Source organism: Qaidamihabitans albus (assembly GCF_016464705.1).
Lineage (GTDB): Bacteria > Actinomycetota > Actinomycetes > Mycobacteriales > Pseudonocardiaceae > Qaidamihabitans > Qaidamihabitans albus.
This window is the reverse complement of the sequence record NZ_JAEHOB010000002.1, coordinates 1-56,593: the sequence shown is the minus strand read 5'-3', so window position 1 is coordinate 56,593 and position 56,593 is coordinate 1. Positions and strand designations below refer to the sequence as shown.

Here is a 56,593-nt window from a genome sequence, read left to right as displayed (position 1 = left end):
GCGGCGTACGCGCCGGAGCGCACGGTGCTGGTCGACAGCCTGTCCAAACGGCTGGCGCCGGGCCTTTCCGTCGGTTTCGCCGTCGCGCCGGCCGGCGGCGTGGACCGCCTCGCCGCGGCGCTGCGTTCGGGAGGGTGGGCGGCGCCGGGGTTCGCCCTGGAGGCGGCGACCCGCTGGATCGGGGACGGCACGGCGGCCGCCGTGCAGCGGGCGAAGCTGGGAGACGCCGCCGCCAGGCAGGAGATCGTGCGGGACCGGCTCGGGGGCTTCACCGTCCGGGCCGACCCGGGTGCCTACCACTGCTGGTGGGAGCTGCCGCCGCCGTGGCGGGCGGAGACCTTCGTCGCGGCCGCGGCGCGGCGGGGAATCGCGGTCACCCCGGCGGGCGCTTTCGCGGTCGGCTCGGGCCGGGCGCCGAGCGCGGTGCGGCTGGCGCTGTCCGCTCCGCCCGCCGCGACCCTGGCCGCCGCGCTCGACGTGCTCGCGAGGCTGGCGCGGGCGGCGCCGGACGACGAGTACTCGTGACCGGGCCGTCCCCCGATGTGTCCACTATGGACGAGTTTCCGGGTGGCCGTGTCCGGGTAGCCAGGCGGACGGAGGTGACACCAATGGCGACGACCGATGTGGAGCGGCTGCGAACAGCCCTGTCCGACGCGGACTTCCCGGCACAGAAGGACGAGCTGGTGCGCGACGCGGAGCGGGCCGGTGCGGACGGCGACACGATCCGGGCGCTGAGCTCCATCCCGCCGGTCGAGTACTCGAACCTCGACGAGGTCGAGAACTCCGTGCCGCTCGACCCCGGGCCACCGGACTCCGGCACGGCGGAGCGGCGGAGGCGGCATGTCAAGCCGGGGCTGAGCCAGCAGGAGAAGGACGTCTCCAGCCATCCGATCGTCGAGGAACTCGGCGAGAACCGGGGAAGCTGACCGGCGTCTCCGGCGCTGTCGCTACCGTTCAGGGCCGTTCAGCGGTGCAACTCGGCCCACATCCGGTCGAGGTCACCGCTGAACGGCGCTCCACGCTCGCACGCGCGCTCCGCGTCCTGCCGCAGGCCACGCAGCTCGTCCGGAGTGAGCCCGGATGCGCCCGGACCGTCGCCGCGCAGCCACTGCAGCAACTCGTCCCAGTCCCGCCACGGGCCCGCCGACAGCGCGTACGCCACGGTCGACCGGTCGTAGTGAGCCGGACCCACCTCCGCCGCGTGCCGGTTCTTCCCCGGCTGTGGTCGATCGGTTGCCATGTTCAGGGGTTAGCCCCGCGTGACGACAGGCAAACCGGGGACGACGCGCTGGCTAGCCAGGGAAGTTCTCCCATCCCGGCGGCATGCTGCTCTCGCCCCGCTCGTTGTACTCCTCGTCCTCGCGCAGAGGTGGCTGTACCGCGTTCGTCTCCTTCTGCTGCTCGATCGCCTCCCGTAGCTCCTCCGTGCTCATGTGCTCGACGTTCTGGATGCCCACGCGGTGCGCCTCCTCGGCGAGTTCCGCCATCGTCATCGTGTCCAGGTTCCGCTGCGCCATCACGCCACACCCTTCGTCGCTGTTGTTCATCGGATTGCCAGCGGCGCAGGGCCCTAACCGCGGTGTCCGGTTTGCCGTAACCCGCCACGGGTAGCCGAAAACAGACGTCGACGGGAAGGCAGCTGATGAACCCGACGATCAAACTCGGCCGCATCGGCGGGGTTCGCGTGGGCGTGCACTGGAGCGTCCTCGGCATCCTCGCGGTACTCGTCTTCGGCCTCGGCCTGGCGCGCTGGCCGGCGCTTCTGCCCGGCTATCCGACAGTTGTCTACCTGCTGGCCGCCACCATCGCGGCCCTGTTGTTCCTGGCGTCGCTGCTGGCGCACGAGCTGTCCCACGCGGTCGTCGCGCGAAGGCACGACGTGCCTGCCGACGAGATCACGCTCTGGCTGCTCGGTGGCGTCGCACGGCTGCGCGGCGAGGCCCGCTCGCCCGGGAGCGATCTCCGCATTGCGGCTGCCGGTCCGCTGATGAGCGTGCTCGTGGCCGCCGTGTTCGGCCTCGTCACCTGGCTCACCGTCCTGGCCGGGGCCGACCCGCTCGTCACGGCGGTGCCCACCTACCTGGCGGTGATCAACGTCGTGCTCGCGGTGTTCAACCTCGTTCCGGCCGCGCCGCTGGACGGCGGCCGGATCCTGCGGGCCGCGCTGTGGGCATGGCGCGGCGACCGTACCCGCGCGGCGATCTGGAGCGCACGGGCCGGCCGTGGGTTCGGTTTCGCGCTGGTGTTCCTCGGCGCGTGGCGACTGCTGTTCGCGGGCTTCGGCGACGGCCTGTGGTGGATTCTGATCGGCCTGTTCATCGCCAGCATGGCCAGCGCCGAGGAACGCCAGACGGAGGTGACGTCGGCGCTGGCCGGTGTGCGCGTCGGCGATGTGATGAGCCGCGATCCGGACACCGCCGACGGGCGGATGAGCGTCGGCGACTTCCTCCGCGACGTCGCGCTGGCCCGTCGCCATTCGGCGTTCCCGCTGCTCGGTCCCGAAGGGCGGCTGCAGGGACTGATCACACTCAACCGGCTCAAGTCGGTCGCCCCCGACCGCCGGGACACGACCACGCTGCAGGACGTCGCGTGCCCGCCGGAGGAGATCCCGCTCGCCGAACCCGGTGAGCGGCTGACGAACCTCCTGGAACGGCTCAGCGGCTGCACCGACGGCCGGGCGCTCGTGTTCGAGGGCGACGAGCTGGTCGGCATCGTCACGCCCAGCGACATCAGCCGCACGGTGACGCTGCAGGGTCTCGAAGCAGGCTGGCAGGGCGGCGGCGCCGACATCACCACCGCGCCCTACCGCCGGGCGTGACTCAGGGTCGGCTGCCGACGCCCTTGCTCAGCTCGCGGAGCCGGTCGCCGCGCGAGGGTTTCGCGAGTGGCGGCGTCGGCATCCCGGCCTCCTCGCGCAGGCCGGTGAGGAACTCCGCGACGGCCTCCGACGCCGTGTACCGCGGCGTCCACGCCAGGTCGGTCTTCGCGCGCGTGGTGTCCATCAACGGCAGCCGGAGTACCGCGTCGAACAGGCCGGGCGAGGCGGGCAGCGCGTGCAGCCGCCACGCCGCGGACAGCGCGGCCCTGGCGGGCCACGCGGGCATCCGCACGGTACGCGCGTGCAGCAGCTCCGCGAACAGCGACGCGTCCACCACCGGCTCCGCGGCGACGTTGAACGCGCCACGGACCGGGTTCAGCGCGGCCAGCCGGAAGGCTTCGCCGATATCGGCGGAGTGCACGGCCTGCACGCGCAGCCCGGGCAGGTCGGGTACGACCGGAACGAAGCCCGGCCGGACGAGGCCGGTCGGGAGCAGCGGGCCGGCGAAGAGCCTGCGCTGCTGTGAGGCGGACTCCCGCTTGAACACGAACGCCGGGCGAATGCGCACCAGCCGGGTCTGCGGGTTCGCCCGCCCGAACCCGTCCAGCACCCGTTCCAGGTACGCCTTCTCGCGGGTGTAGGCGGCCTCGGGCCAGCCGTGCGTCGGCCAGTGCTCGTCGACCCGGCGATCCTTCGGCCCCGGCGAGTAGGCGCCCACCGACGACGAGTAAACGAGCGTGGGCACCTCGCAGCGGGCGACGGCGTCGAAGACCCGCACGCTGCCCAGTACGTTGGCCCGCCAGGTCGTGACCGGGTCGTGCGTCGGCTGGAACAGCCACGCCAGATGGATCACCACGTCGGCGCCGGTGAACAGCGCGTCGAGCCGTTCGCCGGGAGGGTCGGCGGCGAGGTCGAGGGTGGCGATCTCCAGCTTGGGCAACGACCATTCCGGCTGCCTGCGAGCGATGCCGACGATGGAGCCCACCCGCGGGTCCTGGCTGAGCGCCTCGACCACGCTGGTGCCGATGTTGCCGGTCGCTCCCGTGACGACCACCCGGAGTCCGTCGCTCATCACTCACCTCCCAGTCGCTCGGCCACGAGTGCGGCGAGGCGATCCAGTGACTGCTCGATCCGCCGGTCGGCCTCCTCGGTGAACTCGCCGCCCAGTGCCTCCGGCTGCTCACCGGCGAAGGTGAGGTGCATGGTGGCGATGCTGTGCCGCTCCGAGTCTCGCTCGTCCGGGTCGATCTGCAGCCAGCCGTCGTAGCCCTCGTCGCCGGTGCCGCCCCATTCCAGGCGCCGCTCGTCGCGGTCGACGCTGACGAAGCCCTCGGCGTCGTAGATCTCACTGCCGCTGGAGACCCAGGCGTGCAGCTTGCCGGGGGTGTCGGCCTGCTCGACCTCCACTCCCTCGGGTGCCCAGCTGCTCAGTGTCCGCATGCTCGTCGCGACTTCGAAGACCGCCTGCGGGTCGGCGGAAATTTCGCGTTGATGCTCGAATTCGGCCATACGTCCCAGGTACCCACCCGGCCCCGGGATATACCCCTTACTCCCCGGCGAGAGCCGTGGCGGCCTCGGTGATGGCCTCCGCGTCGATCCCGGCGTGCCGGAGCTGCTCGTCCGGGGCGGCCGAAGCGGGCAGGGCGAGCACGCCGAGCTTGGCGAAACGCGGCACAGGGTCCAGGTCGGTGAAGGCGTCGAACACCGCGTCCCCGAGACCGCCCTGCGGCCAGTGATCTTCGACGGTGAGGATGCGGCCCGTGTCCGCCGCGGCCTCGTGCAGGGTCGCCACGTCGACGGGCTTGACCGAATACAGGTCGATCACCCTTGCCGGGATGCCCGCGTCGGCCAGCCGGTCGGCCGCGCTCAGCGCCTCGTGCACGGTGATGCCTGCCGCCACGATCGTGACCCGGTCGCCGGGGGAGGAGCGCAGCACCTTGCTTCCGCCGACCGGGAAGGTGTCGTCCGGCCCGTAGATGACCGGCGTGTCGCCGCGCGTGGTGCGGAGGTAGGAGATGCCCGACAGGTCGGCCAGTGCCGCCGTGAGATGCGCGGTCTGGTTCGCATCACACGGGTACAGCACCGTGCTGCGCCACAGGGCGCGGAACGCGGCGATGTCCTCCAGCCCCATCTGCGAGGGGCCGTCCCTGCCGATGGAGACCCCGGCGTGGGAGCCCATGACGCACAGGTCCGCGCCGCTGACCGCGGCCATCCGCAGGAAGTCGTACGCGCGGCTGAGGAACGCCGCGAACGTCGCGACGTAGGGGATCCAGCCGCGCACCTGCATGCCGACCGCCGCCGCCACCAGTTGCTGCTCGGCGATGTAGCACTGGAAGAAGCGATCGGGGTGCGCCTGCCCGAAGTAGCCGAGCCGTGTCGAGTCGGCGACCTCGCCGTCGAGTGCCACCACGTCCGAGCGGGCGTCGCCGAGCGCGGCCAGCGCCTCGCCGAACGCGGTGCGGGTGGCGACCTCGGTACCCATTTCGTAGGCGGTGGTCTTCAGCGCGGTGGTGTCGAGCGGCTTCCGCTCCGGAACCGGCAGCGGGTCGGCCACCCGGACCCGGATCTCGCGGCGGCCGCCGAGCTCGGTGATGGCCTGCTCGGTGTCGGGCAGCGGCTTGCCGTGCGCACCTTCCTGGTCCTCGACCGCGGCGACCCCGCGGCCCTTCCTCGTGCGCGCCAGGATTGCGGTCGGCCGCCCGGTGGTGGCCAGTGCCTCGGCGTAGGCGCGGTCGATCGCGTCGATGTCATGCCCGTCGATCTCGATGGTGTGCCAGCCGAACGCGCTGATCCGCCGCGCGTAGGCGGCGGTGTCCCAGCCGTGCCTGGTCGGGCCGCGCTGGCCGAGCCGGTTGACGTCGACGATCGCGATCAGGTTGTCCAGCTCGCTGTGCGCGGCTTGTTCGAACGCCTCCCACATCGAGCCCTCGGCGAGTTCGCTGTCACCGCAGAGCACCCACACGCGGTAGTCGATCTCGTCGAGGTGCCGGCCCGCCATCGCGATCCCGGTGCCGATCGGCAGTCCCTGCCCGAGCGAGCCGGTGGCCACGTCCACGCCGGGGAGCTGCGGCGTGGGATGGCCCTCCAGGCGGCTCCCCGCCGTCCGGTAGGTGAGCAGCTCCTCGTCCGAGATCGCGCCGGCCGCGGTGAACATCGCGTACAGCAGCGGGGAAGCGTGCCCCTTCGAGAAGATCAGGTGGTCGTTGCCCGGATGCTGGGTCGTGTCGAAGTCATAACGCAGGTGCTTCGCCAGCAGGACGGCCATCAGGTCGGCGGCGGACATCGACGACGTCGGGTGCCCCGACTCGACGGCCGCCGAAGCGCGGACCGCGTCCACCCGTAGCTGCTGGCCCAGTTCCGCCAAGTCGTTCATGCGCGGGGACTACCCGGTGCGGCCCGCGCTCACACACCCGTGTCCGCGCCCTGTGACGGCGGTACGGCGGCGCGGTGCGCACGGGGCGCGGACACGTGCGCACGGGGCGCGGACACTGCGGCTCAGGCGAGGCCGCGGATACAGCGGGCCGGAGGGCGGGTTCCGTGGATGCCTGCGACCATGTCCAGTACCTGCCGGGTGCGGCGCACCTCGTGTGCCCGGAACACCGCGGCGCCCTCCCACGCGGCGATCGCGGTGGCGGCGAGCGTGCCGTCGACCCGGTCGTGCAGGTCGGCGCCGAGTGTCTCGCCGACGAAGTCCTTGTTGGACAGTGCCATGAGCACCGGCCACGGCCCGTCGGTGAGCTCGCGTACCCGGCGCAGCAGTTCGAGGCCGTGCCAGGTGTTCTTGCCGAAGTCGTGCGTCGGGTCGATGAGGATGCCCTCGCGGGGGACGCCGAGAGCCACCAGCTGCTCCGCTTTGTGGGTGACCTCGGCGACCACGGCGGCGACCACGTCCGCATAGTGCACGCGATGCGGCCGGGTCCGCGGGACCGCACCGCCGGTGTGCGAGCAGACGTATCCCGCGCCGAACTCCGCGGCGACCTCCGCCAGCCGCGGGTCGGCGGCCTGCCACGTGTCGTTGATCAGGTCGGCGCCTTCCGCGCATGCCTGCCTGCCGACCTCCTCCCGCCACGTGTCCACGCTGATGGTCACCCCGGGGTGGCGGGCCCGGACGGCGGCGACGAAGGGAACGACCCGTCGGATCTCCTCGGCCACGTCCACGTCGGAGCCCGGCCCGGCCTTCACGCCGCCGATGTCGACGATGTCGGCGCCATCGCCGACGGCGGCGTCGACGGCGCGCAGCGCCTCGTCGAAGGCGTAGGTCGACCCCTTGTCGTAGAACGAGTCCGGCGTGCGGTTGATGATCGCCATGATCAGCGCCCGGTCGCGCCGGACCGGGCGGCCGCGGAATCGGAGTTCCACCGCGGGACTCGGCTGCACGTGGCCTCCAACTCGGGCGGGTCGACGGATGCCGACGATACGCCGACCAGGCCGGCGGCGTCGGCGTGGCCGCCGGTCCGGCTCCGGGCGCCCCGCGCGTCATCGTTCGAGTGGTGTACACGCCTGCCGCCGACGTCCTCTTCCGGCGGTCAAGGTGGCCCGGAAATTCCGGCCTCTGCCCGCCGGGCGATTCCCTTTTGCCGTGGGCCCGTTTCGCTACTCGGCGATAATGTCACTCGCCGCATTTCCGTTGGCACCGCATTTCCGTTGGCACCGCATTTCCGTAGGCGCCGCGTGCTCGACGGGTTTCGCTGGATGGACGGGCACCGCGAGCAGCGCTGGAAACGCCGTTCCAACTTCCGTACGCGCCATTCGTTACCGAGTCGTAGTGAAAGCGGGGCGTCAGGGCGGCATGTCGCTGGATCCCCCGGCGGGCCCGATACCGGGCAGAGGTGGCCACCGGACGGGGCTCCGGGTGGTCTCCCGGCGGCGTGGCCCGCCGCGGGGAGCCCCAGGTCACGTGCTGTGTCTCAGCGGTGAACCCCCGCCCATTCTCCGGGTGTTTCCGCTGTTCAAAGCGGAGTGCCCCCGGCAGGACTCGAACCTGCGACCTAGAGATTAGAAGGCTCTTGCTCTATCCAGCTGAGCTACGAGGGCCCGCGTCGACCGCTGCTGGTCCCGCGCACATCTGGTCACCAGCTTAGTCATCGCTACACCCCTGATCGTCGGATACCGACCAATCGTTTCACCTCCGTCTCACTCGGCTTGATGGGGCGCGCGTCACACCCGTTCGAGAAATCCCGCTGAGGATGCCGCCTCGGCCCCGGCACCACCGGTCGTTCAGCGCGGCCCGTAGCCGCGCTCAGTCCCAGATCTGCACTGCCCTTACGAGGTACGGCGCCTGCGGTACGAAGGTGCCCGGCCCCGGGAACGTGCTGAAGTCGCCTTCGGTGGCGCAGTGTTCGTCCTGGTACACGGTGACGTGCCGGTCGATCCGGTTGCCGAACGAGTGCCCCTCGGCCCCCTCGGGAAGAGGCACGCATTCACCCGGATTGGTGGTACGCAGATCGAATCGTGTGATCGAACCGTTGTAGAACTCCTCGCTCCAGGTGCAGAACTCGCCTTTGGCGCAGGCGAACTCGGGTGGCGGCGCACCGGCCGCGCCGGCGGTACCCGCCCCGCACAGCAGACCGAGCGCGGCGAGCAGGAGTACCCGCGAAACCCGGCCACCGCGGACCGGAACGTGTCGACTCATGTTGTGCATCTCCCCAGTGTCGGAGCGAATCTCTTCGCCGTGGAATGTGCTGGGTCCACGATGTCGAAAGGCATGGCGTTCTGTCAGCCCGTGATTCCACTCCTGTGGACAGGTAGTTGCCCTCCACCCTTTCGTGGCGGGCTGTCCACAATTTCGCGGAAACGGTTGTGCGGTGGACGGCGGAATGCTATTCGGGGGAGGGGCCGGTCGAGCCGCGGACAACGAGTTCGACGCCGAGTGTGACCGGCGCCGGCGCCCGGTGCCCGGCCAGCAGGCGCAACGTCAGCTCCCCGGCGATGCGGCCCTTGCCCACCAGGTCCTGCCGCACGGTGGTCAGCGCGGGCTCGGACCAGCGCGCGGGCGGGGTGTCGTCGAAGCCGACGACGGACAGGTCACGCGGCACGCGCAGCCCTCGCAGCCTGGCGGCCGCGAGTGCGGCGAGGGCGAGCTCGTCGGACATGCACAACAGCGCCGTCGGCCGTGGCTGCCGGTCCAGCAGGCCGCCGGCCGCCTCCAGCGCCTGCTCGCGGGCGATACCCGAGGTCTCCCACACCGGGACGGTGCTCGCGTCGATCCCGGCCGCGGCGATCGTCTCCAGGTAGCCCGCGAGCCGTTCGCGGTTGTCGAGGAAGCGGCTGTTCATCGCCTGCTCCGTGGTCATCGGCCCGCCGCGCGGCTCGGACAGGCACTGCGCGGAGACGATCCCGAACCGCCGGTGGCCCGATTCGAGCAGGTGCCGCGCTGCGGCGACCGCGCCGCCGCGATCGTCCGTGCCCACCCGCGCGGAGCCCGGCACCACGGGCTGGTCGATCACGACGAGTGGCAGTCCCCTGTCCCGGACCGCTCGCAGTGCCTGCGCGCCGTCGGCTAGCGAGTACGCCACGGCGAGATCGGCCTGTGCGGCGAGCACCCGCCCGGCGCGCGGCCCGCCGTCGTCGCCGCCGGGCAGCAGGAGCAGGGCGTGCCCCTCGGGATCGATGGTGGTCGCGAGCGCGTCGAGGGTGATCGACAGCGCCGGGTCGGAGAACGCGGCCGAGAGCCCGCTGTCGAGCATGAACGCGACCGCGCCCGCCCGCTTGGTTGCGAGGCTGCGGGCCACCGGGTCGGGGCCCGCGTAGCCGAGCCGCCGAGCCGCTCGCAGCACCTCTTCCCGCAGGTCGGCGGAGAGCTGGTCGGGCCGGTTGTACGCGTTGGACACCGTCGCACGGGACACGCCGACGGCCGCCGCCACATCGTCGAGTGTCGGTTGCCGCCGTCGCGTCGTTCCCATCCGCGCAGTCTAAGGACAGAAAATCCCTTGCCTCTTCTGAAGCGCTTAAGACATTCTGGCGGAAGGGTTTCAGGGAAGGAGAGCGGGATGGTCTCGCCGCGGTGGGCAGTGATCGTGATCTTCGCGCTCAACGGTGCTTCGCTCGGCTCGTGGGCGCCGCGGACGCCTGCGCTGAGTGAGCGCGTCGGAGTGGGGCCGGGGCCGTTCGGTCTGGCGCTGCTCGGCGCGAGTGTCGGCATGCTGCTCGCCGCGGCCGTGTCGGGGCGCATCGTCGAGCGGCTGGGTGCCCGCACGGTCATCGCGGCCTCCGCCCTCGCCGCGTGCGTGACACTGCCGCTGATCGGCGCGGCAGGCTCATTGCCGTGGCTGGCCGTGGCGCTGTTCGCACTGGGGGCGTCGGCCGGAGTCCTCGACGTGTCGATGAACATCGCCGGGGTCGCGGTCGAACGCAAGGCGGGCCGTCCGGTGATGCCGATCTTCCACGCCGGATTCAGCTTCGGTGCGCTGGCGGGCTCGGCCGCCGCCGCGCTGGCCGCGGGAAGTGGCTGGCCGCCCGCCCGCCACTTCACCGTCGCCGCGGTGGCCGGGGTGCTCGTACTGGCCGTCGTCGTACGCGCCCTCCCGGGAATCGCACCGCATGCGGCCGGTACGTCCCGGGTGACGCCTGCCGGGACGCGGGCTCCCTTGCGGCGCCCCGTGCTGTGGCTGCTGGCCGCCATCGCACTGTGCTCGGCCATCGCCGAGGGTGCGAGCTCGGACTGGTCGGCGCTGCTGCTGACGACGGAACAGCACACCGGCGAGGGGGCGGCCGCACTGGCCTACTCCGGCTTCGCGCTGGCGATGGCCTTCGCGCGGCTCGGCGGCTCGTGGCTGCAGACCCGGCTGGGCTCGACCACGACCCTGTGCGGCGGGGCGGTGTGCGCCGGAGCGGGGCTGCTGGCCGCCGCGCTGGCCGGGACGCCCGCGGTGAGCTACGCCGGTTTCGCCCTGGCCGGTGCGGGGCTGGCGGCGTCGTTCCCGGTCGCCCTCAGCCTGGCCGGGGAGTCGGGCAGGCGGGCCGACGGCGGTGGTGGCGAGCGGGAGGTCGCGTTCGTCACGGCGATCGCCTACACGGGCTTCCTCGCGGGACCGCCGGTGATCGGCGGTATCGCCCACCTCTCCTCGCTGTCGGTGTCGTTCGTCGTGGTCGGCGTGGTCGCGGCCGCGATCGCGCCCGCCGCGATCGCCGCAGCCCGTTCCATGGCGCGGGAGCGAGCCCGGCCCGCGGAGGGCGCGGTCCGCTGAGTGGCCATCGCCGCGATCGGCTTACGCTCGTACCCGTGCCCACCGAACAATCCGTGCCGGCCGATACCTCACGCCGCCCGGCGGGCGTGGCACCGCTGCTGTCCGTCGCGGTGCCGCTCGCCGTGCTGGTGGCTGTGGCCCTGGCCGCGCTCACCGGTGGCGCCACCTACGTCGTCGCGGGCCTGAGTGACCCGGGGACGGTGACCCGGTACGGCATCTCGGTCGTGCGCATCGCCGCCAACTCCGCCGCGGTCCTCTGCATCGGCTCGCTGCTGCTCGCGGCCTTCCTCGTGCCGCCCCAGCGGTCCGGCACCCTCGCGGCCGACGGCTACGCCGCCGTGCGCACCGCGGGGGTCGCGGCGTGGCTGTGGTTCGTCTTCGCCATGGCTTCGGTGTTCTTCACCGCCGCCGACGGCGCGGGCAGGCCGGTCACCGAGGTACTGCGACCACGCGTACTGCTCAACTTCGTCGAGGCGATCGAGCAACCGAAGGCGTGGCTGCTGACGGCGTTCATCGCGCTGCTGCTCGCGCTCGGCTGCCGACTCGTGCTGTCGTGGGGCTGGACGACGGCGCTGTTCTTCCTCGCGGTCGGCGGGCTGCTGCCGATCGCCGCGACCGGGCACTCCGCCAGCGGTGGGTCGCACGACATCGCCACGAACAGCCTGATCTACCACCTGATCGCCGCCGCGCTCTGGGTCGGCGGGCTGATCGCGCTGCTCGCCCTGGGGCGGAGGCGCGGTACGCACCTTACGCTCGCGGCGACCCGGTTCTCCAGGATCGCGCTCGTCTGCTGGATCGTGATGGCCGTTTCGGGCGTGCTCAACGCGATCGTGCGGGTGTCGCCGGAACGGCTGCTGACCACCGACTACGGCCTGCTCGTCCTCGGCAAGGTGGTGGCGCTGCTCGTCCTGGGGGTCATCGGTCACCAGCAGCGGCAGCGCAGCGTACGCAACCTCGTCAACGGCGCGGGCGGCGGGCAGCTCCTGCGGCTGGCCGGCGTCGAGGTGCTCGTCATGTTCGTCACGATCGGGCTCGCCACGGCACTGTCCCGCACGCCACCGCCACAGGAGATCTACACCGAGCCCTCCAACACCGAGCTGCTCATCGGCTACGTGCTGCACGGGCCGCCGACACTGCTGCGGCTGCTGACCGACTGGCGGTTCGACCTGGTGTACGGCACGGCCGCGATCGTGCTCGCCGCCGGCTACGTCGCGGCGGTGCTGAGACTGCGCCGTCGCGGTGACGCGTGGCCTGCGGGCCGGACCGCCGCCTGGCTGCTGGCGTGTCTGGTGCTGCTGATCGCCACGTCGTCCGGGCTCGGCCGCTACGCGCCGGCGATGTTCAGCGTGCACATGGGCAACCACATGCTCCTGTCGATGGTGGCGCCCGTGCTCTTCGTCCTGGGCGGCCCGGTGACGCTGGCACTGCGGGCGTTGCCGGCCGCAGGCAGGCAGGCGCCACCGGGGCCGCGCGAGTGGCTGGTCGCGTTCGTGCATTCGCCGGTGTCGCGGGTGCTGACCCACCCGATCGTGGCGCTGTGCCTGTTCGTCGGGTCGTTCTACGGGCTCTACTACTCGGGCCTGTTCGACAGCGCACTGAACTATCACTGGGCACATCTGGCGATGAACGCGCACTTCCTGCTGGCCGGATACGTCTTCTTCTGGCCGGTGATCGGCGTGGATCCGGCGCCGCGCCGGCTGCCTCCGCTCGGCCGCCTCGGGCTGATCTTCGCCTCCATACCGTTCCACGCGTTCTTCGGCGTGATCCTGATGAACATGCAGACGGTGATCGGCGAGTCGTTCTACCGCGGCCTCCAGCTGCCGTGGGTCGAGAACCTGCTGACCGACCAGCGGCTGGGCGGCGGGATCGCGTGGGCGTCAGGGGAGCTGCCGGTGCTGATGGTGATGGTCGCGCTGCTGGTGCAGTGGGCCAGGACCGACGAGCGCGAGGCCCGGCGCCGCGACCGCCGCGAAGACGCGACGGGCGATCAGGAGCTGGCCGCCTACAACGCGATGCTCAAGCAGATGGCTGAGCAGGAGGGCGCCCGCCGCCCCGAATAGCCGCCCAGGATGCCGCGAGTCCCGCGTTCGTGCCCGCGAGTCCTGCGTTCCTGCCCGCGAATGGCACGTTCCTGCCCGAGTGCGGGCGTTAGCACGGGTCTCCGACGATTCCGGCCACCAGCGCGCCGTCGCGGCCGCGTTGTGCACATCGTGGCCGGTTGTCCACAGATTTCCCGCCACCCCACCGTCCCCGTCCTCGCCCCGGCACGCTGAGACCGAGGCCCGACGAGGAAGTACGGCGGAACACGAAACGGGAAAGGTGAACGTGATGGCTATCGGCGAGACCCTGGTGACGGTGGTCGGCAACGTGTCCAGCGACGTGTCGCAGCGCACCGTCGCGAACGGTGACGAGGTGGTCAGTTTCTGGGTTCGGAGCAACGAGCGGCGCTTCGACAAGGAGAGCGAACGGTGGCGGGACGGGCGGGGTCTTTCGGTCCGGGTGACGTGCTGGCGCCGGATGGCCGCGACGGTGGGCGCTTCGCTGTCGAACGGTGACCCGGTGATCGTCAGCGGCCGGCTGTATACCAGCCGGTTCGAATCCGACGGGCAGCCGCGCGTGGTCTCCGAGCTGGAGGCTCTCGCGATCGGCCCGAACCTGTCGTGGTGCACGGCGACGGTCCGCAGGCTCACGCGCAAGTCCTCCGGCGCGGGCTCCACCGCGCGGTGGGACGGCGGCGGCCCGGTGAACACGGGTCTCGGTGGGGAGGTGACGCCCGGCGAGCGGGACCGGGTGCCCGCGGCGTGATGTGGGCCACGCTGCGCACCGTGCCGGTGTGATCACGCAGTGAACGACGGCATACCCAGGGTGGCCGGACGGTGACCGCCGTCGGGACGCTCAGGAGCTCGCTCTACGATCGCAGGCATGGCCGAGTTCATCTACACCATGAAAAAGGTGCGCAAGACCGTCGGGGACAAGGTCATTCTCGACGATGTCAGCACCGCCTTCTACCCGGGCGCGAAGATCGGCGTCGTGGGGCCGAACGGGGCGGGGAAGTCCACCGTCCTCAAGATCATGGCGGGGCTCGACCAGCCGAGCAACGGCGAGGCGTTCCTGCAGCCGGGCGCCAGTGTCGGCATCCTCCTGCAGGAGCCGCCGCTGAACGACGAGAAGACCGTCCGCGGCAACGTCGAGGAGGGCGTCGGCGAGATCAAGGTCAAGCTCGACCGTTTCAACGAGATCGCCGAGCAGCTCGCCACCGACTACAGCGACCAGCTCATGGAGGAGATGGGCAAGCTGCAGGAGGACCTCGACCACGCCGACGCCTGGGAGCTCGACTCGCAGCTCGAGCAGGCGATGGACGCGCTGCGCTGCCCACCGGGAGAGGAGGAGGTGGCTCATCTCTCCGGTGGTGAGCGCCGCCGGGTTGCGCTGTGCAAGCTGCTGCTGTCGAAGCCCGACCTGCTGTTGCTCGACGAGCCCACCAACCATCTGGACGCGGAGAGCGTGCTGTGGCTGGAGCAGTTCCTGGCCGGCTACCCCGGTGCCGTCCTTGCGGTGACCCACGACAGGTACTTCCTGGACAACGTGGCGCAATGGATCATGGAACTGGACCGCGGGCACGTCGTCGGGTACGAGGGCAACTACTCGACCTACCTGGAGAAGAAGCGCGAGCGCCTGGAGGTGCAGGGCAAGAAGGACGCGAAGCTCGCCAAGCGGCTCAAGAACGAGCTCGACTGGGTCCGCTCGAACGCCAAGGCCAGGCAGACCAAGTCGCGCTCGCGCCTCGACCGGTACGAGGAGATGGCCACCGAGGCGGAGAAGAACCGCAAGCTGGACTTCGAGGAGATCCAGATCCCGCCGGGCCCGCGGCTGGGCAACGTGGTCGTGGAGGTCGAACACCTGCGCAAGGGTTTCGAGGACCGGCTGCTGATCGACGGCCTTTCGTTCATGCTTCCGCGCAACGGCATCGTCGGCGTCATCGGTCCCAACGGTGTCGGTAAGACGACGCTGTTCAAGACGATCGTCGGGCTGGAGGAGCCCGACGCCGGGACGGTGAAGATCGGCGACACCGTGAAGCTGTCCTACGTGGACCAGACGCGGGCCGGCATCGACCCGGACAAGACCGTGTGGCAGGTCGTGTCCGACGGCCTCGACTACATCAACGTCGGCCAGACCGAGATGCCCTCGCGTGCCTACGTGAGCGCGTTCGGGTTCAAGGGCCCCGACCAGCAGAAGCCGGCGGGCGTGCTGTCGGGTGGTGAGCGGAACAGGCTCAACCTCGCGTTGACGTTGAAGCAGGGCGGCAACCTGATCCTGCTCGACGAGCCGACCAACGACCTGGACGTCGAGACGCTCGGCTCGCTGGAGAACGCGCTCGAACAGTTCCCCGGCTGCGCGGTGGTCATCTCGCACGACCGGTGGTTCCTGGACCGGGTGGTGACCCACATCCTCGCCTGGGAAGGCGATGACGAGAACTCCGCAAAGTGGTTCTGGTTCGAGGGCAACTTCGAAGGTTACGAAAAGAACAAGATTGACCGGCTGGGCGCGGACGCCGCTCGTCCGCATCGGGTGACGCACCGCAAACTCACCCGCGACTGACCGAGTACGTGAGAAGAGGTTCTCAGCAAGCCTGAGCGAGCACTGAGCGAGCACGCCGGAGCGAAAACCGAGCGGAGTCCCCCGTGGTAGCCAGTAAGCACACCAGCCGAAGCGTGGCCAACGGCCGCAGTCCCGCGGTCCGCGGCGGCGCCGAGGGAAGCCTGGCGGCCGTTGAGCACCTCGTCGAGCAGGCCGGCCGGTTCGGCCTGCGTGCCCCGGAGATCGCACTCGTGCTCGGGGAACGGGCGGCGTCACTCGCCGAGGCCGCGGGCTCGCACGAGCTTTGGGTGCGGGCCGAGGCTCTCGTGGTGCACGCGCGGGTGCTGCTGGGCCACCGGGCGCCCACGGTCGGCCGGGCGGTGGCCGCGCTGCGCGCGGCGGAGGACGCGGGCCGGCCGGAGCTGGCCGCGCAACTGCGTACCGACCTCGCGGTGTGTGCGCGCAGCGTCGGAGCACCGCTCACCGGGCTGGCGGCCCTGCGGCCCGTACTGACGGTCACCGGGCTGTCCGCGACGCAGCGCGCGGTCGCCCTGTGCCACCTTGTCGGCTGCCTGGGCACCCTGGGCCGCAAGCCCGAGCTCGACCGGGTGCTCATGGAGGGTGACCGGCTGGTGTCGGCCGACGACGCGCTGGGTGGTGACCGCAGGCTGCTCGCCCGCGCACTGCTCCGCGTCGGAATCTCGGCGCATCGCAGGCGCCACGGTGACCTCATCGGCGCCGCCGACGCGGCGCGGACGGGGATCGGCTTCCTCGACCACATCGAGGACAAGGACGCCGATGGTGGGCTGGCCCGGGTGCGCCTTGTCCTGGAGCTGGTCTGCGCGCTGCTCGATCGCGGCGACGGGGAACTGGCCGTCGAGGTCGCGCAGCCCGTGCTGGCCCAACCCGAGCGGGCGGCGAGCGTGGCCCCGGCCGGGTGGCTCCGGCTCGCCATCGCCACCAGGGTGCACCTGCGGACCGGCTCGGCGGACGCGGCCGCGCACATGCTCCGCGACGCCGCCCACAGCGCCGCCTGGCACGAGCTGCACGCGCTGGCCGCGCGGCTCTGGCTGGAGCTCGCCCACGTCGAGGAGCGCATCGGCGAGCTGCCGGACGCGATCCAGTGTCTGCGCGAGGCCCGCGCCGCCGAACACCTGCACGCACGTGCCCGCAGCCAGGCGCGCGCCCTGCTCATCGGCGAGTTCGGCTCGGGGGAACAGGCGCCGGTCGACCTCGCCGAGTTCGTGGTCACGACCGCGCACGCGCCCGTTCCGACCGCTGCGACTCCCACGCGGGGGCCCGACCCGGCGCCGACGGTGGTGCTGCCTGCCGTCCGGTTCGGTTCGACGGAGACGGCCGAGCCGGCCGGGCAGGCGCAGGCCCGGGGCGAACCCGTCGAACACACACCCGCGGCACACACGGAAGCGGCGGTGGCCGAACCGCAGCGGGCTGCGCACCGTACCGAGCAGCCTGCGCGGCGCTCACGCTCCGCGGAGTCCGCACCGGTGTCTTCGGTGTCGGCGGTGTCCTCGGCCCGCACCCGGCACGACGCCGAGCACGGCTCGGTGGCCGCGCGCTCGGTGCTCGACCGGCTCGGTATCTCGGCGGGCGGCGCCGGTGGACGCAGGCGAGCAGTGGACGACGACGCGCGGCCGCCGCGTGAGCGGGAACGGGCGGAGCGCGACGAGCGGCCGGAGCGTCAGCCGGAGCAGTCGGAGCGGTACGAACGGGCAGAGCGCGCCGGGTGGGCGGGGCGTGACGAGTGGACGACGTGGGACGAGCAGCCCGGGCGCGACGAGCGGGCGGAGCGCGACGAGACACCGCAACCGTGGACGCACCTTCCGGACGGCCCGCCACCGAGGACCGAGGAGCCTCCCGCGGCCGCGAAGCAGGACGAACGCGAGGCCGACGACGACTACGGCTGGCTGCCCCGGCTACGGCTGCCGCCCTCGCTGGCCCCGCTCGACGATCTCGGCTCCGGCTACTCGTCGCCCGAGCCGGCGAGCGCGCCCGCGGAACAGGCCAACGGCGGTGGCTCCTACGTACAGGACTCCTACACACAGGACTCCTACACACAGGACTCCTACACACAGGACTCCTACACACAGGACCCTTACACACAGGACTCCTACGCACAGGAACAGCCGCCCGATGACGAGCCACCACCGGGCGCGGGGCTGGCGGAACTGCTCGCCCGCGCACTGGCCGAGCACCGGGCGGGCACGTCCAGCGCCGCGGCACTGGTGAAGCAGCTCGGTACCCGGCACGGGGACGACGAGCCGCGGCGGATCAACGGCCGCCACAACGACGACTGACGAACCGGCTCGCGGCTCCGGCCGGCGTGCGCCCGCGCCGGCCGGAGCGACCGCAGGTTCCGGGAACGTCCGGCGGCGGAGCGGTTCGCGCGGCCGGGTACGTCCCGAGGCCCGGCACGGACTTTGCAGCCTCTCGCAGTAGGGTGAGCGCGGATAGGCACATCGAGGTGTCAAGGCCAGTGAGTGGGGAGTTGCGTTGCCTGACATGAGCTCGACCGGAGCCCCGACCCGGTCGGCAGGGGGTGCGGAAGAGGCCCGTCCGGCACGCCGGTCGGCGAGCCCGGAGCAGGTCCGGGACGAGCTGATCGACGCCGCCGCGGCACAGGCACCGGACATCGGTGAGTTGATCCGCCTGTACTTCCGGCTCATCCCGGCCGAGGAGATCATCGGGGACGATCCCGCCGACCTGGTCGGGGCGGTGCGCTCACACGTGCAGCTCGCGCAGCGGCGCGTGCCCGGCAGGCCCGTGGTACGACTGCTCAACCCGACCACCGCCGAGGACGGCTGGACGCGCGAGTCCACCGTCGTCCAGCTCGTCACCGACGACATGCCCTATCTCGTCGACTCGGTGGCCTCGGAGCTGTCCCGCGGCGGGGTCCAGGTGCAGCGGATCGTGCACCCCATCGTCGTCGTGACACGCGACGTCACGGGCAACCTGCTGGACGTATATCCCGACGCGGACGTCGCGGCTCCGCCCGCGGGTGCCACCGCCGAGTCGTGGATGTACCTCGAGATCGACCCGATCAGCGACCCGCAGCGTGCGCGGGACCTCGACAACAGGCTGGCCACGGTCCTCGGGGACGTACGCGAGGTCGTCGAGGACACCGACAAGATGATCGAGGCCGCGCGCGGTATCGCGGCCTCGCTCGACTCCGACCCGCCACCGCTGCCCGCGGACGAGGTCAGCGGGGGAGCCGACCTGCTGCGCTGGCTCGCGGCGGGGCACTTCACCTTTCTCGGCTACCGGCACTACGAGCTCGTGTCCGACCCGGAGACCGGCGAACCCGCACTGCGTGCCGCGCTCGCCTCCGGCCTCGGGGTGCTGCGGCAGGACAGCCTGGCCGCGCGCAGCCTGGTCGCAGGCCCGGACAGCGGAGCGCAGGCACTGGCGCCGACGCTGCTCGTACTCACCCAGGCGAGCGCACCGTCCACTGTGCACCGTCCGATCTACCCGTACTACGTCGGCGTCAAGACCTTCGACGAGCGTGGCAACGTCGACGGCGAGCACCGCTTCCTCGGGATGTTCACCACCTCCGCGCTGCACGAGGACGTGCTGCACATCCCGGTGATCGAGCGCCGGGTCCGCGAGGTCATCCACCGGGCGGGCTTCCCGATGGAGTCGTACTCGGGCCAGCGAATGCTGGAGGTGCTGCAGAACTGGCCCCGGGCGGACCTGTTCTCGGCCGACACCGACTCGCTCTACGCCACCGCGACCGGCGCGATCACCCTCGCCGACCGGCGCAGGCTGCGGTTGTTCCTTCGCCAGGACCCCTACGGCCGGTTCTACTCCTGCCTGGTGTTCCTGCCCCGTGACCGCTACACCACGCGCTCGCGGCTGGCCATGCAAGAGGTGCTGCTGCAGGAGCTGGAGGGAACGAACCTCGAGTACAGCACACGGCTGGGCGAGACGATCCTCGCCCAGGTGCACTTCACCGTGTACACCGATCCGTCCCGGTCCATCGAGCCGGACACCCTGCGCATCCAGGAGCGGCTCAACGAGGCGGTGCGGAGCTGGGACGACCGCGTGGTCGAGGCGATCCTGGCCGAGCGCCGCGAACGTGCCGGCACCGGCAAGGCGGTGACGTTCGCCGGGGAGGAGTCGGCGACCGAGCTGGGCCACCGGTACGCGGCCGTGTTCCCGGAGGCCTACAAGGAGGACTTCACCGCCGAGGTCGCGCTCGCCGACCTGCGCAAGCTGGAGTCGCTGACCGACGCGAGCGATCTGGAGATGACGTTCTACCTGCCGCCGGACGCGGCGGTGGGGGAGCGCAGGTTCAAGCTCTACCTGCTCGGCGAGGGCGTCACCCTCTCGAAGCTGCTGCCGGTGCTCCAGTGCATGGGCGTGGAGGTCATCGACGAACGGCCGTACGAGCTGCAGCGCGACGACGGTACCCGGTCCTGGATCTACGACTTCGGCCTGCGCGTCGACCAGCGCGTGCTCGCGCAGATCGACGAGCGGGCCGAGCGCGACCTGCAGGTCAGGTTCCAGGAGGCGTTCGCGGCCGCGTGGCACGGCGACTGCGAGGTCGACTGGTTCAACGCCCTGGTGCTGCGCGCGGGGCTCACCTGGCGGCAGGCCGCCGTGCTGCGCGCGTACTCGCGCTATCTCCGGCAGGCCGGCAGCCCGTACTCGCAGACCTACATCGAGAACGCGGTGCTCGCGCACACCGACATCGCCACGGCGCTGGTGCGGCTGTTCGAGACCCGCTTCGATCTCGGCCGCGAACCGGACCAGCGGCAGCACGAAGTCGACGCGCAGATCGAGGACATCAACACCCGGGTCGACGCGGTGACCAGCCTCGACGAGGACCGGATCCTGCGCAGGCTGATGTCGGCGATCGTGGCAACGCTGCGCACGAACTACGCGGTGACCGACGCCGAGGGCCGCCCGCGGCCGTACCTGGCGGTCAAGCTGGACCCACAGCGCGTTCCGGACCTGCCGGAACCCCGGCCCGCGTTCGAGATCTTCGTGTACTCGCCGCGCGTGGAGGGGGTGCACCTGCGGTTCGGCTCGGTGGCCCGCGGCGGGCTGCGCTGGTCGGACCGGCGGGAGGACTTCCGCACCGAGGTGCTCGGGCTGGTGAAGGCACAGGCGGTGAAGAACGCCGTGATCGTCCCGGTCGGGGCCAAGGGCGGGTTCGTGGTGAAGCGCCCGCCCGAACCGCAGGGCAGCGCCGCGCGTGACCGGGAGGCCTACCAGGCGGAGGGCATCGCGTGCTACCGCATGTTCATCTCCGGGCTGCTCGACCTCACCGACAACCTCGTCGACGGCCGGACCGTGCCCGCGCGCGACGTCGTGCGCTACGACGCTGACGACAACTACCTCGTGGTGGCCGCCGACAAGGGCACGGCGTCGTTCTCCGACATCGCCAACGAGGTCTCGGCGAGCTACGGCTTCTGGCTCGATGACGCGTTCGCCTCCGGCGGCTCGGTCGGCTACGACCACAAGGCGATGGGGATCACCGCCAAGGGCGCGTGGGAGAGCGTGCGGCGGCACTTCCGCGAGCTCGGCCTCGACACGCAGAACGAGGAGTTCACCGTCGTCGGCATCGGTGACATGGGCGGCGACGTCTTCGGCAACGGGATGCTGCTGTCCGAGCACATCCGCCTGGTCGCGGCGTTCAACCACCTGCACGTCTTCCTGGACCCGGACCCGGACGCCGCGGCGTCCTTCCAGGAGCGCAAGCGGCTTTTCGACCTGCCCCGCTCGTCGTGGGACGACTACGACCGCTCGCTGATCAGCGAGGGTGGCGGCATCTACCCGCGCAGTGCCAAGAACATTCCGATCACGGCGCAGGTGCGGGAGGCGCTGGGCCTCGGCGACGACGTGCGCAAGATGTCGCCGGCCGAACTGGTGCACGCGATTCTGCTCGCGCCCGTGGACCTGCTGTGGAACGGCGGGATCGGCACCTACGTCAAGGCGGAGTCGGAGAGCCACGCCGACGTCGGTGACAAGGCCAACGACGCCGTGCGGGTCAACGGCAGCCAGCTGCGCCTGCGGGTCGTGAGCGAGGGCGGCAACCTCGGACTGACCCAGCGTGGCCGCATCGAGTTCGCCCGCAACGGCGGCAAGATCAACACGGATGCGCTCGACAACTCCGCGGGCGTCGACTGCTCCGACCACGAAGTCAACATCAAGATCATGCTCGACCAGCTGGTCACCGCCGGTGAACTGGACCGTGGGCAGCGCAACGAGTTGCTGGAGCAGATGACCGGCGAGGTCGGCGAGCTGGTGCTGACGGACAACTACCGGCAGAACGCCGTGCTCGGCATCAGCAGGGCGCACGCCGCGCCGATGTTGTCGGTGCATCAGCGCCTGGTCGCGGCTCTCGAGGAGAAGGGCGCGCTCGACCGCGAGCTGGAGGCGCTGCCGAGCGACGCCGGTTTCCAGGAGCTGGAGAAGGCGGACGAGGGGCTGACGTCGCCGGAGCTGGCGACGCTGCTCGCCCATGTCAAGCTCGACCTCAAGGAGGAGCTGCTCGACAGCGAGCTGCCGGACGCCGAGGTGTTCGCGCGCAGGCTGCCGGAGTACTTTCCGCAGCCGCTGCGGGAACGCTTCGGCGGCGTGATCGGCCAGCACCCGCTGCGCCGTCAGATCACGACGACCCTGCTGGTCAACGAGGTCGTCGACGGCGCGGGTGTGTCGTTCGCGTTCCGGCTGGCCGAGGAGCTGAACGCGACCGCGACCGATGCGGTGCGCGCCTACGCGGTGGTCACCAACGTCTACGGGTTGCCGTCGCTGTGGGAGAGCATCGCCGAGCTCGACAACGTCGTGTCGACCGAAACGGCGGACCGGATGGTGCTGGAGACCCGCCGCGTGCTCGACCGCGCCGCACGGTGGTTCCTGACCAACCGTCCGCAGCCGCTGGCCGTGGGTGCCGAGATCAACCGGTTCGGCGAGACGGTGGACCAGCTCCTGCCGAAGCTGGGCGAGGTGCTGCGGGGCCGGGAGGCCGAGAGCGTGCGCGGGGATGTCGAGCGCCTGCGTGCCGCCGGGGTGCCGGACGACCTGGCGGACCGGATCGCGTTGCTGCTGTTCGGCTACGGCCTGCTCGACGTCACCGAGGTCGCCGAGCTCGCCGAGCAGGAGGTGGGCCTGGACACCGAGCGCAGCCCCGTGGAGACGGCCGAGCTCTACTACGCGATGTCCGACCATCTCGGCATCGACAACATGCTCACGTCGATCAACGCGCTCGAACGCGGCAACCGCTGGCACGCGCTCGCCCGGCTGGCGCTGCGGGACGACCTCTACTCCTCGCTGCGGGCGATCACCCTCGATGCGATGCGGCAGAGCGACCCGGGGGACGGCGCGGACGAGAAGATCGCCAAATGGGAGCAGGTCAACTCCTCCCGCCTCGCCAGGGCGCGCTCGACCCTGCTGGAGATCGAGCGCTCCGGCAGGCTCGACCTCGCCACGTTGTCCGTCGCCGCGCGGCAGATCCGGAGCACGGTGCGCTGATGCGAGCACAACGGGCACCGGAGGAGTACGTGGCGCTGGTGCGGCCGCGCTGGTCGGACATGGACGTCTTCGGGCACGTGAACCACGCGAACATGGTGACGTTGCTGGAAGAGGCGCGCGTGCCGCTGCTGTTCGACAAGGCATCCGCGGCGGGCCTCGCCGACTTCGCGAAGGGAATCGTGGTGGTGCACCTGACCGTCGACTACCGTGCGCCGGTCGTCGTGGACGGCCAGGACGTCCGGGTGGTGATCACGCTGGACCAGCTCAGGCATGCGTCGTTCACCCTCGACTACGCGGTCCATAGTGGACCGTCCGGGGACGACGACGTCGCGGTGACCGCGCGGACGGTGCTCGCGCCTTTCGACGTCCGTCGTGGACGGCCGCGCCGGTTGACCGGTCAGGAGCGCGAGTTCCTTTCGACGGTCCTGCCCAGCGCAGGAGCCGACGGTGCCTGAGCTGCGTATTCCCGATGCCGCCGACCGGGAGACGCTCGGCGCGTTCATCGCGCGAGCCGTCCGGATGGACGCGCAGGCCGCCGTCCGGCTGCGCATGCGCTCGCCGGGCATCCTGGAGGCGTGGGTGGCCACCCCGTTCGACGTGCTGGTGACCAGGGCGGTCGCCGGTGAGGTGACGCCTGCCGACGTCACCGTTTCCGGCAGCGAGCTGCTGGCCGCTCTCACCGTCACGCCGGGTGAGCGGATGGATCCCGGTCCCGCCCGTGACCTCCTGTGGCGCTCCGACCTGCCCGCCGCCGGTCACTGGCGGCCGGTCGACGAGCTGCCGGTGTCGGTGGTCGCCGAGCTGGCCGATCGCGGCGTGGAGCTGGCGAGGGAGAACGTCGGCCCGCAGGGCACACCGCCCGCCTCGCTGATGGACCAGACGGTGCTCACGGTGAGCAACGGCGAGCTGGAGATCAAGGTGCCGATGCGGTGCCTGTTCGCCCTGTCCGGCATGGGGTTCGTGGACGCGTCGCTGTCCGGTGACGTGGTACGCGTGACGGCGAGCGACTCGTGGATGCGCCTGGACGCGAGGTACGGGGCGGTGCTGCGCAGGCGGCACGCTCTCCTGCCGCTGCTGCTGTAGCGCTGGATCCGGCCGGCGATCGCGGGCATCGTAGGGAGATGAGCGAAGACGAGCGCTCCGGCGACGCCGATAGTGACCCCACCGCGGACTTCCTCGCGAGCGTGCGCCCGGAGGAGACGCCGTGGCGCACCGAGCGGCCCGCGGCGGCGGCCGGTGATCCCGGGCCCGCGGAGCCCGAGCGGTGGCGGCGTACCAGGGCGGCCGCCAGAGCGGCCGGTCAGGCGGCGCCGTACGTGCAGGCGGCCACCCTCGTGGGCTGGCTCGCCACCGAGGGCACCGAGGTCACGGAGGGCACGGAGAGTACCGGCGACACCGATGCCCCGCTCGCGCCCGATCCCGGCGTGGGCGGAGCCACCTAGTACGAGCAAGGAGGCCCTGTTCTCGTCCGGCGGTGGTGAAGCGGCCTGTGCCCGCGCCTGGCGGGTGGTGGCGCGGGAGTGCGGTCACCGGCCGAGGAGGTTGCGCATCCGCTCGATCTCGGCGGCCTGGCCGGCGAGCACGTCCTGGGCCATCTCCAGCGCGCGCGGCTCGATGCCGTGCGCCAGCTCGTCCTCGGCCATCGTCAGGGCGCCCTCGTGGTGGGTGATCATGAGCTGCAGGAACAGGCGGTCGAACTCCGCCCCGCCGGCGGCGCGCAGGGCGTCGATCTGCTCCGGGGTCGCCATGCCGGGCATGAGGTCGTCGCCGTGTGCACCGTGCTCACCATCGCCACCGTGCTCCGTGTGTTGCCCGTGACCGTGCCCGGCGAGCCAGTCCGTCATGGCCGTGATCTCCGCGTCCTGTGCCGCCGCGATCCTGCCCGCGATGGCGCGGACCTGCCGATCACTCGCCCGGTCAGCCACCAGGTCGGTCATCGTGATGGCCTGCCGGTGGTGCGGGATCATCATCGTCATGTACCGCACGTCGGCCTCGTTCGGGGCCACCGTGTCCGCGCCCTGGGGCGCAGCGGCGCTCGCGGACTCACCGGGGCGGCCCGGCACGATCACCTCGGCGGCTGCGTCCTCCGGCGGCTCAGGGTCGCTCACACAGCCGGCCAGCACGAACACCGCCACCACACCTGCCGCCGCCAGCCGCGCGCGGCCCACCCCGGATCCCATCGCGCCAGCGAACAGCCTGTGCTGCCCGGAAGTCAATCGGCACGGGCAGGTTCACCGGAAAACCCTCCATTCGTCGCTATCTGACGCGTACGTGACGGGGGACAATCGGCCAGCAAAGTTGGGCGAGAGGAGACCACACGGTGAAGAAGTCTCGATCTACCCGGCGGTGGAGCGGCCTTGTCGTCGCGGCCGTCGCCGCCCTGACCGCCAGCGGCCTCGCCGCCGCCCCGGCCGCCGCCCAGGGCGAGACGCCGGGTGTCGACGAGATCGCGCGCAGCGCCAACATGCGGCAGGTCGCCAACCTGCCGAAGCAGGCGCCGTTCGACAAGCAGAGTGCGTTCGGCACCGACATCGCCTTCACGAAGGGGCACGCGATCGTCGGCAACTACGACGGCTTCACGATCTACGACGTGCGTAAACCGCACAAGCCGCGAATCGTCAGCCAGGTGCTGTGCCCCGGCGGCCAGAACGACGTCTCCGTCTCCGGTGATCTGCTGTTCCTCTCCACCGACTACGCGCGCAGCAACGACTCGTGCACCAGCGAGCCGATGCCCGCCTCGAACCCGGCGTCGTGGGAGGGCATCAAGGTCTTCGACATCAGCGACTTCGCCGCACCGGAGTACGTCGCGGCCGTGCGCACGGACTGCGGTTCGCATACGCACACGATGGTGCCGGACCGCAAGCGCGGCTCGGTGCTGCTCTACGTGTCGTCGTACTCGCCCGCGCCCGACCTGCCGAACTGCCAGCCGCCGCACGACAAGATCTCGATCGTCGAGGTGCCGGTCAAGAACCCGGAGGCCGCAGAGCTGATCGCGACCCCCGTGCTCTTCCCCGACGGCGGTAACGAAGGTGGTACGAACCCGGACGGCACCCGGCGCTCGCCGACCACCGGCTGCCATGACCTGACGGCCTACCCGAGCAAGAACCTGATGGCGGGTGCGTGCATGGGCGACGGCGTGCTGATCGACATCGCGGACAAGCTCAACCCGCGCGTGATCGAGCGGGTGCAGGACAACGTCAACTTCGCGTTCTGGCACAGCGCCACCTTCAACAACGCCGGCACGAAGGTGATCTTCACCGACGAGCTGGGCGGCGGCGGGCTCCCGACCTGCAACGCGGAGTTCGGGCCGAACCGCGGAGCGGACGGCATCTACGACATCGCCGGCCGCGGCGACGGCCGCACGCTCGAGTTCCGCTCCTACTACAAGATCCCGCGGCACCAGGCCGAGACCGAGAACTGTGTGGCGCACAACGGATCGCTGATCCCGGTCAAGGGCCGCGACATCATGGTGCAGTCGTGGTACCAGGGCGGCGTCTCGGTGTGGGACTTCACCGACTCGGCCAACCCGAAGGAGATCGGGTACTGGGAGCGGGGCCCGCTGTCCGACACCGAGCGCGTCGTCGGCGGCACGTGGTCGGCCTACTACTACAACGGCTACATCTACTCGTCCGACATCCAGAAGGGCCTCGACGTGCTGGCGATCCACGACTGGCGCACGGCACCGGCTAAGCGGGTCCGCTACGACGAGTTCAACGCCCAGACGCAGCCGCACTACGGCCGCTGACCAACCACGCGGCGGCGCCGGCAGCCAGCTTGCCGTCCACCAGCGGGGCGCTGGACAACAGCACCTCGCCGGGCGGCAGCGGCACCGGCGCCGCCGACGTGTTCAGCGCGCACACCAGCCCGCCCGGATGCCGGCGGAAGGCGAAGCAGCCGGGCGGCGCGCCGTACCACTCGATCTCGTCACCGTCGAACGCCGTGCGCTCCCGGCGCAGGTCCAGGGCACGACGGTAGAGCGAGAGCGTCGACGAGGAGTCCTCCAGCTGCGCCTCCACGGTGAGTGCGGCCCACTCGCGGGGGACGGTGACGCCGGCCGTGGCACCGGAGAAGCCGAACGGCGGCTCGGGGCCTTCCCACGGGATCGGTGCGCGGGTGCCCTCACCGAGCCCGGCGTCGTCGAGTCCCAGCTCCTCACCGTTCTGCAGCCAGATCGCGCCGGGCAGGGCCAGTTCCACCAGCGCCATCGCGCGTGCCCGGTCGCGCCCGTCGGCGCCGCCTCCGAAGCGGGTGACCTGCCGTACCCCGGCGTGTCCCGCCGGTGCCCACGTGGCGGGCGCACCCGCGGACGAGGCGAGGGCGAGCGAGCGCTCGATGGCGGCCTGCAGCGCGTCGGCGTCGAAGCGGGTCTGCCCGAGCCGCAGGTCGAGGCCGAGGTGCAGCTCGTCGCGGCGCAGGTACCGGGCGAAGCGCTGCTCGTCGCGCGCCCTGATCTCGCCGACCGCGACGGTGTCCGGATACTCGGCGAGCACCTTCCGGATCATCTGGTGGATCTCGTGCACGCCGTCGTTGTCGAACCGCGGGTCATCGGGTCCGGCGAGTGGCGTGCCCGCCGCCCGCGCGGCCATGTCGGGAAGGCCGGCCGGCTTCGCCATGCCCTGCGCCGCGCAGATCCGGAAGCCGTCGACGCCGCGGTCGAGCCAGAACCGCAGCGTGCGCTCGAGGTCGGCGTGAACCTCGGCGTTGGTCCAGTTCAGGTCCGGCTGCCCGGGCCCGAACAGGTGCAGATACCACTGGCCGTCGGGCAGCCGGGTCCAGGCGGGCGCGCCGTCCGTGCCGATCCAGTTGTTCGGGGGCAGCTCACCGCCCGGCCCCGTGCCGTCGTGGAAGTGGTAGCGCTCGCGCTCAGAGCTGCCCGGCGGGGCGGCCAGGGCGGCGGTGAACCACGTGTGCCGGTCGCTGGTGTGGTTGGGCACGAGGTCCAGCAGCAGCCGGATACCGGAGGCGTGCACGTCGGCGACCAGCTCGTCGAACCGTTCGAGGTTGCCGAGCACTGGGTCCACCGCGCGCGGGCCGGCCACGTCGTAGCCGTCGGCGACCGCGGGGGAGAGGTAGAACGGCGTCAGCGAGAGCGCGTCCACCCCGAGCAGCTCCAGGTAGCCGAGCCGGCCGCGGATCCCTTCCAGGTCACCGACCCCGTCACCGTCGGAGTCGGCGAAGGAGCGCACGTGCACGCGGTAGAACACCGCGCCCTGCCACCAGCCGCGAGCGGCCGGCTCGGGGCGCCTCTTCCCGATGGCTCGCCGCACCACCAGGTCACACCCAGCTGTTCATCATCGAGTTCGCCGCCATCTCCAGGTAGTTCCACAACTCCTGGCGGTAGGGCTCCTCGATGCCCGACTCGTCGACCGCGATCCGCATCGCACGCAGCCACGCGTCGCGCTCGATGGGGCCGACCTTGAACGGGGCGTGCCGCATCCGCAGCCGCGGGTGACCACGCTGGTCGGAGTAGGTGTGCGGGCCGCCCCAGTACTGCATCAGGAACAGCCGGAGGCGCTCCTCGGCGGGGCCGAGGTCCTCCTCCGGGTAGAGCGGGCGCAGCACCTCGTCCTCGGCGACCTCGGCGTAGAACCGCGCGACGATCTTGCGGAAGGTCGGCTCGCCGCCCACCGCCTCGTAGAAGGTGCGCGGGTCGCTCGCCTGCGGTTCGCTGCTCACGTCTGCCACGTCTCCATTCTGCCTTTCGTTGCGCCGGTGGCTTTGGTTCAGCCGCCGTTGGCGCCGGTCTGCGGAGCGCCGAAGAACCGGCCGAGCGGCGGCTGGAAACCGGCCTCCTCGATGGCGGGCATGATCTTCGCGCGCAGGGCGCGCTGCACCGCCCACTGGCGGCCGGGCCGGACCTTGACGGTGAGCCGGAGCTGGATGCCCTCGGGGGTCACGCTCTCCACGCCGAGCACCTCGGGCGGTTCGAGCACGTCCGGGGCGATCGCATCGCTCTCGGCCGCGGTCGCCGCCACGTCCCCGAGCACGGCGGTCGCCCGGCTCACGTCGGTGTTGTAGCTGAGCGGGATGTCCACGAGTGCCACGGCGTAGCCCTGGCTGGAGTTGCCGACCCGGAGCACCTCGCCGTTGCGGACGTACCAGACGGTGCCGTTGATGTCGCGCAGCGTGGTGATCCGCAGGCCGACGGCCTCAACGGTGCCGACGGCCTCGCCGACGTCGACGACGTCGCCGACGCCGTACTGGTCCTCGAGCATCATGAAGATGCCGGACAGGAAGTCGCGGACGAGGTTCTGCGCACCGAAACCCAGCGCGACGCCGACGATGCCAGCCGAGGCGATGATCGGGCCGAGATTGATGCCGAGCTCACCGAGAACGAGGACGAACGCCAGTCCGTACACCACGAACGAGGTGATGGACTTGAGCACCGAGCCGATCGTCTGCGCCCGCTGGCGCCGCCGTTCCAGAACGACCGGGCCGAGGCCGCCCGGCGCGCGCTCCCGCAGCGGGCGCAGCAGGGCGGGCAGCTTGTCCCCGTTCAGCGGCGCGGTCGTCAGCCGGTCGATCAGTTTGCGGATGAGCAGCCGCGCGAGCACCGCGATGGCGACGATCAGCAGGATGTGCAGCGGCTTGGCGACGAGCCAGTCCGCCGAGCCCGCCAGCCAGGGGTTGCCCGTCAGATGCCATACCTGCTGGCACCAACTGCCCGCGTCCTCGATGCAGGAGGGCGGTTCGCTGAGCAACTGGTACACGTCGGGCGCAGCTCCTTTCACATGTGATGCCGCACACTCTTATGCTCCCGTGGCGGCTCCAGGTGAGGCATGTTGACCTCATCGAGTCCACCCGCAACCGTACTTGGAGATGACACGTCGCTGAACGCACGTGCGTTTCGGGCGCGGAATGTGGTCGACTTAGGGCTGCACCGGTGGAGGTGGTCGAGTGCCAGACCGACAACCCGTCCCCCACGGCGTCCGTTCCCGGCATCCGGCCGGGCAGGCGCCGGAGGTCTTGCTGTGCCCGCCGGTGGGAGGCGCGGGGCCGGGTGAACCGCACCCACCGGCAATGGCCGGTGGACCGACCAGTGGACCGCAGCCCGTGGGGCCGCCCAATCGGGGCGGCCGCGTCACCCGCTCGCACGGCCAGCGCCGGGCTCGCGAATCGGGCGGAGGTCCGGCGCTCACCTGGGGAAAGCGGCGGGTGTTGCTGCTCAACGCCACGTTCGAGCCGCTCACCGCGCTGCCGCTGCGGCGGGCCGTCGTGCTGTTGATCTGTGGCAAGGCGGAGATCGTCCACGAGGATCCGGCGGGGCTGACCCTGCATGCGGCGACGACGGCCGTGGAGGTGCCGTCGGTCATCCGGCTGAGTACCTATGTGCGGGTACCGTACCGGGCGCAGGTGCCGCTCACGCGCGCCGGCCTGATGCACCGCGACCGCTTCCGCTGCGCGTACTGCGGGGGCCGCGCCGAGACCATCGATCATGTGGTGCCGCGCAGCCGTGGCGGTGCGCATTCCTGGCAGAACTGTGTCGCCTGCTGCGCCAGGTGTAACCACCGCAAGGCGGACAAGCTGCTCTCCGAGATCGGCTGGCGGCTGAAGGTCGTGCCACGGGCGCCGCACGGGCCGCACTGGCGGCTGCTCGCGCACTCCGGCGAGGCGGACCCGTTGTGGCAGCAGTACCTCGGCGCCCCGGCCGCGTGAGCCGCGGCCGGGAGCGCGCCAGAGGTCAACGGGCCGGCTTCGGCTGCCGGCCTTGCCGCCGGGTCAGGCGGCGAGTGCGTACTCCGACCGGCAGGTGACGCGGGTGCCGCGGGTGACCCTGGTCCCGCGCGTGACGCGCGTGCCACAGGTGACTCGCGTGCCTGCCGTGACCCTCGTCCCGCGGGTGACCCTGGTGCCGCGCGTGACGCGGGTGCCTGCCGTGACGCGGGTACCGGCGGTGACCCGTGTACCACGCGTGACGCGCGTACCCATGGTCACCCGAGTGCCGGACGTCACCCGTGTGCCGCGGGTAACCCTGGTTCCGCGCTCCGCGGACGCGTCGAACAGCGGCGAAACAGTGTCGAAACTCGCCTTGGCGGGGATAACGGCAGTGGGCATGGGGTGTCCTCCTGTGACCGGTGTGATCTGTTGGGGATGGGGAGGCTCGGGCGCAAGGCCCGTACAGGTGAAAAACGTACGAGCATTCGTCCCGGGGTACAAGACAACGGCGGCGGGTGCCGCCGCCCGTACGTTGAACTGCGACCTTTCGCGCGGAAGGTTTCGGCTCAACGTGGGAGCCGATCCGTGGCAAACGACGGACGGTGTTTCTCCGGCGACCAACGGTCCGCCCGCGCGTGCCGCCTGGTGTGCGTGAGGATGGTGTCGGATACCCTGCGCGCGTGAACATCCTCGAGACGATCCTGGTCTACGCGGCGATCCCGCTCGCGATCTACGGCGTCTGCGCGCTGGCGACCCTGCGGTCGAAGCTGGCGAGCTCGCCGAGGTACCGGCCCGGGCAGCCGTGGGAGTATCCGCCGATGTGGTGGAGCGCCAACCCGGAGGGCGTCGGTGGTCCGGCCACCGCCGAAGGCGAGACGGCCGCCCCGTCGAAGGTCCGAGGAGGTGCTCGTGGCAACTGGTGAAGTCACCCAGGAGAGCAAGTCGACCGGCCTGGAGGGCACCGAGCTGCAGCCCGGCGCCGCCGTTACGGCAAGCGGCCGCGTGTCCGTCGCGCAGATGTACGAGCCGCCTGCTCCATCCGGCCCGTTCAGTACGGCGCAGCTCGCCCGGCTGGACGAGGCGCTGACGCTGGCCAGCCGGGAGTCCGGCCTCGAGTTCAGCATCTACCTCGGGGAGCTGGGCGAGGACACCCGCGCGGGCGCCGAGTCACTGCACGACACACTCGGCGAGCTCGCCGACCGGGCCGTGCTCATCGCCGTGTCGCCGGGCCAGCGGGTGGTCGAGGTCGTCACGGGCGCGGAGGCCATGCGCCGGCTGCCCGATCGGGGCGCCAAGCTCGCCGTGATGAGCATGGTGGCCTCCTTCAAGGAGGGCGACCTGGTCGGCGGGCTGGTCAGCGGCCTGCGCATGATGACCGACCAGGCGGGCCCCGCCCCCAAGCGCTGACGCTTCTGCCATGAACGACCCGTTACTGGCATTTTTCGCCAGTAACGGGTCGTTCATGGCAATCGGGGGCGTCAGCTCTGGTCGAACTCACGGGCGGCGAGGGCGCGCACGATGCCCGCCCTGCCCTCGGACACGAGCCTGCGCAGCGCCGCGGGATGGTCACCGGCCAGCCACGCGTCCGCCGCCGCGACGGCCTCGTGGGTGACCTCCCACGACGGGTACAGCCCCACCACGGTCGGCTGCGCGCGCTCGCTCGAACGGCGGCTCCACACCTCGTCGATCACCGCGAAGTACTTCTCCACGTACTCGCCGAGCAGGTGCTTCTGCTTCGGGTGCGAGAACCCCTGGATGATCGCCTCGTTCACCGCGTTCGGCAGCTCGTCGTCGTAGACGGCCCGCTGCCACGCCTGTGCCTTCGCCTCCGCGGTCGGCCGCAGCGCCCTGGAGCGCTCCGCGTGCCTGCGCCCGGCGGCGGTGTCGTCGCGCGCCAGCTCCGCATCGATCTCCGCCTCGCCCGCCCTGCCGTGGGCGACCAGCGCGTGCAGCAACCGCCACCGCAGGTCGGTGTCAACCGTCAGGCCGGGCAACGGCGCGGAGCCGTCGAGCCAGCCTGCCAGCACGCGCGTGGTCGCATCGTCGAGCACCGAGCCGGTCAGCGAGTTGACGAACGCGAGCTGGTGGTCCGAGCCCGCCTCGGCCGAGCGGGCGAGTTCGAGCAGCCGCTCGGTGAACGCAGGCCAGCCGTGCTGGTGCGCCCAGTCCTGCTCGGCGTAGGAGTTCAGCGCCGTCTGGGCCTGCAGCAGCAGCCGCTGCACCACGCCCACCTCGCTCTCCGCGCCGATGCCGCGCAGCACGAGGGTCACGAAGTCGCGTGCCTTGAGCTCGGCCTCGCGCGTCATCTCCCACGCGGCCGACCAGCACAGCGTGCGGGGCAGCGGTTCGGTGATGTCGGCGATCCGGTCGATCAGGGTGACCAGTGAGTCGTTGTCCAGCCGCATCGTGCAGTAGGTCAGGTCGTCGTCGTTGACGAGCACGAGCTTGCCCGCGGGCACGCCCACCAGGTCGGGCACCTCGGTACGCTCGCCGTCGACGTCGAGCTCCACGCGGTGGGTGCGGACCAGCTTGCCCGCGCCGTCGTCGTCGTAGACGCCCACCGCGACCCGGTGCGTGCGGAGTTCGCCCTCGCCCGGCCGGGCCCCGCCCTGCAGCACCGCGAACGAGGCGAAGGCGCCGTTGCCGTCGAGTTCGAACCGAGGCCGCAGCGAGTTCAGGCCGGTGGTCTCCAGCCACTGGGCGCTCCACCACGACAGGTCGCGGCCCGACGCTGCTTCGAGCGCGGCGAGCAGGTCGGCCAGCGTCGCGTTGTCCCACGCGTGCTTGCTGAAGTACACCTTCAGGCCGGCCAGGAAGTTGCCCAGCCCGACGTAGGCGACCAGCTGCTTGAGCACGCTGGCGCCCTTGGCGTAGGTGATGCCGTCGAAGTTCACCTCGACGGCGTGCAGGTCCACCATGTCCGCCGCGATGGGGTGCGTCGAGGGCAGCTGGTCCTGCCGGTAGGCCCACGACTTCTCGATGTTGGCGAAGCTGGTCCAGGCGTTGGTGTACTCGGTCGCCTCGCCCTGTGCGAGCACGCTGGCGAACGTCGCGAACGACTCGTTCAGCCACAGGTCGTCCCACCAGCGCATGGTGACGAGGTCGCCGAACCACATGTGCGCCATCTCGTGCAGCAGCGTCTCCGCGCGCCGCTCGTAGGCGTAACGCGTGACGCGGCTGCGGAAGACGTAGTCCTCCAGGAACGTCACCGCGCCCGCGTTCTCCATCGCGCCCGCGTTGAACTCCGGTACGAACAGCTGGTCGTACTTCGAGAACGGGTACGGGGTGTCGAAGCTGCGGTGGTAGAAGCCGAAACCCTGCTTGGTCTCGGTGAACAGCCGCTCGGCGTCCATGTGCTTCGCCAGCGAGGCGCGGCAGTAGATGCCCAGCGGGATGGTCCGGTACTCGTCGCGGTAGGTGTCGCGCCACTCGTGGTACGGGCCGGCGATCAACGCGACCAGGTAGGTGGAGATCCGCTCCGACGTGGCGAAGACGGTCCTGACCGCGCCCTCCGGTGTGGGTTCGGCCGACTCGGCGAGCGCGTTCGAGATGATCTTCCAGTCGGCCGGCGCGGTGACCGTGAGCCGGTAGGTCGCCTTGAGGTCGGGCTGGTCGAAGCACGCGAACATGCGCTTGGCGTCCGCGGTCTCGAACTGGCTGTAGAGGTACACGCCGTCGTCGACCGGATCGACGAACCGGTGCAGGCCCTCGCCGGTGTTCATGTAGCGGCAGTCCGCGTGCACGACGAGCTCGTTGGACTCGGCGAGCTCGGGCAGTTCCACACCGTGGTCCTCGACGTAGCCGGACACGTCCAGCGGCGTTCCGTTGAGCGTCGCGGAACGCACGTCCGCGGCGACGATGTCCGCCCAGGACCGGCGGCCGGGCTGCGCTGCGGTGAACCGGATGGTCGTCCGGGAGTCGAACGTGTGCTCGCCGGGGCGGCCGTGGCCGTCGGTCAGGTCGAGCTCGATGTCGTAGGACTCCACGGTGAGGAGTTCGGCGCGCTGCCTGGCTTGTTCGCGCGTGAGATTCGGGGCGGGCACGGGCACCTCTGTGCTGGTAGCGGTTGTCGTTGTCCTGTCTCAGCATCCAATCATGCGCCGGTGGCGGGCGCCGACGGGGAACATGTGGCGGGCCGCCGGTGTTGGCGGACGGTAGGAGGCTCGCCGACCCGCGAGCGCACGCCGACCCGCGAGCGCACGCCGACCAGGGAGAGATCATGAGCGCAGGCCAGCAGGGCAGAACCCGTGTCGATTTCTACTTCGATCCCATGTGCCCGTTCGCCTGGATCACGTCGCGCTGGATTCTCGAGGTGGAGCGGCAGCGTGATCTCGACCTCCAGTTCCGGATCATGAGCCTCGCCGTGCTGAACGAGGGCCGGGACAACCTGTCGCAGGAGTACCAGGACCTGCTGGCCTCGGCATGGGGTCCGGTCCGGGTGGCGGCCGCCCTGGCCGAGCGGGCCGGCGGGGAGGCGCTGCGCGACTACTACACCGCGTTCGGCACCCGGCACCACAACCGGGGCAACAAGGACACCCAGGCCGTGCTGAAGGAGGCCCTCGCCGAGATCGGGGCGCCGGCCGAGCTTGCCGATGCCGCGAACTCCACCGAGTACGACGAGGCCGTCCGCAAGAGCCATCACGAGGGCATGGACCCGGTGGGCATGGACGTCGGCACCCCGACCATCCACATCGACGGTGTCGCGTTCTTCGGGCCGGTGCTGAGCTCGATCCCGCGCGGAGAGGACGCGCTGAAGGTGTTCGACGGCGCGCGGCTGCTCGCGGGCTACCAGGACTTCTTCGAGCTCAAGCGCACCCGCACGGGGGAGCTCGACTTCGACTGAGAGCCGCGGGCCTCGTGAGTGGCTACGCGAGTTCTAACTCGCGTAGCCACTCACGAGCGCCGCACGCGTCACGTCCTCGGGGAAGGGTGAGCGGGCGAGTGCGTCCGCGAGGCCCAGCTCATCCGCGCGGACGGCGGCGCGGAGGGCGCCGAGTGCCGCGAGCGGTTCGCGTTGCGCGGCCACGAACGCGCCGTCGACCGGCTCGCCGTGCCCGGCGACGACGATCCGGGGCTCCTGCGCCAGCAGCTCGTCGAGTGCGCCGGGCCAGCCGTCGAGCGTCGAGTCGGGGCCGAAGGACTCGGCCGTGAACGACCCGCCCGGCGCGTGCTCGACCAGGTCGCCGGCGAAGACGACGCCCGCGTCCGGCACGTGCACCGCGAGGTCGTGCCCGGTGTGTGCGGGCCCGGGGTGGGTGAGCACGACCCGCCTGCCGCCGACGGCCAGCTCGGCCGAGTCGGTCAGGACGTGGTCGGGCAGGACGATCTCGGTGGCGGCGAGCGCCTCCGCGACGGCCGGTCTGCCCTCGGCACGGTAGCGGGCCGCCCAGCGGCTGCGCTGAGCCTCGCCTTCCGCGGCGAGGGCGGCGCGGCAGCCCTCGTGGGCCCACACGGCACACGGCAGGAACGCGGCGGTGCCGAAGGCGTGGTCGAAGTGCGCGTGCGTGAGCACGACCGTCCAGGGATGCGGTGTCACGCCGCGGACGGCCGCGGCCAGCTCCGCTCCCTGCGCGGCGTCGCCGCGCGTGTCGATCACCAGGCAGTGGTCCGCGCCGACGACCAGCCCGACGGACAGGTCGAGCTCGGCATGGCGCCGGACGAGCACCCCGTCGGCGAGCTCCGTCCATCGGCCGTCACTCACGGCAGCACCTCCCGCCCCCGCCTGTTCGAGCAAGGCAGCTTCGCCACTGCGGGACGAGAGTAGAGCTCTCCTGCTCCGCCGGGGCCGGTCAGGGGTGGTTGCGGTGGGTGACGTCCTGGAAGGAGCCCTCGACGAGCAGCGGGGCGACGGGGGAGCGGTTGACGGCGATGGCGAGATCGACGTCGCCGCCGTGCCCGGCCTCGCGCAGTTCCTGGCCGGACGCCGAGCCCGCGACGACCGCGCCCACATCGGGCCCGGCGGCGCGGAACGCCCTCGCCGCGAGCGAGGCCTCCGGCGAAGGCCACTGCACGCCGAGGCCGAGCAGGGCGTCCACCACGGCGCCCGCGCCGAGGTGGTCCTCGACGCACGGGCGCAGCGGTCCGATCGCGCCGTCCCTGGCGGCAAGCCCCGTGTCCCATCGTTCGCCCGCGGGGATCACGCCGGTGGGCCGCCCGCCGGCCAGCGCGTTGGCGACCTCAGCCACCGCCCGCGCGTTGCGCAGGCACGCGGTGAGCACGTGCGCGCCGGTCTCGGCCGCCAGCGTGCACAGTGTCGCGCCGTTCGGGGACGGCAGCGCCAGGAAGGTGCCCGGCGGTGTGGTCAGGACTGAGAACGGCCGCAATGGCCAGCCCCGTTCGTCCGGCAGCAGCGCGCCGGCCTGTTTCGCCGCCCTGGCCGCGTCCGCGTCGCCCCAGGGCAGCGGGAGCACCCGGCCGCCACGCCCGAGTGCCAGATCGACGGTGGTGGAGAACGACAGCACGTCCACCACGACCAGTACCGGGCATTCACCGCCCAGCGCGGCGACGCCCTCCGCGCTCCACTCGAGCCGGATGTCGTGCCCGCCCTGCCCGAAGACGTTCATGGTGCCCAGCATGCCGGGTGGGCGCCGCCGGATGTCCCGGGGATGGCACACTCACCTGCCGTGCGTGTCTATCTGGGATCCGACCATGCCGGCTTCGAGCTGAAGAACCACCTCGTGGCCCACCTCGCGGAGCAGGGCCACGAGGTGACCGATATCGGTCCGCACGTCTACGACGCGGCTGACGACTACCCGGCCTTCTGCGTCGAGACCGCGCGCCGTGTGGTCGCCGACGAGGGCAGTGTGGGCATCGTGATCGGCGGCTCGGGCAACGGCGAGCAGATCGCCGCCAACAAGGTGCCGGGTGCGCGGACCGGGCTGGCCTGGAGCCCGGAGATCGCCAGACTGACCCGCGAGCACAACCACGCGCAGCTGATCGGCGTCGGTGCCCGGATGCACACCGCGCAGGAGGCGACCGAGATCGTCGAGGCGTTCCTGGCCACCCCGCCGTCGTCGGACGAGCGGCACGTCCGGCGGGTGAAGCAGCTCGTGGACTACGAGCGGACCGGCACGCCGCCGCCGCTGCCGCGGGACTAGGCCCGATGCCCGAGGGACACACGCTGCACCGGCTCGCCCGCCTGCACCAGCGGCGCTACGCCGGGGCGCCGGTGGCGGTGTCCAGCCCGCAGGGCCGCTTCGCCGCCGAGGCGGCGCGGCTGGACGGGCGCACGATGGTGGCCGCCGAGGCCCACGGCAAGCACCTGTTCCACCATTACAGTCCACACGGGACGGTGCACGTCCATCTCGGGCTGTACGGCACGTTCACCGAGGCCGCGCTGCCCGCTGAGGCGCCCGTCGGCCAGGTGCGGATGCGTCTGGCCGGGCCCTCCCACTGGACGGACCTGCGCGGGCCCACCCGCTGCGAGCTGCTCAGCGAGGAGGAGGCCGACGCCGTCAAGGAGCGGCTGGGTCCGGATCCGCTGCGCCGCGACGCGGTACCGGAACGGGCCTGGGAGCGGATCTCCCGTTCGCGCACGTCGATCGCCGTCCTGCTGATGGACCAGTCGGTGCTGGCCGGCGTCGGCAACGTCTACCGGGCCGAGGTGCTGTTCCGGCACGGGATCGTGCCCACGCTGCCCGGCCGGTCGCTGGGCCAGGTGACCTGGAAGGAGATGTGGGCGGACCTGGTCGCGCTCATGCGCGCCGGAGTGCGCACCGGGCGGATCGACACGGTCGCCGACGAGCACCTGCCCGAGGTGACCGGGCGTGCGCCGAGGCAGGACCGCCACGGCGGTGAGGTATACGTCTACCGGCGGGCGGGGCAGCCGTGCCTGGTGTGCGGAACGCCGGTGGCGCACGAGGAGCTGGCGGGCCGGAAGCTGTACTGGTGCCCGACCTGCCAACCCGCCCACCCCTCGTGAGTGCGCACACGAGTTAGAACAGTGTTACGCACTCACGACCGCGGAGTGCTCAGAAGCCGATGTCGAAGCCTCCGCCGAAGTCGCCGCCGAGGTCGCCGCCGCCGTCTTCCATGCCGCCGCCGTCCTCCGCGCCGCCCGCGTCACCGGACTCCATCGCGTCCTCCTGGCCCGCGTCGTAGCCCGACTCCCAGGCCGCCGCGCTGGGAATGCCCGCCATGCCGGAGAACATCGCGCTGAACAGCAGCATCGACCCCATGCCCCACGCGCCGGCCACGAGCGCGGGCCGCCACCACGGCTCGCTGTACCAGCCCTGCGGCACCGGCCGGCCGGCCACGCGGCCACCCGGGTGGTAGTGCGGCGTGTTCTGCCCGGGTTCGGGCGAGGCCTCGTAGGTGTGGCCCCCGACGTCCACCGCGCGGTGCTCGGTGACCTTGCCCGCACGCTCACGCTCGAGACTCTCGGGCAGCTCCGGGCCGGGGTCCATGCCCATCGCGATCCGCGCGGCCCGGACGTAGTACAGCCCTTCGAGCGCGGTCTCCTTCACCAGCCTCGCCTGCTCGGCGGTCTCCGCCTGCTCCATCTGCGAGCCGGCGGCGGTGTAGCGCTCCGAGGCGTCGGCCATCGCCTGCTGCGATGCGGTGTCCGTGCCGGTCAGGTTCAGCACCTGGCCGCCGAGCCGTTCCAGCCAGCGGCGGGCGTCGGCCTTGGCGTCCTCGATGCGGCGCCGTTTGGCCTCCGCCCGAGACTGGACCAGGTAGAGCCCGCCGCCGACGATGACGACCAGCAGCACGACCAGGATGATCGCGGTACCCATGGGTCACTCCCCGGTTGTTGGGTTCGTTGAACCGGACAACGGGAACAGTATCCCAGGGGTTCCCGGCCGACGATCAACTCCTGCTCAGCAGGGTCACCAGGCCCGGCCGACGGTGTAGGTCTCGGTCCAGATGTCCTGGAGCCGGACGCTGTCGCCGGGTTCCGGCGCGGCCCAGATCCGGTCGTCGCCGGCGAAGATGCCGACGTGGTAGACGCCGCCGTCGTCGAAGAACACCAGGTCGCCCGGTCGCATGTCGCTCTTGGCGATCGTCGGCACGGCGGCGCGCTGGTCGCTCGACGTCCGCGGCAGCTCGATGCCCACCTGGCGGTGCACGTACTGCGTCAGGCCGGAGCAGTCGAAGCTGCCCGGCCCGTCCGCACCGTAGGAGTACGGCTTCCCGGCCTGGGCGGCGGCGGTGTCGACGATGCGCTGCCCGATCGGCTCGCGGGAGTCGATGGTCTGCACGCGCGACCGTGCCGGGTCGTGCACCTGGTCACCGGCGAAGCGCAGCCGCCACTGCGCGTCCCGGTCGACCGTCGCCGGGATCGCGGCGACTCCCTCCGCGTCGGTGGTGTCGCTCGCCGACACCGACCACGGCTGGCCGGGCCCTGCCCGCCACTGCAGGTCCACCTGCTGGCCGGCGAGCGGCCGGTCGCCGGTACCGGAGAGCGTCCCGGTGAACGTGACCTCGCTGCCCGCCGTGACCGACGCGGGCACGTCCTCGACGGTCTGCTCGGCGGGCAGCACTGCCGCGCCGGTGCCGGACATGCCCAGCAGAGCTCCGGCGGTGACGGCGCCGACGGTGGTGATGCCGGTGAGGGGGCGGAGCCGGCGCGTCGCCGGCCGGGACCACGGTGTCGTGGGCACGCGTTTCCTCCTGGTTCGCTCGGTTCCGCGAATGTGTCCCCCGACTACCGGCGCGAACTTCGTGCCCGCGCCGGCGGAAAACGTTAAACACAGCGCGCCCGAGCTCCGCGACGACCGTGTTCCCGCTGGCAGTGACCTGTCAGACAGTTCTCAGGAAAATGTTTGGCCGGGCACCGGCGATCAGCTGGGAAACCAACTTCGGCCCACCTGGAGAACACGGATGTAACGCGGTGATCCAGATCATTCGCCGGGCGTGTCGTCGATCACTGATCGTTTCGGCGCTTGCTCCCGCCGGCAGGGCTGGCGGGGAAAACTAGAACACGTTATAGTTCGGTCGCATGAAGTTCACCTTGTCGGTGGCCCTGAGCCCGCTCGACCAGCTCACCGAGCTCGCCGCGACCGCGGAGGAGTGCGGGTTCGACGCCGTGGCGCTGCCCGACTCGCTCTTCTACTCCGAGGACGTGTCGGCGCGCTATCCGTACACACCCGATGGCAGCCGGTTCTGGGACGAGGAGACGCCGTGGGTCGACCCGCTGATCGCCGCCGCCGCGATGGGCGCCGCGACCAGCCGGATCCGCTTCTACACCTCCGTGCTCAAGCTCGGCTCCCGCAACCCGGTGCTGCTCGCGCGCCAGGTCGGCTCGGTCGCCAACCTCACCGGTGACCGCTTCGGGCTCGGGTTGGGAGTGGGCTGGTCGCCCGAGGAGTTCGAGTGGTGCGGGGTGCCCTACGCGGGCCGGGGAAGACGTGTCGACGAGGCGATCGAGGTGCTGAGGCTGATCCTCGACGGTGGGATGGTCGAGTACCACGGCCGGTTCTTCGACTTCGGCAGGTTGCGGATGAGCCCGGCCCCGCGGCGGCGGGTGCCGTTCTACATCGGCGGGCACACCGACGCGGCGCTGCGCCGGGCCGCGCGCGCCGGGGACGGCTGGGCGTCGGCGATGATGAAGTTCGACGACCTGCGCGACACCATCGAGCAGCTGCGCGCGCTGCGCGCGGAGGCAGGCCGCGCCGGTGAGCCGTTCGAGATCCAGGCCGTGTGCGTCGACCGTTTCGGTGTCGACGGCTACCGGCAGCAGGCCGACATCGGTGTCACCGACGTCATCACGGTGCCCTGGGTGTTCGACGGCCTCGGCTTCGATGCGGCCATCGGTGAGAAGAAGGACTCGATCAGGAAGTTCGCCGACGAGATCATCGGCAAGATCCAGGAGGTGCCGGCGTGAGTGTCACCGTGTGCTGGGATCCGGCGGCCGAGCAGCCGCCCGCGAGGGTGGCCGCGTGGCGGTCGATGAACGCCGCCGTACGCGGTGACAAGGACGCCTGGCTCGCGCTGTTCCACCCCGAGGGCGTGATCGAGGATCCGGTGGGGCCGTCGATGTTCGACCAGGAGGGCAAGGGTCACCGCGGGCACGAGCAGATCGCGGCCTTCTGGGAGGCGGCCATCGCCAAGGTGCTGCGGTTCGAGTTCGTGATCCGCGACTCGCACGCGGCGGGGGACGAGGTGGCCAACGTCGGCACGATCACGACCTACCTGCCGGGTGACTACCGGGTCGACACCGACGGGGTGTTCGTCTACAAGGTGGACGGCGACGGGCTGATCGCCTCGATGCGCGCGTTCTGGGAGACGGAACGTGCCATGGCCACGGCCCGGCAGGTGCGGTCCTGACGCGAGCGCGCCTCAGTCCTCTGTGGTCCGCTCCTGCTCCTGCTGTCTCTCCTCGGCTTCCTGCTGCTTGCGGCGTTCCCGGCGCTCGCGCTCGCGTTTGCTGTAGGTGGCCTGCCGGACGGCGTCCTCGCTCTCCAGGCTGGATCCGAGCGCGCCCGCGGCGATCCCCATCGAGCTCGCGAGCCAGGTCAGCTTCACGTAGCTGGTGAAAGTCGCGGGGTGGCCCAGCTGGCTCTCCATGTAGCTGGACGCGATCACCACGTGGGCGGCGACCAGGACGATCGCGAACAGCAGCATGTACATGCCGGCCACGCCGACGAACAGCGTCAGCACCGTGGCGAGGTTGTAGAGCACCGGCTGGCCGCGCCACTCCTGGGCACGCGGCCGCTCCCACAGTCCGTTGTAGATGATCAGCCAGGTCACCATCGTCGTGACCGAAAGCAGGCTGATCAGCGTGAGGCGGCCGACGCTCAGCGCGTCGGCCAGTGTCCAGATCGTGGAGAAGAAGACGCCGAAGGCTGCCGAGGCCATCGCGGCGGCGAGTGCGCTGGACAGGCTCGGCACCAGCCGCCAGGGGCGGTTGTCCCGGACCATCCCCAGCAGCAGCCGCACGCGGCCGCGCAGTCCCGTCAGCGTGATCGATTCGTCGATGTCGCGGTCGGGGTTGCTGAGGTGGCGTACCGGCGACATCAGTTCGGCCGGCCCGCGTTTCGGCCGTCCGCGCGCGTCGCGGGCGGGACCGGGCAGGCCGGTGCCGTGGATGAGGGCGTCGAGCAGGTACACGACGGTGTCGCGCAGGTGCTTGCGCAGGCGGAACGAGCCGATCGCGGGCAGCGAGGCCAGTGCCACCCGGTGCTCGGCGTTGAACTCGCCGATGATCGGCTGGTGACCGACCTGGCGCGGCAGGTCGGTCAGGCACACCATCAGGTCCCAGCCCTCGCGCGACCGCTTCTCCCTCGCGTTCTGGACGAGCGGGATCTTGCCGTGCTCGTTGAGGGTCAGCGGCTCGGAGCGCACGTGGACACGCCATCGCACCTGGTCGCTGACGCGGTCGGAGAGCGCGCCCGGTAGTTCGTCCACGAGCGCGGTCGCCAGTTCGGTGGGCAGTCCCGGATCGGCCAGCAGCCCGACCGTCACCTCACGCTCTTCGTCGTCGCCGTTCGGCATGTGCCACCCTTCCCTCGGCGCCTGGCTACCCCGTTGTGCCTGCTCGTACGCTCCGGTGGAGCCGGGCCGCGACGATCAGCTGTGGTAGACAGCGGGCGATGGAGGATCCCGGCGCCGACCGTCCCGCGAGAACACCGGGCTACCCGGGACTGCTGCTGGTCGCGAGCGCGGGGCTCCTGTCCGGGGCGTTCGCGGCGGTGGCCTACTACTCCACGTCGCTGCGGATCGTGCTCGCCGTGCTGGTGACCAGGCGGCAGGCCGCGTGCCGGGCGATCGTGCGGGCGATCGTCGCGCTGGCGGCGGCGGTCGTGGCGTTCTACGTCGGCAAGAAGGTCGTGTACGGCATCGAGTACGCCGGCATGCCGTACGAGATCGATCTCGTCACCCTGGCGACCTGGCTGGCCCTGGCCGGGGTCGCGGGTACCGTTTTCGGCCTGGCCTTCCGGTACGTCGGGCACGACGGCTGCCCGGCAGCGTCGCCACCGCGGCCGCAGTCGGGCTCCTGCTCGGGGACGCCTTCCGCCGGACCGGTCCGGATGTCTTCCACGCGCCCGTTCTGCTGATCTTCACCGTGCTGGCGGTGGTGCTCGTGGTGTGGCTCGGCGCTTTCGTGCTGACCTCCGCGCCCGACCTGCTCCAGTGGTTGCTCATCACCGCTGGTCTCTAGACGGCGGCGTCTCGCGCCAGCAGCGCCGCCTGGACGCGGTTGGCGCAGCCGAGCTTGGTCAGGATCCGGCTCACGTAGGTCTTGATCGTCGTCTCGCTCATGTTCAGCCGCCGGCCGATGTCGGCATTGGACAGCCCTTCGGCCACCAGGTGCAGCACCCTTGTCTCGCCTGCGGACAGCGCCGCCAGACGTTCGGCCGCTGCCTGCCTGCGCCCGGCGTCGACGGGCGCGACCATCCCGAGCACCAGGCGCGTCACCTCGGGGGACAGGTACGCCTCGCCGTCGTGTACCGCCCGGACCGCGCGGACCAGTTCCTCGGGCCTGCAGTTCTTGAGCACGAATCCCGCCACCTCGGCGCGCAGGGCACGCAGCACGTTCGGTTCCGCACCGAACGACGTGAGCACCACGATCCGCAGCGCGGGCATCCGGCGGCGCAGCTGCTCGATGGCACTCAGCCCGTCCAGCACCGGCATCCTGATGTCGATCAGCGCGACATCGGCGCGATGGCTGATCGCCTGGTCCACGGCCGTCCGGCCGTCACCCGCCTCGGCGACGACCTCCATGTCGCCCGCCGACTCCAGCACCGTCCGGATGCCCGCGGTGACCAGCGGCTCGTCGTCGGCGACCAGAACCCTGATCACGTCAGCCGGCCCCCACTACCAGGCTGGCGGGCAGGACGGCGAACGTGACGGCCGCCGTGGCGAGGCCGACGGCGGTGGTACGGACGCGTCCGAGGGAGGGCGGCGAAGCTTCGTCGGTCACCTCGCCGGTCTCACCGGTGTCCGCAGGCAGCATCGCGGTGACCCGGAACCCCTCGTCGGACGGTCCGTAGTCCAGGAACCCGCCGAGCGGCCCAAGCCGCTCGCCCAGCCCGGAGAGCCCGTATCCGGCGCCGGTACCGGTGCGACCATCGGGGACCGGGTTGACGACCGTGAGTAGGAGTGCGTCGTCCTCCCACTGGACGCGCACCGTGACGGGCCGGCCGGGTGCGTGCTTGGCCGCGTTGTTCAGTGTCTCCTCGACCACGCGGTACGCAGCCTGGCCCGCCGCCGCGGACAGCGGCCGCACCGCCCCGCGCCGGTGCAGGGTGACCGGTACCCCCGCCTCCCGGAACTCGGCGACGAGGCCGCCGACCGCCTCCAGCCCAGGTGGCGACGGTTCGTGCTCGGCGTTCTCCCCGCGGAGGGTGCCGACCAGCTCGTACAGATCGTGCACGGCGCCACGCGCCGCGTCGTTCACCGCCCGGGCGGCCTGCCGCTGCGGTGGCAGGGCGAGCACCTCCAGTGCGGCCGCTTGCACCGATACCAGGTTGAGCCGGCGGCCGAGGGAGTCGTGCAGATCCCGGGCGATGCGCAGGCGCTCGCGCAGCCGTTCCCGCTCGGCGAGGAGCTCCCGCTCCCGGCGCAGCTGTGCGTTGTGCCGGCCGAGCGTCGTCACGAGACGTTCGTGCTGCGCGAGATAGCGCCCGACGAGCAGCGGGCCTGCCACGAACACCGCGAACGTGGCGACGACACTGGGCAGGCCCTGCAGACCTGGTGGCCCGGTGATGAACTGAACGGCGAGGTAGCCGGCCGCTGCGCCGGCCACCGTGGCCAGGTCGGAACGGGACTTGATGTCGCGGCCGGCCTGGTAGGCGATCCAGAGCAGCAGCACGAAGGCGATGCCGGACACCGAGGCCAGCACCAGGCCCGCCACCAGCGCTGCCGTCGTGCTCCGGTACCGCAGCACGATCACCAGCGCGACGGCCAGTGCATACCCGGCGATCTGCCACCAGGAAGGGCCCGTGGCCCCGGCCACCAGCAGGGCGGCGCCGGTCACCAGGACGACGACGGCGGCGGGGAGATGTCGGCCCATGGTCAGCAGGTTACGTGCCGGTGTGGCCGATCCACTTTCGCAGGCACGGTGACGACTTTCGAGGACTGACCACGATCGGCCCGGTACTTAGCGTCGGCCGGGTGATCGAAGTGTGCGAGCTCAGCAAGAGATACGGCCCGACCGTCGCGGTCGACGGGTTGTCGTTCACGGTCCGGCCGGGACAGGTGACCGGATTCCTCGGCCCGAACGGCGCCGGCAAGTCCACGACGATGCGGATGATCCTCGACCTCGATCGTCCCTCCGGCGGTCAGGTCCTCATCGACGGCGTGCGCTACCGCGACCTTTCCGAGCCGCTCCGGCACGTGGGATCGTTGCTGGAGGCCAAGGCCGTGCACGGTGGCCGCAGCGCCTACCACCACCTGCTGTGGCTCGCCCAGACGAACGGGATTCCCGGGGCGCGTGTGCGGAAGGTCCTGGATCTGGTCGGACTCGAAGGAGTCGCCCGCAGGCGTGCCGGGGGTTTCTCACTCGGCATGACGCAACGACTCGGTCTGGCCGCGGCGCTGCTCGGCGACCCACCGGTTCTGTTGCTCGACGAACCGCTCAACGGGCTGGATCCCGAGGGTATCCAGTGGCTCCGCAACCTGCTGAGGGATCTGGCGCGGGAAGGACGGACCGTGTTGTTGTCCAGCCACCTGATGAGCGAGATGGCCCTCAGCGCCGAGCATCTCGTCGTGATCGCGCGCGGCAGGCTGCTCGCCGACACGACGGTGAGCGACTTCATCGAGGCGAACTCGAGTTCCTACGTGCGCGTCGTGACGCCCGAGCCGGAACGGATGCGCGACGTGCTGACCGCGGCCGGTATCCGGCTGACCGACGGACCGGACGGTTCGTTGCACGCGTACGGCGCCGGCGCCGTACGAATCGGCGAGCTCGCCTCGGCGGATGATCTGACGGTGCACGAGGTGAGCACCCAGTCGGCTTCGCTCGAGGAGGCCTTCATGAGCCTCACCGGTGACGTCCTGGACTACCGGACCGAAGGCGGGCAGCGGTGAGCGCCACGGCCGGACGAGCGGTCGTCGCCGAATGGACCAAGATCCGATCCGTACGGTCGACGGCGTGGACCCTGCTGCTGGCGCTCGTGCTCAGTGTCGGCCTCGGCTACGCGCTCGGCCGGACCTTCCGCGACATCTCCGGCCTTTCACGTGAGCAGCAGGAGGCTTTCGACCCGCTGTACCCCACGTTCTACAGCCTCATGCTGGGCCAGCTCGCCCTCGTGGCGTTCGCCGTCCTCGTGGTCAGCTCGGAGTACACGTCGGGAACGATTCGGGCGTCGCTGGCCGCGGTGCCGTGGCGCGGCCGGTTCTACGGTGCCAAGGTGCTGGCCGGGACGCTCGTCGCCGCCGCGGCGGCGCTGGTCACCGTGACCGCGACGTTCTACGCCGCACAGGCCGGGCTCGGCCCGCGCGCTGTCTCGCTCGGCGGGGACAGGGTCGTGTTCGCCGCCGTCGGCGCCTGCTTCTACCTGACGCTGATCTGCGTGATCGCGATGGGCGTGGCGGCGATGCTGCGTAGCTCGGCGCTTTCGCTGGCGATCCTGCTCCCGCTGCTGTTCCTCGGCTCGCAGGGGCTCGGCAACGTCCCGAAGGTCAAGACCGTCACGCAGTACCTGCCGGACCAGGCCGGGATGGTGCTCATGCACCTCACCGGGCCGGCGGACGATCCGCGGTTCGGCCCTGAGTACGGCCAGTGGGGTGCGGTCGGCATCCTCGTGCTCTGGACCGCCGCCGCGCTCGTCGGCGGCTACCTGGTGCTGCGCCGCCGCGACGCCTGAGCGGCGTTCCCGGCCGGCGTGTCGCGCTGGCCAGGTCGTGGGAGGCCCGGATGGCACGGAATGGCGAAACGGCGGCTTCCTTGCTGGGAAACCGCCGTCCGTTCTGCCTGGTGACCTGGGCTTCCGTGCTGGAGCGGGTGACGGGAATCGAACCCGCACCACCAGTTTGGAAGACTGGGGCTCTACCATTGAGCTACACCCGCGCCGGGCTGCTAACAGCCGCGCCGGTAGTCTAACGGCACCCGCCGGGGCGGTCACACACCGCCCGGGGTGTGGCGGATCGGGGTGTGGCGCAGCTTGGTAGCGCATTCGCTTTGGGAGCGAAGGGTCGCAGGTTCAAATCCTGTCACCCCGACTTTGTCGCCTTGACCGGCTGCTTCTCGCGCTCGCGGGAAGCAGCCGGCGTCGGCCCGGCCGTATCACTCCCCGCCCTCCGTACCCGTCTCGCGACGGCTGGTCGAGCCGTGTTCGCAACATCGGATGGTCCGAGTGCGGAACTCGCAGGCCTGAGTGCAGAACTCGCGGGTTTGGGCGGGGGACTCGCGGGCGTTGACATGCAGCCGGACGGCTGCCTATAGTCTGTCATGCAGCCGGACGGCTGCATGACAGGAATGGCGTGAGTATGGACGAGGTGTTCAAGGCTCTGGCCGACCCCGGCCGTCGCCGGCTGCTCGACAGCCTGAACGCACGCAACGGGCAGAGCCTGCGCGAGCTGTGTGCCGAGCTGGACATGGCCCGGCAGTCCGTCAGCAAGCATCTGGCGGTACTCGAGGCGGCCGAACTCGTGACCACGAGGTGGCGCGGCCGGGAGAAACTGCACTACCTCAACGCCGCACCGATCAACGCCATCACCGAGCGCTGGATCGACCGCTACAACCGCGAGCGGATCCGCGCGCTGGCCGACCTCAAGCGGGCATTGGAGCAGGAACCGATGGACAGCACCGAGTTCGTCTACACCACCTACATCGACACGACACCGGAGAGGCTCTGGCAGGCGTTGACCGACCCCGCCTTCACCCGGCAGTACTGGGGTGGTGTCGCCCTCGAGTCCGACTGGGAGGTGGGCTCGCCGGTCAGGTTGCAGAACGCCCCCGGCGAGGAGTTCAAGGATCTCGGCCAGGTGGTGCTGGAGGCAGCGCCCTACCGCCGCCTTTCCTACAGCTGGCACCACTTCCAGCCGGAACACGCCGAGCACTTCGGCTGGACCGAGGAGGAGTTCGCCGAGCGGCGCAAGGAGCGGCGCTCCAAGGTGACGTTCGAGATCGAGCCGCACGGTTCCGCTGTGCGGCTCACCGTGACGCACGACGACCTTGAGCCGGGCGGCTGGATGCGCGAGGCCGTCAGCGGCGGCTGGCCGGAGTTGCTGGCCGGCCTCAAGACCCTCCTCGAAACCGGCCGCACTCTGCCAGGGCCACAGGCCGCCGCGCAGAGCCGCTGACGCTCGCGTGCCGCTACCGCCGCGCGGCGATCTCGGCGACGGCGGCGAGCAGCCGGTCCACCTCGGATTCCGTGGTGTAGGGCGCGATGCCCGCCCGCACGGCACCGCCGTCGCCGAGGCCGAGGTGGCGCGAGCACTCCAGCGCGTAGAAGCTGCCGGCCGGGGCGTTCACACCACGTCGCGCCAGCCCTTCGTAGACGGTGGCCGGGGGCACACCGTCGACGGAGAACAGCACCGTCGGCGTGCGCTGCCGATCCGGCGCGCCGTACCGGGTCACACCCCCGAGCTTCGCCAGCCCCGCGTCCAGTCGCCGCGCCAGGCCGTCCTCGTACTCCTCAAGCGCCCGCATCGAGCCGGTCAGGCGCTCCCGCCGCGAGCCGCTCGCGGGTACCAGCCCCGCGAGGAAGTCCACCGCGGCGGTGGTACCGGCGAGGAGCTCGTAGGGCAGCGTGCCCAGCTCGAACCGTTCCGGCACCCGGTCGGTGGCGGGCAGCAGCTTGTCCGGCCACAGGGCCTCCAGCAGCGCCGGATCGGCGGCGACCAGACCGAGATGCGGGCCGAGGAACTTGTACGGCGAGCATGCGTAGAAGTCCGCGCCGATCGCCGCGACGTCGACCGGCGTGTGCGCCGTGAGATGCACACCGTCCACATAGAACAGTGCTCCGGCGTCATGTACGTGGGCGGCGATCGCGGCCAGGTCGGGACGGGTGCCGAGCAGGTTCGACGCCCCCGTCACCGCGACGAGCCGCGTGCGCGGGGAAAGCAGTCCGGCCACCGTCGCGACGTCCAGTTCGCCCTTCTCCGGGTCGAAGTCCGCCCAGCGCACGGTGACGCCGTTCGCTTCGGCGGCCTGTACCCACGGGCGGATGTTGGCGTCGTGATCGAGTCGCGTGACGACGACCTCGTCGCCGTCACCCCAGCCCCTGGCCAGGGTCCGCGACAGGTCATAGGTCAGCTGGGTCATGCTGCGGCCGAAGACGATGCCGCCGGGGTCGGCGCCGAGCAGGTCGGCGGCCGCCTGCCTCGCCTCGGTGACGGTCGCGTCGGCCCGCCGTTCGGCCGCCGTGACCGCGCCGCGGTTGGCGATCGCCGAGCGCAGGGTCGCCGCCACGGCGTCGGCCACGGCGTCGGGTACCTGTGAGCCGCCCGGTCCGTCGAAATGCGCCGCGCCCTCGTGCAGCGCGGGGAAGTGCCCGCGGACCCTGGCCACGTCGTACGGCAACGCCACCTCCACACGTTCATGAACGACCCGTTACTGGCATTTTGTGCCAGTAACGGGTCGTTCATAGCACACCGCTCAGTGGGCGGTGGCCTTCTCGGAGCCCGCGCCGGTGAGGGAGCGGACCTCCATCTCCCGGTGCTTGTCCTCCAGGTGCTCCTTCGACAGGATCGTGCCGAGCCAGCCCAGGAAGAACGAGGCCGGGATCGAGACCAGGCCCGGGTTGGACAGCGGGAACCAGTGGAAGTCCACGCTGGTGATCATCGCGTCGTCGCCACCGGAGACGGCGGGCGAGAACACGATCAGCACGATCGTCACCAGCAGGCCGCCGTAGATGGACCACAGCGCTCCCTGGGTGTTGAACCGCTTCCAGAACAGCGAGTACAGCAGCGTCGGCAGGTTCGCCGAGGCCGCCACCGCGAACGCCAGCGCCACCAGGAACGCCACGTTCTGGTCCTTGGCGAGAATGCCGCCGACGATCGCGAGCGCGCCGATCACGCAGGCGGTGATGCGGGCGACCCGGACCTCGGTGTCCTTGCTGTCGACGGTGCCCTTCTTGATCACGTTCGCGTAGACGTCGTGCGCGAACGAGGCCGATGCCGTGATCGTCAGGCCGGCCACCACCGCCAGGATCGTCGCGAACGCGACCGCCGCGATGAACCCGAGCAGCAACGGCCCGCCGAGCTCCTGCGCCAGCAACGGCGCCGCGGCGTTCGACCCGCCCGGTGCCGCCTTGATCGTGTCCGCGCCCACCAGCGCCGCGGCGCCGTAGCCGAGCACCAGAGTGAACAGGTAGAACAGCCCGATCAGCGCGATCGCCCAGACCACCGAGCGCCGCGCGTCCTTGGCGGTGGGCACGGTGTAGAAGCGCATCAGCACGTGCGGCAGACCCGCGGTGCCGAGCACCAGCGCCACGCCCAGCGAGAGGAAGTCGAGTTTGGTGAGCCCGCTCTCGCCGTACCTGGCGCCGGGGTTGAGCAGCGACTCGCCACCCTCGCCCGCGCGCTCCACGGCCGAGCCGAGCAGGTCGGACAGGTTGAACCCGTACTTGCCCAGCACCCACACCGTCATCGCGAACGCGCCCGCGATCAGCAGGGCGGCCTTGATGATCTGCACCCAGGTGGTGCCCTTCATCCCGCCGACAAGCACGTAAACGATCATGATCGCGCCGACCACGGCGATGACCACGCTCTGCCCGGCCTCGCCGGTGATGCCGAGCAGCAGCGACACCAGCACACCGGCGCCGGCCATCTGTGCGAGCAGGTAGAAGAACGACACGGCCAGCGTCGACGTCGCGGCCGCCGCGCGCACCGGGCGCTGCCGCATCCGGAACGCCAGCACGTCGCCCATCGTGAACTTGCCGGTGTTGCGCAGCAGTTCCGCGACCAGCAGCAGCGCCACCAGCCAGGCCACGAGGAACCCGATCGAGTAAAGGAACCCGTCGTAGCCGTACACGGCGATGGCACCGGCGATACCGAGGAACGAGGCCGCGGACAGGTAGTCGCCGGAGATCGCGATGCCGTTCTGCGGGCCGGAGAACGCGCGGCCCGCGGCGTAGTAGTCCGACGCGGTCTTGGTGTTGCGGGACGCGCGGAACACCACGACGAGCGTGACGACGACGAAGGCGACGAAGATGCTGATGTTCAGGGCGGGGTTGCCGCCCTCGATGCTCTGCGCCAATGTGCTCACTTCGCCTCCTCGCCCTCGATCTCGATCCGGATCCTGTCGGCGATCGGATCCAGCCTGCGGTTGGCGTAGCGCACGTAGAGCGCGGTGATCGCGAATGTCGACACGAACTGCAACAGCCCCAGCAGCAGTCCCAGGTTGATGTTTCCGACGACCTTTGTGGACATGAAGCCGTGCGCGTAGTCAGCCAGCAGTACGTACGTCAGGTACCAGCCGAGGAAGAGCAGTGTCATCGGGAAGACGAAGACGCGCAGCCTTCGCCGCAGCTCTTGGAACTCGGCACTGGCGTGGACCTCGGCCCACCTCGGCCCGGGTGGATGGGTCGAGGGCTCGGTGGTACTCACGGTGACCTCCTCGTCACAGGCGCGGGTTCGTGTTGCGCGTCACGGTAGGGAGGCCACCGAAATGCCGGAATCGTCAGCGGACCAACCGGCGCGTGATGCGACGAACGGCGGACGAGCGGCGGGCCGACCACGACGAGTGGCCCAGATCGCGGGCCACCGCCGCGCGATCGGCGATCAGCGAGGACCGGTTCTCGTGCAGGTGCAGGCGCAGCATCGCGGCCGTCGACCACGGCGGGGGCCTGCCGAACAGCGAGACTCCGACCATGGTGACGAAGGCCAGCGGCACCGACCACGGCGCAGGCTGGACGAGCAGCACTGCCAGCCAGCCGTCCACCGGCGGGTCGAGCAGGCTGACGAGAAACGCGCCGGAGCTGCCGAGCAGCCCGTTCGTCACGCCGGCGATGGCCCCCGTCGCCGTCAGCCGCGGCCACCAGATACCGAGCACAAGCAGCGGGCAGAACGTCGAGGCGGCGACGGTGAAACCCCAGGTGACCAGCGTGCCGGCGTCGAGTCGCGCGGCGGGTAGTGCCAGCAGCACGACCACCGCCGCCGCCACCACGACGGCGACCCGCAGCTGCCGCAGCCCGCCGGGCACCAGGTCGTGCGAGATCGCACCGGAGACGACCAGGACGAGCCCGAGCGAGGTCGCCAGGAACGCCGCGAACGCGCCCGCGGTGAGCAGTCCGGTGAACAGCGTGCCCGTCGCGCCCGTGTCGACCTGTGCGGGCAGCGCCACCACCGCGCTGTCCGTGGCGCCCGACAGGTACAGGTGGGGCACCAGTACCCGGCCGAGCGCGCCGTAGATGCCGGGGAAGAGGTAGAAGACGCTGAGCAGCGCCACCGTGAAGGCGGCGGTCCGCCGGGCGGCGCGCCCGTCCGGGCTCGTGTGGAACCGCATGATCACGTGCGGCAGTCCCATCGTGCCGAGCATCGTCGCGATCAGCACCGCCCACGTGCTCAGCAGCGGGTAGCCCTCGTGCCGCAGGTCCAGCAGCGGCCGTTCCCAGCCCGCCGCGCCCGGCGCCGTCTCGCCCCGCAGCTCCGGCGCGGGGCTGCCCTCGGGGAAGACCACCGTGCGCCCCGCCGGCACCTGCCACTCGCCTGGCGGCAGGGCCGTCCGGGTCCCGTCCGGAGCGATCTCGGCCGCGCCCGGTGGCACGTCCAGCGTCGCGCCCACCCGGAACACCACGCTGGTGTCCCGCTCGAACTCGGTGAACTCGACCGGGTGCACCGCCTGCTCCCGCACCGTGGGCCCGACCTCGAGCAGCAGCCAGATGGCAGGAATGATGAACAGCAGCAGCTTGAAGACGAACTGGAACGCCTGCACGTAGGTCGCCGCGCGCATACCACCGAGCGCGAGCGTCGCGCTCACCGCGACCCCGGCGAGTACCACGCCCACCCAGTACGGCGTGCCGCCGACGACGCTGAGCACCAGGCCCGCGGTGCGGAACTGCGGCACCAGGTAGAGCCCGCTGATCACCAGCACCACGACGGCGGCGAGCCTGCGCAGCGACGGCGAGGCCAGCCTCGCCTCGGCGAAGTCGGGCACGGTCAGGGCGCCGGAGCGCCGCATCGGGGCGGCGACGAGCGTGAGCATCGCGATGTAGCCCGCGGTGAACCCGACCGGGTACCAGAGCGAGCCGACACCGTCCTTGACCACCAGCCCGGCGACGCCGAGGAACGAAGCCGCGGAGAGGTACTCGCCGGACACCGCGGCCGAGTTCAGCAGCGGGGACACCCGGCGGGAGGCCACCAGGAAGTCCGAGGTCGTGCGCATCGCCGCGACGCCGCGCAGGCCGATCAGCAGGGTCACGAGCACCACCGGCGCGACGGCGAACGCGGCGATCACGCCGGATCCTCCCCCGAGGCATCCTCGACGTGCTCGGCCCGGCGCAGATGCCGGAAGGCCAGCAGCACCATCGCCGGGAACGGCACCACGACCAGCGCCAGCCACGACGCCGGCACGCCGAGCAGCCGCACGTCGTCCAGCGACGGCAGCACCGACAGCAGCAGCGGCAGGCCCAGGAGCAGCGCGAAGAGCAGGCCGAGCGAGGCGATCGCCCGCGCGCGCTGCCGGTGGTACAGAGCGGCCGCGGTGGGCGCGTCGACCGGGTCCAGCGTCGCGGGCCGCCAGCGGCCACGATGCCGCCGCCGCGCGTGGGCCAGCCGGGTCTGCGGGCTCATCACCGCGACCCTGCGGTTGGTGGTCATGCCCGCTGTTCGAGCTCGCCGCGCTGCGCGGCCCGCAACAGCCGGTCCCGCAGCTCCCTGGCATGCCGCCGGCTCACCGGCACGTCCCCGAGGTCGGTGTGCGCCAGCAGGCCGCCCACCGAGTCGCTGCGCAGCTCGCGCACGGCACCCAGGGCGACCAGAAAACCGCGGTGCGTGCGCACGAAACCGGCGCTCTCCCAGTACTCCTCGAGCCGGGAGATCGGCATCCGCACCAGATGCACACCTGTGCCGGTGTGCAGCCGCACGTAGTCCCCGTGCGCCTCGACGAAGCGCACGTCACCGCGCCGCACGTAACGGGTACGCCCGGCCGACTCGACCGGCAGCGCCGCCATCGCGTCCGGGGCGCCGCGCGACGGCTCGGGATCCTCGGCCGGCGCGATCCGGGTCACCCTTGCCAGCGCGTCCGCCAGCCGCTCGGCGCGGACCGGTTTGAGCAGGTAGTCGACCGCGCCGATGCCGAACGCGGCGACGGCGTGCTCGTCGTAGGCCGTGACGAACACGATCACCGGTGGCTCGGCGAGCTTGCTGAGCAGCGAAGCGAGCTCCAGCCCGTCCAGTCCGGGCATCGAGATGTCCAGGAAGACCGCGTCGAAGCGGCCGCTCTGGATCATCTTGAGCGCGGTGAGCGGGTCACCGGCCGCGGTGACCTCCGCGACCTCGGATGCCTCGCGGAGCAGGCTGCACAGGTCCTCCAGCGCGGCCGGCACGTCGTCGATCGCCAGCACCCGCAGCCCGGCGGGTTTCTGCGTACCGTTCACGGCTTGGCGTCCTCCCTACGGCTGGAGCGGGTAACTGCACGTGTTCCGCATGGTCACGCCCACCCCTCCCGATCGGGAAACGTACCCGTGGGGGCCGGTGGGTCGGAGCCGCCCGTTCCGTCGCCGGAGGCGGCAGGCTGCGAACCACGCCCGTCGGCGACCACGCCCGGCTGGAACCTGGGCACCCGGACGATCACCCGGGTGCCGTCTCCCTCGGCCGTCTCCACGACCAGGCCGAACCACGGGCCGTACACGTTGCGCAGCCGCCGGTCGACGTTGGCGATGCCCATGCTGGCCGCCGCGCCGTTGCCGGCGAGCAGCCGCTCGGCCTTCGCCGGGTGCATGCCCACGCCGTCGTCCTCGACGCTGATCACGCAGTCGGCGCCCTCGGCCTCGCCGCGCACCTGCACGGTGCCGCCTCCGCCGCGCGGCTCGATCCCGTGCCGGACGGCGTTCTCCACGACCGGTTGCAGGACCAGGTAGGGGATGGCCACCGCGAGCACCTCCGGAGCGACCCGCACCTGCACCCGCAACCGGTCACCGAGGACCGCGCGCTGGAGAGCGAGGTAGGTCTCGATCGCGTGGAACTCGTCGGCGACCGTCGTGTACTCACCGTGGCTGGCGAGGCTGTAGCGGATGTAGTCGGCGAAGTCGAGCATGAGCTCGCGCGAGCGGTCCGGCTCCGACCGCACCAGGCCGGCGATCACGGTGAGGGCGTTGTAGACGAAATGGGGCGAGATCTCCGCCCGCAGCGCGCGCAGCTCGGCCTCGGCCGCGTGCTCGGCGGACTCCTCGAGGTGACTGCGTTCCAGCGCGGCGACCAGCAGGTTCGCCACCTCGCGCAGCGCAGGCATCCGGGCGGGACCGGAAACCAGCAGCACCCCGGCCAGCTCGTCGTGGACGATCAGCGGCAGTGCCACCACCGGGCCCCGGCGGCGCCGGTTCTCGGTGTGCAGGACGTCCTCGACCATCGCGTCGACGTCGACGTCGGCGGGCAGCGTGCCCACGTGGACGAGCTCTCCGGACAGGTCGGACAGACCCACGCCGTCCGCGGCGAGCAACCTCCGGATGCCCCGCGCGGCCGCCCGCACCCGCGGCCCGGACAGCCCGTCGGCGAGGTCGTCGCCCACGTGCCGGGCGGTCTCCAGCACCGTCGCTGCGTCGCGCGGCCGCCGGGACCGGAGGGGCCCGCGGCGCAGCCCCTCCTCGGCAGGCACCGGCATGCTCGCTCCCACCTCTCCGTAACCCGGTGGATCAATCTAACCCAGCCGTTATCACGCTCATCGACCGTTCGGCCCGCCGCCTGCGCCGTCCGTCGCCGCGGCACTGGCGTGTGGCGGCTGACCTCTTATGGTGCGGCGCATGAGCAACGACGCCTTGGAGAACCTGTCCACCGAGAGCCGTACGTTTCCGCCGTCGGGGGAGTTTGTGGC

The 56,593-nt window shown here is 71.3% G+C and carries 53 protein-coding genes and 3 tRNA genes (1 of these 56 cut by a window edge); 26 read left to right on the top strand and 30 right to left on the bottom strand.

Translation table 11 applies throughout. The annotated features are described in order from the left end of the window. Together JAP66_RS03475 and JAP66_RS03470 are read left to right on the top strand one after the other, a co-directional pair. Positions 1-525, top strand: the final stretch of a protein-coding gene (locus JAP66_RS03475) for an aminotransferase-like domain-containing protein (protein WP_199430587.1). It extends 807 nt beyond the left edge of the window; the window shows 525 of its 1,332 coding nt (coding positions 808-1,332); its start codon lies beyond the left edge, outside the window; it ends in the stop codon at positions 523-525. An 83-nt stretch (positions 526-608) separates the two neighbouring features. Beyond that, positions 609-926 carry a DUF2795 domain-containing protein gene (locus JAP66_RS03470; RefSeq protein WP_199430098.1) on the top strand — a complete coding sequence of 106 codons (318 nt, stop codon included), beginning with the start codon at positions 609-611 and terminating at the stop codon, positions 924-926. Positions 927-964: 38 nt separating this feature from the next. Here the strand turns inward: JAP66_RS03470 and JAP66_RS03465 are convergent, their stop codons facing one another. Further along, the gene (locus JAP66_RS03465) at positions 965-1,240 is read right to left on the bottom strand and encodes a hypothetical protein (protein ID WP_199430097.1); all 276 of its coding nucleotides are present in this window, start codon (positions 1,238-1,240) and stop codon (positions 965-967) included. A gap of 52 nt (positions 1,241-1,292) precedes the next feature. After that, a complete protein-coding gene (locus JAP66_RS03460; protein WP_199430096.1) occupies positions 1,293-1,517 on the bottom strand; it encodes a Rho termination factor in 225 nt (74 codons plus the stop codon). Positions 1,518-1,642: 125 nt separating this feature from the next. On the opposite strand from JAP66_RS03460, the gene JAP66_RS03455 reads away from it, so the two are divergent. Continuing rightward, positions 1,643-2,818, top strand: a complete 1,176-nt coding sequence (locus JAP66_RS03455) for a site-2 protease family protein (protein ID WP_199430095.1) — start codon at positions 1,643-1,645, stop codon at positions 2,816-2,818. A 1-nt stretch (position 2,819) separates the two neighbouring features. Here the strand turns inward: JAP66_RS03455 and JAP66_RS03450 are convergent, their stop codons facing one another. The 7 genes from JAP66_RS03450 to JAP66_RS03420 form a co-directional block, all read right to left on the bottom strand. Further along, positions 2,820-3,890: an NAD-dependent epimerase/dehydratase family protein gene (locus JAP66_RS03450; RefSeq protein ID WP_199430094.1), complete on the bottom strand. Its 1,071-nt coding sequence runs from the start codon at positions 3,888-3,890 to the stop codon at positions 2,820-2,822. Next, complete coding sequence (locus tag JAP66_RS03445) at positions 3,890-4,327, bottom strand: SRPBCC family protein (protein ID WP_199430093.1); 438 nt, start codon at positions 4,325-4,327, stop codon at positions 3,890-3,892. The genes JAP66_RS03450 and JAP66_RS03445 overlap by 1 nt, the downstream gene beginning before the upstream one ends. Before the next feature lie 37 nt (positions 4,328-4,364). Then, a complete protein-coding gene (locus JAP66_RS03440; protein ID WP_199430092.1) occupies positions 4,365-6,191 on the bottom strand; it encodes a transketolase in 1,827 nt (608 codons plus the stop codon). Positions 6,192-6,313: 122 nt separating this feature from the next. After that, positions 6,314-7,126 carry a dihydropteroate synthase gene (gene folP, locus JAP66_RS03435; RefSeq protein ID WP_199430586.1) on the bottom strand — a complete coding sequence of 271 codons (813 nt, stop codon included), beginning with the start codon at positions 7,124-7,126 and terminating at the stop codon, positions 6,314-6,316. 652 nt (positions 7,127-7,778) lie between these two features. Beyond that, positions 7,779-7,852, bottom strand: a tRNA-Arg gene (locus JAP66_RS03430). A gap of 205 nt (positions 7,853-8,057) precedes the next feature. Then, positions 8,058-8,450 carry a peptidase inhibitor family I36 protein gene (locus tag JAP66_RS03425; RefSeq protein ID WP_199430091.1) on the bottom strand — a complete coding sequence of 131 codons (393 nt, stop codon included), beginning with the start codon at positions 8,448-8,450 and terminating at the stop codon, positions 8,058-8,060. A 187-nt stretch (positions 8,451-8,637) separates the two neighbouring features. After that, positions 8,638-9,720, bottom strand: a complete 1,083-nt coding sequence (locus tag JAP66_RS03420) for a LacI family DNA-binding transcriptional regulator (protein ID WP_199430090.1) — start codon at positions 9,718-9,720, stop codon at positions 8,638-8,640. Positions 9,721-9,807: 87 nt separating this feature from the next. On the opposite strand from JAP66_RS03420, the gene JAP66_RS03415 reads away from it, so the two are divergent. The 9 genes from JAP66_RS03415 to JAP66_RS03375 all read left to right on the top strand — a co-directional run bounded on the left by JAP66_RS03415 (position 9,808) and on the right by JAP66_RS03375 (position 24,518). Further along, positions 9,808-11,004 carry an MFS transporter gene (locus tag JAP66_RS03415; RefSeq protein WP_199430089.1) on the top strand — a complete coding sequence of 399 codons (1,197 nt, stop codon included), beginning with the start codon at positions 9,808-9,810 and terminating at the stop codon, positions 11,002-11,004. Between the two features lie 35 nt (positions 11,005-11,039). After that, entirely contained in the window at positions 11,040-13,064 is a 2,025-nt protein-coding gene (locus JAP66_RS03410; protein WP_372448936.1) for a bifunctional copper resistance protein CopD/cytochrome c oxidase assembly protein, read from the top strand. A 268-nt stretch (positions 13,065-13,332) separates the two neighbouring features. Next, positions 13,333-13,809, top strand: a complete 477-nt coding sequence (locus JAP66_RS03405; protein WP_199430088.1) for a single-stranded DNA-binding protein — start codon at positions 13,333-13,335, stop codon at positions 13,807-13,809. A gap of 117 nt (positions 13,810-13,926) precedes the next feature. After that, on the top strand, positions 13,927-15,603 hold the full coding sequence (gene ettA / locus JAP66_RS03400) for an energy-dependent translational throttle protein EttA (protein ID WP_199430087.1): 1,677 nt from the start codon (positions 13,927-13,929) through the stop codon (positions 15,601-15,603). Positions 15,604-15,686: 83 nt separating this feature from the next. After that, a complete protein-coding gene (locus JAP66_RS03395) occupies positions 15,687-17,897 on the top strand; it encodes a hypothetical protein (protein WP_372448935.1) in 2,211 nt (736 codons plus the stop codon). Between the two features lie 205 nt (positions 17,898-18,102). Next, complete coding sequence (locus JAP66_RS03390) at positions 18,103-23,076, top strand: NAD-glutamate dehydrogenase (RefSeq protein ID WP_199430086.1); 4,974 nt, start codon at positions 18,103-18,105, stop codon at positions 23,074-23,076. Beyond that, positions 23,076-23,531, top strand: a complete 456-nt coding sequence (locus tag JAP66_RS03385) for an acyl-CoA thioesterase (protein ID WP_199430085.1) — start codon at positions 23,076-23,078, stop codon at positions 23,529-23,531. The genes JAP66_RS03390 and JAP66_RS03385 overlap by 1 nt, the downstream gene beginning before the upstream one ends. Continuing rightward, a complete protein-coding gene (locus tag JAP66_RS03380; RefSeq protein ID WP_199430084.1) occupies positions 23,524-24,159 on the top strand; it encodes a DUF8010 domain-containing protein in 636 nt (211 codons plus the stop codon). The genes JAP66_RS03385 and JAP66_RS03380 overlap by 8 nt, the downstream gene beginning before the upstream one ends. A 38-nt stretch (positions 24,160-24,197) precedes the next feature. After that, complete coding sequence (locus JAP66_RS03375) at positions 24,198-24,518, top strand: hypothetical protein (RefSeq protein WP_235998739.1); 321 nt, start codon at positions 24,198-24,200, stop codon at positions 24,516-24,518. 84 nt (positions 24,519-24,602) lie between these two features. Here JAP66_RS03375 and JAP66_RS03370 read toward each other — a convergent pair whose 3' ends face one another. After that, positions 24,603-25,256 carry a DUF305 domain-containing protein gene (locus JAP66_RS03370; protein ID WP_199430083.1) on the bottom strand — a complete coding sequence of 218 codons (654 nt, stop codon included), beginning with the start codon at positions 25,254-25,256 and terminating at the stop codon, positions 24,603-24,605. Positions 25,257-25,396: 140 nt separating this feature from the next. On the opposite strand from JAP66_RS03370, the gene JAP66_RS03365 reads away from it, so the two are divergent. After that, positions 25,397-26,821, top strand: coding sequence for an LVIVD repeat-containing protein (locus JAP66_RS03365; RefSeq protein WP_199430082.1), 1,425 nt, complete (start codon positions 25,397-25,399; stop codon positions 26,819-26,821). Here the strand turns inward: JAP66_RS03365 and JAP66_RS03360 are convergent. The 3 genes from JAP66_RS03360 to JAP66_RS03350 are packed head-to-tail and all read right to left on the bottom strand — an operon-like array spanning position 26,787 to position 29,786. Further along, positions 26,787-28,343, bottom strand: a complete 1,557-nt coding sequence (locus JAP66_RS03360; RefSeq protein WP_199430583.1) for an alpha-amylase family glycosyl hydrolase — start codon at positions 28,341-28,343, stop codon at positions 26,787-26,789. The two genes, JAP66_RS03365 and JAP66_RS03360, sit on opposite strands and share 35 nt — an antisense overlap. Before the next feature lie 7 nt (positions 28,344-28,350). Then, positions 28,351-28,752: a globin gene (locus tag JAP66_RS03355; protein ID WP_199430582.1), complete on the bottom strand. Its 402-nt coding sequence runs from the start codon at positions 28,750-28,752 to the stop codon at positions 28,351-28,353. 47 nt (positions 28,753-28,799) lie between these two features. Further along, the gene (locus tag JAP66_RS03350) at positions 28,800-29,786 is read right to left on the bottom strand and encodes a mechanosensitive ion channel family protein (protein WP_199430081.1); all 987 of its coding nucleotides are present in this window, start codon (positions 29,784-29,786) and stop codon (positions 28,800-28,802) included. A 448-nt stretch (positions 29,787-30,234) separates the two neighbouring features. Here JAP66_RS03350 and JAP66_RS03345 point away from each other — a divergent pair, with 448 nt between their 5' ends. Further along, a complete protein-coding gene (locus JAP66_RS03345) occupies positions 30,235-30,732 on the top strand; it encodes an HNH endonuclease (RefSeq protein ID WP_307849454.1) in 498 nt (165 codons plus the stop codon). 63 nt (positions 30,733-30,795) lie between these two features. Here the strand turns inward: JAP66_RS03345 and JAP66_RS03340 are convergent, their stop codons facing one another. Beyond that, positions 30,796-31,131, bottom strand: a complete 336-nt coding sequence (locus tag JAP66_RS03340) for a hypothetical protein (protein WP_199430080.1) — start codon at positions 31,129-31,131, stop codon at positions 30,796-30,798. A gap of 281 nt (positions 31,132-31,412) precedes the next feature. Here JAP66_RS03340 and ctaJ point away from each other — a divergent pair, with 281 nt between their 5' ends. After that, entirely contained in the window at positions 31,413-31,655 is a 243-nt protein-coding gene (gene ctaJ / locus JAP66_RS03335) for an aa3-type cytochrome oxidase subunit CtaJ (protein WP_199430079.1), read from the top strand. Next, positions 31,642-32,139: a DUF5130 family protein gene (locus JAP66_RS03330; protein WP_199430078.1), complete on the top strand. Its 498-nt coding sequence runs from the start codon at positions 31,642-31,644 to the stop codon at positions 32,137-32,139. The genes ctaJ and JAP66_RS03330 overlap by 14 nt, the downstream gene beginning before the upstream one ends. Positions 32,140-32,210: 71 nt before the next feature. Here JAP66_RS03330 and pepN read toward each other — a convergent pair whose 3' ends face one another. After that, complete coding sequence (pepN, locus tag JAP66_RS03325) at positions 32,211-34,775, bottom strand: aminopeptidase N (protein ID WP_199430077.1); 2,565 nt, start codon at positions 34,773-34,775, stop codon at positions 32,211-32,213. A gap of 176 nt (positions 34,776-34,951) precedes the next feature. Between pepN and JAP66_RS03320 the strand changes: the two genes are divergently transcribed. Further along, the gene (locus JAP66_RS03320; RefSeq protein ID WP_199430076.1) at positions 34,952-35,575 is read left to right on the top strand and encodes a mycothiol-dependent nitroreductase Rv2466c family protein; all 624 of its coding nucleotides are present in this window, start codon (positions 34,952-34,954) and stop codon (positions 35,573-35,575) included. A gap of 33 nt (positions 35,576-35,608) precedes the next feature. Here the strand turns inward: JAP66_RS03320 and JAP66_RS03315 are convergent, their stop codons facing one another. Both JAP66_RS03315 and JAP66_RS03310 read right to left on the bottom strand, forming a co-directional pair. Next, positions 35,609-36,433, bottom strand: a complete 825-nt coding sequence (locus JAP66_RS03315) for an MBL fold metallo-hydrolase (RefSeq protein WP_199430075.1) — start codon at positions 36,431-36,433, stop codon at positions 35,609-35,611. 88 nt (positions 36,434-36,521) lie between these two features. Beyond that, positions 36,522-37,295 carry a 2-phosphosulfolactate phosphatase gene (locus tag JAP66_RS03310; protein ID WP_199430074.1) on the bottom strand — a complete coding sequence of 258 codons (774 nt, stop codon included), beginning with the start codon at positions 37,293-37,295 and terminating at the stop codon, positions 36,522-36,524. 60 nt (positions 37,296-37,355) lie between these two features. Between JAP66_RS03310 and JAP66_RS03305 the strand changes: the two genes are divergently transcribed. Further along, positions 37,356-37,829, top strand: coding sequence for a ribose-5-phosphate isomerase (locus JAP66_RS03305; RefSeq protein WP_199430073.1), 474 nt, complete (start codon positions 37,356-37,358; stop codon positions 37,827-37,829). A 5-nt stretch (positions 37,830-37,834) separates the two neighbouring features. Beyond that, positions 37,835-38,653, top strand: coding sequence for an Fpg/Nei family DNA glycosylase (locus JAP66_RS03300; RefSeq protein ID WP_199430072.1), 819 nt, complete (start codon positions 37,835-37,837; stop codon positions 38,651-38,653). Positions 38,654-38,702: 49 nt separating this feature from the next. Here JAP66_RS03300 and JAP66_RS03295 read toward each other — a convergent pair whose 3' ends face one another. Then, positions 38,703-39,467, bottom strand: a complete 765-nt coding sequence (locus JAP66_RS03295) for a hypothetical protein (protein WP_199430071.1) — start codon at positions 39,465-39,467, stop codon at positions 38,703-38,705. A 93-nt stretch (positions 39,468-39,560) separates the two neighbouring features. Next, positions 39,561-40,055, bottom strand: coding sequence for a C40 family peptidase (locus tag JAP66_RS31955; protein ID WP_372448940.1), 495 nt, complete (start codon positions 40,053-40,055; stop codon positions 39,561-39,563). 617 nt (positions 40,056-40,672) lie between these two features. Between JAP66_RS31955 and JAP66_RS03285 the strand changes: the two genes are divergently transcribed. Beyond that, the gene (locus JAP66_RS03285) at positions 40,673-41,557 is read left to right on the top strand and encodes a TIGR03619 family F420-dependent LLM class oxidoreductase (protein ID WP_199430070.1); all 885 of its coding nucleotides are present in this window, start codon (positions 40,673-40,675) and stop codon (positions 41,555-41,557) included. After that, entirely contained in the window at positions 41,554-42,000 is a 447-nt protein-coding gene (locus JAP66_RS03280; RefSeq protein WP_199430069.1) for a nuclear transport factor 2 family protein, read from the top strand. The genes JAP66_RS03285 and JAP66_RS03280 overlap by 4 nt, the downstream gene beginning before the upstream one ends. A 12-nt stretch (positions 42,001-42,012) precedes the next feature. On the opposite strand, the gene JAP66_RS03275 is transcribed toward JAP66_RS03280, so the two are convergent. After that, positions 42,013-43,167, bottom strand: coding sequence for a hypothetical protein (locus JAP66_RS03275; protein WP_199430068.1), 1,155 nt, complete (start codon positions 43,165-43,167; stop codon positions 42,013-42,015). 98 nt (positions 43,168-43,265) lie between these two features. Between JAP66_RS03275 and JAP66_RS03270 the strand changes: the two genes are divergently transcribed. Continuing rightward, positions 43,266-43,730 carry a hypothetical protein gene (locus JAP66_RS03270; protein ID WP_199430067.1) on the top strand — a complete coding sequence of 155 codons (465 nt, stop codon included), beginning with the start codon at positions 43,266-43,268 and terminating at the stop codon, positions 43,728-43,730. 100 nt (positions 43,731-43,830) lie between these two features. Here the strand turns inward: JAP66_RS03270 and JAP66_RS03265 are convergent, their stop codons facing one another. Together JAP66_RS03265 and JAP66_RS03260 are read right to left on the bottom strand one after the other, a co-directional pair. Continuing rightward, positions 43,831-44,475: a response regulator transcription factor gene (locus tag JAP66_RS03265; protein ID WP_199430066.1), complete on the bottom strand. Its 645-nt coding sequence runs from the start codon at positions 44,473-44,475 to the stop codon at positions 43,831-43,833. Position 44,476: 1 nt separating this feature from the next. Next, positions 44,477-45,688 carry a sensor histidine kinase gene (locus tag JAP66_RS03260; protein WP_199430065.1) on the bottom strand — a complete coding sequence of 404 codons (1,212 nt, stop codon included), beginning with the start codon at positions 45,686-45,688 and terminating at the stop codon, positions 44,477-44,479. Positions 45,689-45,789: 101 nt separating this feature from the next. Here JAP66_RS03260 and JAP66_RS03255 point away from each other — a divergent pair, with 101 nt between their 5' ends. Further along, positions 45,790-46,704 carry an ABC transporter ATP-binding protein gene (locus JAP66_RS03255; protein ID WP_199430064.1) on the top strand — a complete coding sequence of 305 codons (915 nt, stop codon included), beginning with the start codon at positions 45,790-45,792 and terminating at the stop codon, positions 46,702-46,704. Beyond that, positions 46,701-47,483: an ABC transporter permease subunit gene (locus JAP66_RS03250; RefSeq protein ID WP_199430063.1), complete on the top strand. Its 783-nt coding sequence runs from the start codon at positions 46,701-46,703 to the stop codon at positions 47,481-47,483. The genes JAP66_RS03255 and JAP66_RS03250 overlap by 4 nt, the downstream gene beginning before the upstream one ends. 129 nt (positions 47,484-47,612) lie before the next feature. On the opposite strand, the gene JAP66_RS03245 is transcribed toward JAP66_RS03250, so the two are convergent. Then, positions 47,613-47,686, bottom strand: a tRNA-Gly gene (locus JAP66_RS03245). A gap of 78 nt (positions 47,687-47,764) precedes the next feature. On the opposite strand from JAP66_RS03245, the gene JAP66_RS03240 reads away from it, so the two are divergent. Together JAP66_RS03240 and JAP66_RS03235 are read left to right on the top strand one after the other, a co-directional pair. Beyond that, positions 47,765-47,838: transfer RNA gene (locus tag JAP66_RS03240), tRNA-Pro, on the top strand. A gap of 267 nt (positions 47,839-48,105) precedes the next feature. Then, positions 48,106-48,921 carry an ArsR/SmtB family transcription factor gene (locus JAP66_RS03235; RefSeq protein WP_199430579.1) on the top strand — a complete coding sequence of 272 codons (816 nt, stop codon included), beginning with the start codon at positions 48,106-48,108 and terminating at the stop codon, positions 48,919-48,921. A gap of 13 nt (positions 48,922-48,934) precedes the next feature. Here JAP66_RS03235 and JAP66_RS03230 read toward each other — a convergent pair whose 3' ends face one another. The 7 genes from JAP66_RS03230 to JAP66_RS03200 form a co-directional block, all read right to left on the bottom strand. Next, entirely contained in the window at positions 48,935-50,143 is a 1,209-nt protein-coding gene (locus JAP66_RS03230; RefSeq protein WP_199430578.1) for a cysteine desulfurase-like protein, read from the bottom strand. Between the two features lie 75 nt (positions 50,144-50,218). Beyond that, a complete protein-coding gene (locus JAP66_RS03225; RefSeq protein ID WP_199430062.1) occupies positions 50,219-51,829 on the bottom strand; it encodes a monocarboxylic acid transporter in 1,611 nt (536 codons plus the stop codon). Further along, positions 51,826-52,170, bottom strand: a complete 345-nt coding sequence (locus JAP66_RS03220) for a DUF485 domain-containing protein (protein ID WP_199430061.1) — start codon at positions 52,168-52,170, stop codon at positions 51,826-51,828. The genes JAP66_RS03225 and JAP66_RS03220 overlap by 4 nt, the downstream gene beginning before the upstream one ends. 73 nt (positions 52,171-52,243) lie before the next feature. Next, positions 52,244-54,019, bottom strand: a complete 1,776-nt coding sequence (locus JAP66_RS03215) for a sodium/solute symporter (RefSeq protein WP_199430060.1) — start codon at positions 54,017-54,019, stop codon at positions 52,244-52,246. Further along, a complete protein-coding gene (locus JAP66_RS03210) occupies positions 54,016-54,381 on the bottom strand; it encodes a hypothetical protein (protein WP_199430059.1) in 366 nt (121 codons plus the stop codon). Before JAP66_RS03210 ends, JAP66_RS03215 begins: the two co-directional genes overlap by 4 nt. Further along, positions 54,378-55,160: a LytR/AlgR family response regulator transcription factor gene (locus JAP66_RS03205; protein WP_199430058.1), complete on the bottom strand. Its 783-nt coding sequence runs from the start codon at positions 55,158-55,160 to the stop codon at positions 54,378-54,380. Before JAP66_RS03205 ends, JAP66_RS03210 begins: the two co-directional genes overlap by 4 nt. Positions 55,161-55,213: 53 nt before the next feature. Continuing rightward, complete coding sequence (locus tag JAP66_RS03200) at positions 55,214-56,383, bottom strand: sensor histidine kinase (RefSeq protein ID WP_199430057.1); 1,170 nt, start codon at positions 56,381-56,383, stop codon at positions 55,214-55,216. Positions 56,384-56,593: the final 210 nt, after the last annotated feature.

Bases quoted from the DNA above. Each gene is read 5' to 3' on its own strand.
- JAP66_RS03270 (WP_199430067.1), top strand. From the start codon at position 43,266: ATGGAGGATCCCGGCGCCGACCGTCCCGCGAGAACACCGGGCTACCCG.
- JAP66_RS03310 (WP_199430074.1), bottom strand. From the start codon at position 37,295: ATGAACGTCTTCGGGCAGGGCGGGCACGACATCCGGCTCGAGTGGAGC.
- JAP66_RS03420 (WP_199430090.1), bottom strand. From the start codon at position 9,720: ATGGGAACGACGCGACGGCGGCAACCGACACTCGACGATGTGGCGGCG.
- folP (WP_199430586.1), bottom strand. From the start codon at position 7,126: ATGGCGATCATCAACCGCACGCCGGACTCGTTCTACGACAAGGGGTCG.
- JAP66_RS03235 (WP_199430579.1), top strand. From the start codon at position 48,106: ATGGACGAGGTGTTCAAGGCTCTGGCCGACCCCGGCCGTCGCCGGCTG.
- JAP66_RS03390 (WP_199430086.1), top strand. From the start codon at position 18,103: ATGAGCTCGACCGGAGCCCCGACCCGGTCGGCAGGGGGTGCGGAAGAG.
- JAP66_RS03320 (WP_199430076.1), top strand. From the start codon at position 34,952: ATGAGCGCAGGCCAGCAGGGCAGAACCCGTGTCGATTTCTACTTCGAT.
- JAP66_RS03210 (WP_199430059.1), bottom strand. From the start codon at position 54,381: ATGACCACCAACCGCAGGGTCGCGGTGATGAGCCCGCAGACCCGGCTG.
- JAP66_RS03200 (WP_199430057.1), bottom strand. From the start codon at position 56,383: ATGCCGGTGCCTGCCGAGGAGGGGCTGCGCCGCGGGCCCCTCCGGTCC.
- JAP66_RS03385 (WP_199430085.1), top strand. From the start codon at position 23,076: ATGCGAGCACAACGGGCACCGGAGGAGTACGTGGCGCTGGTGCGGCCG.
- JAP66_RS03300 (WP_199430072.1), top strand. From the start codon at position 37,835: ATGCCCGAGGGACACACGCTGCACCGGCTCGCCCGCCTGCACCAGCGG.
- JAP66_RS03445 (WP_199430093.1), bottom strand. From the start codon at position 4,327: ATGGCCGAATTCGAGCATCAACGCGAAATTTCCGCCGACCCGCAGGCG.
- JAP66_RS03340 (WP_199430080.1), bottom strand. From the start codon at position 31,131: ATGCCCACTGCCGTTATCCCCGCCAAGGCGAGTTTCGACACTGTTTCG.
- JAP66_RS03375 (WP_235998739.1), top strand. From the start codon at position 24,198: ATGAGCGAAGACGAGCGCTCCGGCGACGCCGATAGTGACCCCACCGCG.
- JAP66_RS03455 (WP_199430095.1), top strand. From the start codon at position 1,643: ATGAACCCGACGATCAAACTCGGCCGCATCGGCGGGGTTCGCGTGGGC.
- JAP66_RS03465 (WP_199430097.1), bottom strand. From the start codon at position 1,240: ATGGCAACCGATCGACCACAGCCGGGGAAGAACCGGCACGCGGCGGAG.
- JAP66_RS03450 (WP_199430094.1), bottom strand. From the start codon at position 3,890: ATGAGCGACGGACTCCGGGTGGTCGTCACGGGAGCGACCGGCAACATC.
- JAP66_RS03415 (WP_199430089.1), top strand. From the start codon at position 9,808: ATGGTCTCGCCGCGGTGGGCAGTGATCGTGATCTTCGCGCTCAACGGT.
- JAP66_RS03470 (WP_199430098.1), top strand. From the start codon at position 609: ATGGCGACGACCGATGTGGAGCGGCTGCGAACAGCCCTGTCCGACGCG.
- JAP66_RS03260 (WP_199430065.1), bottom strand. From the start codon at position 45,688: ATGGGCCGACATCTCCCCGCCGCCGTCGTCGTCCTGGTGACCGGCGCC.
- JAP66_RS03440 (WP_199430092.1), bottom strand. From the start codon at position 6,191: ATGAACGACTTGGCGGAACTGGGCCAGCAGCTACGGGTGGACGCGGTC.
- JAP66_RS03275 (WP_199430068.1), bottom strand. From the start codon at position 43,167: ATGCCGAACGGCGACGACGAAGAGCGTGAGGTGACGGTCGGGCTGCTG.
- JAP66_RS03285 (WP_199430070.1), top strand. From the start codon at position 40,673: ATGAAGTTCACCTTGTCGGTGGCCCTGAGCCCGCTCGACCAGCTCACC.
- JAP66_RS03295 (WP_199430071.1), bottom strand. From the start codon at position 39,467: ATGGGTACCGCGATCATCCTGGTCGTGCTGCTGGTCGTCATCGTCGGC.
- JAP66_RS03460 (WP_199430096.1), bottom strand. From the start codon at position 1,517: ATGGCGCAGCGGAACCTGGACACGATGACGATGGCGGAACTCGCCGAG.
- JAP66_RS03370 (WP_199430083.1), bottom strand. From the start codon at position 25,256: ATGGGATCCGGGGTGGGCCGCGCGCGGCTGGCGGCGGCAGGTGTGGTG.
- JAP66_RS03425 (WP_199430091.1), bottom strand. From the start codon at position 8,450: ATGAGTCGACACGTTCCGGTCCGCGGTGGCCGGGTTTCGCGGGTACTC.
- ettA (WP_199430087.1), top strand. From the start codon at position 13,927: ATGGCCGAGTTCATCTACACCATGAAAAAGGTGCGCAAGACCGTCGGG.
- JAP66_RS03405 (WP_199430088.1), top strand. From the start codon at position 13,333: ATGGCTATCGGCGAGACCCTGGTGACGGTGGTCGGCAACGTGTCCAGC.